The organism is Reyranella sp. (assembly GCF_004297405.1).
Lineage (GTDB): Bacteria > Pseudomonadota > Alphaproteobacteria > Reyranellales > Reyranellaceae > Reyranella.
Genome location: NZ_SCVC01000014.1, coordinates 1 through 40590 on the forward strand (window position 1 = coordinate 1; position 40590 = coordinate 40590).

Consider the following 40590-nt stretch of genomic DNA (forward strand, 5'->3'; position numbering starts at 1 on the left):
GTCGTCCCCAGTGTCAGGCGATAGCGGGCGAACTGGCCGTAGCGCGTGTCGAAGAACACCTCGGCCGAAGTGTAGGGCGTGAAGGTGTAGTTTCCGATCGTGACGTCGCGCTGGACCTGTAGTCGCTCGCGCAGGCGCACCGCGAAGCCACTGTCCAGCCAGCGGAAGTCCTCACGCGTGCGGGCGTCGACGATCACCTTCGAGGGAAGATAGAGGCGGAACGTCTGTTCCAGGAGCAGGCGGTTCTCGTTGTAGGCGCCGCCTTCGGTCGAGGCGCCATGCCGGTAGCCGATGCGGCCGAGGAAGTAGTTGGCGAACTGGTGTTCGAAGGTGAGCCCCTGTTCGGCCTGGTAGGTCGTGCTGCTGTCACGGTTGCGGCTGAGCGAGCCCATGAGGATCGCACGCGACTTGTGCTCGTTGAACCAGTAGTGGACCTGCGCCTCCGGCCAGACTTCGTTGGATTCCTCGGCATGCGCACTCGATCCGAATGCCGCTGCGGCAGCTAAGAGCAGGGAGGCGAATGCTCTAGCCGCCGGCCGCATGGCGCACGATGCAGCGGAAACCGACATGGCTGGTCGTGGTGTCGACAGCCTCGGCGTGGCGCGCCGCCGGACGGTAGCGCCGGCAGTAGCTCGGTGCGCAAAGATGCGAGCCACCCTTCAGCACCTTGCGCGGGATCTGGATCTGCGGTTGGCGCGGATCGTAGCTCGCCTCGGCCGGACCGCCGCGCGGGTTCTCCGGCACGCAACAGGCCTTGGCGGCATCGGCCGGATGCTTCGACGAATACCAGTCGGTGGTCCATTCCCAGACATTGCCGATCATGTCGTGGACGCCGTAACCATTTGCCGGGAAGGTGCGCACCGGCGAGGTGCGGGCCCAGCCGTCAACGCGCGTGTTCTCGTGCGGGAAGCTACCTTGCCAGGTATTGGCCATGTGCTGGCCGCCGGGCGTGAATTCGTCACCCCAGGCAAACTCCGCACTGTCGAACCCGCCGCGTGCCGCGAATTCCCATTCGGCTTCGGTCGGCAGCTCCTTGCCCGCCCACTTTGCGTAGGCTTCCGCGTCCTTGAAGGCGACCTGGACGACAGGGTGATCGTCCAGTCCACCGATGTGGCTGCCCTTGCCATAGGGTCGCCGCCAGGTCGCGCCGAAGGTAAAGCGCCACCACTGGCTCCAGTCGGCGAGATCGACGGGCTTGCTGGGCGGCGTGAAGACGAGCCCGCCGGCCTTCAGCATCTCGGGCCGGGCGCCGGGATAGTCTTTCGGGTCGGGGGCGATCTCCGCCCAGGTCACGTAGCCCGTCGCCTGGACGAAGGCGCGGAACTGGGCATTGGTGACCGGCGTCGGATCGATCCAGAAGCCGCCGACCGTCACGGTGTGCGCAGGCTTCTCCTCGGGATAGTGATGGTCCGAGCCCATGCGGAAGGTGCCGCCGGGAATGCGGATCATGTCGGAATGCAGGGCCGCACCGGCCGGGTGCACGTCTGCCATACCAAGTTCCATATCCTGCTTCCCGGCTCGTTGCCAACCCGTGCAGGCCGCAGACCTGCGGCTGTCGGGGCCACTCTATGGCACCGCGCCCGCGACAGCCGCTCTGAGTCTCGCGGCTGGCTAGTTCACGCCCTGCGGTGGGGACATGAGCTTGTCGAGAACGCCCTGCATGTTGAAGGAGCCCGGCTTCTGGCGCGGCGGGAACTCGACCAGCGTCTGGAGATAGCGGCTGACATACACCTGCGCCGGCACCAGCAGGAAGATACGGTCGATGCGCCAGCGGGCGTAGCCCATGCCGTCATGGTCGGCGCGTTCGAACGGATCGGCCTTGAGGTCGAACAGCTTGGGGACGCGCAATGTCACCATCGGATCCTGCCAGACGTCGAAGCCATGGCTGCGCTGCTCCATGAAAGCGAGCTTCCACTTGTCGTAACGCAAGCCGGCCAGCCCGCCGTCATCGGTCCAGTAGAAGAACTCCTTGCGGGCGCTGCCCGTGCCGTTCTTCAGCAGCTCGCGCTGGTCATAGCCATCGAGATGGACCTTGAAGGTCTTGGCCCCGAAGGTGGCGCCCTGCATGAGCTTGGCCTGCAGGTTAGTCTCGCCCGCGCTGGCCAGCAATGTCTGCATCCAGTCTTCGGCGGAAAACACCTCGTTGATCTCGGTGCCCGGCTTGACAAGGCCGGGCCAGCGCACCATCGCAGGCACGCGGTAGCCGCCCTCCCAGTTGGTGTTCTTCTCGCCGCGGAACGGCGTGGTACCGCCATCCGGCCAGCTCATGACCTCGGCACCGTTGTCGGTCGTGTAGATCACGATGGTGTTGTCGGTAATCCCGAGGTCGTCGAGCTTCTTCAGAAGCTGGCCGACGTGGCCGTCATGCTCGACCATGCCGTCAGCGTAGACCCCGAGACCGGTCTTGCCTTCGGACTCCTTCTTCAGGTGCGTCCAGATGTGCATGCGGCTCGAGTTCGACCAAACGAAGAACGGCTTCTTGTCGCGATTGGCTCGATCGATGAAGTCGAGCGACGCGGCGAGGAATTCCTCGTCCACCGTCTCCATGCGCTTCTTGGTAAGCGGCCCGGTATCTTCGCACTTCTGCTTGCCCCACTTGCCGAAGCGCGGATCCTCCCCCGGCGTTTCGGCAGGGGTGGCGACGCACTTCAGCACGCCTCGCGGTCCATACTTGGCTTTGAAGGTTGGATCCTTCGGATAGTCGATATTCTCCGGCTCTTCCTCGGCATTGAGGTGGTAGAGGTTGCCGAAGAACTCGTCGAAACCGTGCACCGTCGGGAGGAAGTCGTTACGGTCGCCGAGATGGTTCTTGCCGAACTGGCCGGTCACGTAGCCCATCGGTTTCAGGAGGTCGGCGATGGTCGGATCCTTTTCCGACAGTCCTTCCGGAGCGCCGGGTAGGCCGACCTTCAACAGGCCGGTGCGAATGGGCGACTGGCCGGTGATGAAGGCGGCGCGTCCTGCCGTGCAGGATTGCTGGCCATAATAGTCGGTGAAGATCGCGCCTTCGCGGGCGATGCGGTCGATATTGGGCGTCCGGTAGCCCATCATCCCACGGTTGTAGGCGCTGATATTCCAGAGACCAATGTCATCACCCATGATGACGAGAATGTTGGGTCTGGCCGGCGTCTGCGCGTTGGCCGGCGGGACGCCGCCCGATATGCCGACGAATAGCGCCGCTGCGGACAGCATGCGGCCGAATTTGCCCTTGGTCATCGGTTTGTCTCCAGATCGAAGTATGCGTGCAAATTCTTCCGAACATCGATGCAAGACAACGCCACAGACGATACGGTTCGCGAATGGAAATCGACCTCAAGTTGCTGCAATACGCCGTCGTCCTTGCCAAGCACCGGCATTTCGGGCGGGCAGCCGCGGCACTGCGCATCAGCCAGCCAACACTTAGCCGCAACATTGCAGCTCTCGAGAAGCAGTTGGGCCTGCGCGTCTTCGAAAGATCACGCCGCGATGTCGTGGCGACGCCGGCCGGCGACGATGTGCTCAGGATGGCCGACGAACTCGTGACCCGCGCGGAGGCGATCTCCAACCGCCTGCAGCTCGTGCGCGATGGCCGCGGCGGCCGGCTGCGCGTTGCCGCCGGGACGTACATCCATGACATCGCGGTCCTGCCGGCTGCCATCGACCTTATCAATGCGCATCCGTCCATTCGCCTCGAGCTTCTGGAACGGGAATGGGCCGCCGTGGCCGGCATGCTGATGACCGATCGGGTCGACTTTGCCGTGTTCGATATCACGTCGTTGCGCGGCATGCCGGCGCTGCGCGTCGAACCCCTCGGTTCGCTGCAAGGCGTCTATTTTTGCCGGGCAGGCCATCCTCTCTTGAGGAAGTCTCCGCTGCGGCCCGATGATGTTCGCAAGTTTCCCTTTGTCTTCACGAGCATGTCGCATCTTCAGGTCGGATTGATCGACGATATCGACCCTGGCTTCACGGTCGATCCCGTGACGGGCAATATCTTGCCGTCGATCGCAGTGTCTTCTGCCCGGGTCAGTCGCAAGATCGTTGCCGAGACGGACGCCATCGGTATCAGCCATATGAGCCAATTGGCCGAAGGCCTGTTCACCGGACGTTTTGCGATCCTCGACCTGCCGTGGCGGAAGACGCTCCCGATGGCCGAGATGGGCATTGCTTATAAACGCGAACGCACCCTGCCACCCTCGGCACGTACCTTCATTGGACTCATCCGCAAACAGATGCGGGCACAAGCACGCCCTGCGAAGTGACCTACTTCAGCTCGAAGGGATAGATCACTTTCCAGTCGTTCTTCATGTCGACAACCGTCCACTTACGGCGGACGGCTTCGTTCCAGGCCTTGTCGAGCCGGCCGACCGCTGACTGCCGATCGTAAGCATATTCGCGCACCGCGTCGGTATGGTGCACCAGGCCCATGAAGCGGGCGCCCGCACCGGCGGCCGTCCATTCCAGCATCTGCTGATCGCCGTCGGAATTGCCGAAAGCAAAGACCGGTCGGCGGCCGATATACTGGTTGATGCCCTCCGGCTTGCCTGGGCCGTCGTCGATGAACAGCACTTTCGGCTCCTTGAGGAGCACGGGACGGTCGTTGGCGCGCAGCTCGTAGCGGGTAACGCCCGAGGAACCCACGACCTGCTCCGGCGGAATGCCGTAGACCCGCTCGGTCCACGGTCGCATGAACTCGATGCCGCCGCCTGAGACGATGTAGGTCTTGAACTGGTTGGCCCGCAGCAAGGCCAGCAATTCGAGCATCGGCTGGAAGACGAGATCGGTATAGGGCCGCTTGAAGCGCGGATGGCGCGCCGTCGCGAGCCAGTCGAGCACGATCTGGCGGAACTCCTCGGTCGTCAGGCCGGTGTGCGTTGCCGCCACGATCTCGAGCAGGCCCTTCTCACCCAACGCCGCCAGCGCGTCGCGATCGTTGGCCAGCACCGACTTGAACGGTTCCTGCGTTCGCCATTGCGGATTGCGGCCAGCCAGCGCGCGCACGCGATCCATCGCGAACATCACCTGGAAGTACATCGGCTGCTCGGTCCACAGCGTGCCGTCATTGTCGAAAGTGGCGATGCGCTCGGGCACGGGAATCCAGTCACGCCCACCGATCGTCGTCGTGCGTGTCACGAAATCGAGGATCGACTGCCGCGCAGGTCCATCGTTCCACGAGGGCAGGGCATCACCCTGGGCTCGCGCTGAAGACGTAAGGGCAGGCAGGCTGAGGCTGGCAATGGTGCCGGCAAGGAAGGAGCGGCGTTTCATCGCCTGATCCTAGCCGAAAGGGCGCCGCATGGTAGGGTGGTCCTTCATCTCGCAATGGAGACAAGAATGGCCACGAGCACCAAGCTTCGCACGACCGAGGGGCGCGGTCGCCTGTTCGACAGCGTGTTGGACACGATCGGCGATACGCCCTGCATCCGGATCAACAATCTGGGTCCCAAGGGCGTCCGGATCTACGTCAAGGCCGAGGCCTACAACCCGGCCGCCTCGGTGAAGGACAGGCTGGCCGTCAACATCATCGAAGCGGCGGAGCGCAACGGTACGCTGAAGCCCGGCCAGACGGTGGTCGAGGCGACCAGCGGCAATACCGGCATCGGGCTGGCCATGGTCTGTGCCCAGAAGGGCTATCCGCTGGTCGTTACCATGGCGGAAAGCTTCTCGATCGAGCGTCGCAAGCTGATGCGCATGCTGGGCGCCAAGGTCGTCCTGACGCCGCGTGCCCAGAAGGGCTTCGGCATGTACCAGAAGGCCGTCGAACTCGCGAAGGCGAACGGCTGGTTTCTGGCCCAGCAGTTCGAGACGGCGGCCAATGCCGAGATCCACGAATCCACCACGGCGCGCGAGATCCTGGCCGACTTCAAGGGCGAGCGCTTGGACTACTTCGTGAGCGGCTACGGCACGGGCGGCACCGTGACCGGCGTGGCACGCGTGCTGCGCAAGGAGCGGCCGGAGACCAAGATCATCCTCGCCGAGCCGGCCAACGCGCAGCTCATCGGCAGCGGCAAGGCGCAGAAGCGCACCGCCGACGGCGCGCCCGCCGTCAGCCATCCCGCCTTCGAGCCACACCTGATCCAGGGCTGGACGCCGGACTTCATCCCGTTGGTGCTGCAGGAGGCGATCGACAAGAAGTACTACGACGAGCGGCTGCCGATTGCCGGCCCCGAGGGGGTGAAGTGGGCGAAGGCGCTGGCGCAGAAGGAAGGCATCTTCACCGGCATCTCTGGCGGTTCGACGTTCGCTGTCGCTCTTCAGATGGCCGAGAAGGCGCCGCAGGGCTCTGTCGTGCTCTGCGTGTTGCCCGATACTGGCGAGCGCTACCTCTCGACGCCGCTCTTCGAGGGCATCATCGACGGTATGGACGACGAGGAGACGAAGATTTCCAAGTCGACGCCAGGCTATCAGATGGACTGACGAACGAGGCTCAGCGATGCGGCTGGCGACGATAGTGGTCGGCCAGCGCATCGCGGCCGAAGTCGGCGGTGAGGTCGCGCCACACCGCATGGATATGGTTGGCGCCGTTCTGCGTATTGTCGTGTTCGATCACGGTGACCGGGCCGTGGACTCGAAAGTAATGCGCTTCGCCGGGCGTCAGTGAGCCCGCCCAGGCGAAGCGGAAGGCCGTAATTCCCTGTTCCAGGGCGCGGCGCTTCTGTGCCGCCACCAGATCGGGCGCCAGGGTGCCGAGGAAGCGATCCATCAACGCTTCGACGAGATTGCGTTGCGCGCCATCGAGCTCGGCCAGCGGCAGACCGCGCGGCTCGCCCAAGTCTCGTTCGCGCTGCGGGCTCGTCACGATCTCGCCGAAGGAACGATTGGCGATGAGGGCAGCCTGACGCTGCCGGTCGGTGAGACCTGCCATGATCTGGCGTGCCAAATCTTCCGATGTGGCCAAGAGGCGGAAACCGCGGTGGGGGCCATCACGCACCGTCGCGGGATGAGCGCCGACGAAGAACGGCGTCACCGAAATACGGCCGGCAACGGGCAGCGCCACGTTCAACGAGAGATGATGGCCCTCGAACCGCCAGCCCCAGGGAAAGCGGCCGGGCGTGCCAAAGATCGAAACATAGTAGCGGCCGGGATCGCGGAAGCTGCCCTGCTGCTCGCGCAGAACGCCTTCGAGCAGGCGGACGCCGTCGAGCAGTTCCAGCCCCCGTGGATTCAGGACCGACGCGAAGAGGACACGCGCCGCTTCGGCCTGATCGGCACGCATCTCGCCCAGGCTCAGCCCCGGACGGTTGCGCGGGATGTAGTGCCAATCCAGACGGTTGTCCGACTCGAAGGCGATCAGCACCTTCTGGCGCTGACCATCGTCGAGGCTCGTGAGAAACCGGGTCGCCGCGTCGGCAATGCGCTGCGCGGCGTCCACGGTCTGGGCGCTGGCTGTACCGAAGGGCAACAGGGTTGCCGCGGCCAGCACGGCCCGCCGTGTCGGCGAACCGTGATGATGATGGTGATGCTCCTCGTCGTGCGGATGCCAGCCGTCGTGCGGCATGGCAGGTCCGTCAGGTCGAGGTCTTGGGATACTTCAGCGTGCAGCCATAGGCGCGTGTCGAGGAATCGGCGACCGGCTTGCCGGTCAGCACCTCGTCCAAGCCGATGCGTACATACTGCTTGGCTTTGGGGATATCGGCGACATCCGACGACGGGATCGAGTCGATGCCGCCCTTGTAGACCAGCACGCCATTGGCATCGATGATGTACATGTGCGGCGTCACGGTGGCGCCATAGGCGCGGGCGACCTGGCTCTTGGGATCGAGCAGCACCGCCGCCGGAGCGGCATCGCGGCTCTTGGTGAGATCGTTGGCCTGCTGGGCGGTGACGTAACCCTGTTCGCCGGTCGCCGACGAAGCGACGGTCAACCAGACAACACCCTTGGCGGCGGCTTCGCGCTGCTGCGTCTGCATGTTCTTGGCGTTGTAGTGTTTGCGAACGTAAGGGCAGTCATGGTTCGTCGTCTCGAGGACGACGACCTTGCCCTTGAGGTCGGCGAGCGACCAGCTCTTGCCGTTGCTGTCGACCGCCGTGAAGGCCGGCGCTGGTTTGCCGACATCGGGGCCGGTTACCGCAAAGGCGGCAGCGGGGACGAGGGCGGCGGCAGCGGTGCCCAGCATCAACGAACGACGGGGAACGACAAGGTTCGACATCTTCGCCTCCTAACGTTTGGTTTGCTCGCTCGACGACAGTTCGGACAGGATCATGGCTTCGGTAAGGACTTGAGGCAGGATCTTCGGCTTTTCGGCGCCTGGCGCCCAGTAGAGGTAGAGCGGCACGCCGGCGCGTCCGAGTTCCTTGAGCACTGAAGTGATTTCGGGGTCGCGGTTAGTCCAGTCCCCCTTGAGCTTGACGACGCCTGCCTGCTCGAAGGCCTTGCGACTGGCCGCCGTTTCGAGCGCGACGCGCTCGTTCACCAAGCAAGTAATGCACCAAGCAGCCGTGAAATCGACGAAGACCGGCTTGCCGGCGGCCACGGCTTCGGCCATGCGCGCACGGGAGAAGCGTTCCCAGCCGTCGAAGTTGACGCCGCCAGTGGCGCTGCCCGAGGCCGACGCGGCCGTTGCCGGCCTGTCCTCGAGCTTCAGCGTCACGCCGAAGGCCAGCAGGACGGCCACGGCGGCCAGACCTCGACGCAGCCACGTACCCGCCGAAGCGGTAGAGCCGGCACCCAGCAGCCAGATCGCGAAGGCGATCAGGACCATGCCTCCCAAGGCGTAGAGCACGCCGTCGGCGCCGGTCTGCTGGGTCAGCACCCAGATCATCCAGACCGCCGACGCGTACATCGGGAAGGCCAGGAACTGGCGCAGCCGGTCCATCCACGGGCCGGGCCGCGGCATCAACCGCTGCAATGCCGGCGTCATCGACAGCGCGAGATAAGGTAGGGCAAGGCCGAGCCCCATCGCCAGCAGAACGGCCACTGTGGCGGGCGCGGGCTGCGCGAGAGCGAAGCCCAGGGCTGCCGCCATGAAGGGCGCGGTGCAGGGCGTCGCCACGATCACCGCCAGCACGCCGGTGAAGAAGGCGCCCGTCGTGCCGCCACGCGCGACCAGACCTTGGCCCACTCCGGCCAGACGATTGCCGACCTCGAACACGCCGGAGAGATTGAGACCGACGACGAAGAAGAGATAAGCGATCAGCAGCGAGAAGATCGGCGACTGGAACTGAAAGCCCCAGCTCACCTCGCCCGCAGCGGAGCGGATCGCGAGCACGATCGCGGCCATGGCGGCGAAAGAGACCAGCACACCAGCCGTATAGGCAAGCCCATCGCGGCGCATCTCGGCACGATCATGGCCGGCGAGCCGCGCGAAGGCGGCGGCCTTCATCGCGAGCACGGGGAAGACGCAGGGCATCAGGTTCAAGATCAAGCCGCCCAGCAGCGCGAAGAGCAGGGCCTGGACGAGCGACAGCTCTTCGCTGCCGGCTGCGCCGGCCAGCGAGGTCGTATTGGCGACGGCAGGATCGAGTTTGGCGGAAACGTCGAAGGCCTGCTTCACCGTGCCATCTGCCGTCTTCTCGGTCAGCACCAGGGTGCCAGCGAGCAGCGGCGGCAATGCCGTCTTGGCATCGCCGCGCTTCAGCGGAATGCGGATGCCGTTCGCGTCGACCGTGGCGTTCTGCCTGACCATGGTCGCGATCGGCCCCCACTCGGCGGGGAAGAAGTAGACGTTGCTGATCGTGTCGGGCTTCAGGCCCTTCGCATCGATGACCAGAGTCGGATCGCCGGACTGGGCGACGCCATAGCGTGCTGGCCACGGGCTTTCGGTCGGGATGTTGCGGCGTGCCTGCTCGAACAGGGTGCGCGTTGCCGGCGGAGCCGGAGTTGCGGCTGTGCCCGACGGCAGGGTCAGCTCGAACTTGCCCTCTTCGGGAATGCAGACGTCCTCGCAGACTAGCCAGTTGGCGGCGGCCTCAAGCTTCAGCGGACCCGAGAGATCGGCCGGTGGCGTGATGCGCACCAGCAGCATCGACTCGTCCTTGAAGCCGTAATTGATGATGCCGCCGATCTCGAACAGGATCGGTGTCGGCCAGACGATCGGATCGGCCTTGGCGCCCGGCGGCAAGGTCCAGGTGATTTCGGTCGGCAGGCCCGATTCGCCCGGGTTCTTCCAGTAGGTGTGCCACTTGGGGCGAATGGTCTGCCGCAGCCCCACCCAGAAGGGCTCGCCAGGCTTCACCGCCGAGACGTCGGCCAGCAACTCGGCCCGCACATTGTCCGTCTGCACGACAGATTGCGCGAAGGCCGGCAGGGCCGTGGCGATCACGACTAGAACACCGAGCAGGAAAGCGGGGAGACGCGACATGATGCTTGATTAAGTGCCGTCGGCCCATGGCACTGGCAAGGCAATCCCGATCAACGCGGCGTGATATTTTGCCCTCACAAAGGCTACGGTCTAAGGTCTTGGTTTCGCTGGGGAAATCATGTTGCGGATGAATGAACGGCGTCTGCTGGATGCGCTGGACGAACTGGCGGCAGTTGGCGCCATCGACGGCGGCGGCTCTGCCCGGCTGGCGCTCACGGACGACGATAAGCTCGGCCGCGACATGGTCGTGGGCTGGATGAAGGCGCTCGGCCTCGAGGTTCGGGTCGATGCGATCGGCAACGTGATCGGCTTGCGCGCTGGCCGCGAGAATTTGCCGCCGGTCATGACCGGCAGTCATATCGACACGGTCCGCACCGGCGGCCGTTACGACGGCAATTACGGGGTCCTCGCTGGCCTCGAAGTCGTCCGCGCCCTGAACGAGGCCAACGTAACGACACGCCGGCCGATCGCGGTGGCCTTCTTCACCAACGAAGAGGGCGCACGCTTCCAGCCTGATATGATGGGCAGCTTGGTCTATGCCGGTGGTATCGGCCTCAACGAAGCCTATGCCGCGGTCGACAAAGACGGCGCGTCGGTCGGCGATGAACTGCGCCGCATCGGCTACCTCGGCACGACGAAGCCGGGCGCCCTCAAGCCGCATGCCTTCGTCGAACTGCATATCGAGCAGGGCCCGATCCTCGACGAGGAGAAGGTGCAGATCGGCGTCGTGGAGAGCGTGCAAGGCATTTCGTGGACCGAGTACACGGTCACCGGTGTTTCCAACCATGCCGGCACGACGCCGATGCGGCTGCGGCGCGATGCGGGTTATCTCGCGGCATCGGTCAACGTCTTCGCCCGCAAGCTCGCCTGGGAGATGGGCGGAAATCAGGTGGCGACGGTGGGATCGCTGGCGCTGCGTCCCAACCTGATCAACGTCGTGCCCAATCGTGCGGTGTTCGCGGTCGATCTGCGCAACACCGACGAAGCGAAGCTGCAGGAAGCCGAGGCGAAGGTCGCCGCGCATATCGCCGAGGTCGCGCAGGCCGAGCGGGTCGAGGTCGAGGCCAAGGTGCTGGCGCGCTTCGAGCCGGTGATCTTCGATGCGAGCCTCGTCGACAGGGTCGAACATCATGCCAAGGCGCTGTCGCTCAGCACGCGCCGCATGCCCTCGGGCGCGGGCCACGACGCGCAGATGATGCAGCGAATCTGCCCTACGGCGATGATCTTCGTGCCCTCGGTCGCGGGCCTCAGCCACAACGTCAAGGAACATACCGAAGCCACCGACCTCGCGGCCGGCGCGCAGGTGCTCCTGAACCTGATGCTGGAACTCGCGGACTGAAATTGTCTGACAACTCGGCGGACGCTAGCATCCCCCGATGACTGACAGGCAGCAGCGGCCCCCCAACAATCTGGCCGAGCAGGTAATGGCGCGGCTGAGCGCAGACATCCGTGGCGGCCGGCTGGCACCCGGCGCCCGTCTGCCGACCGAACAGGCATTGACGACCGAGCTGGGCGTGAGCCGCACCGTGGTGCGCGAGGCGGTCGCAGCGCTGCGTGCCGACGGCCTCGTGGTCACACGCCGTGGCTCCGGCGCCTATGTTGCCGATCCCGCCGCCGGGCCGTTCCGCATCGCCGCTTCGGGTGCCGCCGCACTTGGCGACATCATTGCGGTGATGGAGCTGCGGCTCGCGGTCGAAGTCGAGGCCGCGGCTCTTGCGACCGAGCGCGCATCGCGCCAGCAGATCGCTGCCATTCGTACGGCCTGGCGGTCGATCGACACGGCGCTGAAACGTGGCGAAGGCGCCGTCGCCGAGGATTTCGCCTTCCACCGCGCCATCGCGGAGGCGACCGGCAACGACCAGTTTCCGCGCTTCCTCGCCTATCTCGGCAGCCATGTGATCCCGCGCCAGAGCGTGCGGCTCAGCGTCGACACGCCGGCCGAGCGGCGGATCTATCTGGAGCGCATCCAGCACGAACATGCGCGTATCGTCTCGACGATCTCGGATGGCGATCCTGTCGAGGCCCGACGCGCCATGCGTGAACATCTCACGCGCTCACTGGAGCGTTATCGGACCCTTGCTGGAGGAAAGAAGAATGGCCGACGCTAGGAAAATTCTGTTCACCGGCGCGGCCGGTGGCATCGGCACCATGATCCGGCCATTGCTGGCCAAGCTCTATCCGGGGCTGGTGCTGAGTGACAGGGTCGAACCCAAGGACCTGCTGCCGACGGAAACCTTCGTCGCCGCCGACCTCACCAAGCCGGATGAAGTCGCGGCAGCGGTGAAAGGCGTCGATAGCGTCATTCATCTCGGCGGCTTCTCGGTCGAAGGCCCGTGGGACACGATCCTGCAGTCCAACATCATCGGCTGCTACAACATGTTCGAGGCCGCGCGCGCGGCCGGGGTGAAGCGGTTGATCTTCGCCTCGTCCAATCACGCGATCGGCTTCTATCCACGCAAGCGGCGAATCGGCCCGAACGTCACGGTGCGGCCCGACAGCCGCTATGGCGTCAGCAAGGCCTTCGGCGAGGCGCTGGGCGCGCTCTATTCCGACAAGCACGGCATGGCGGTGACCTGTCTCAGGATCGGCAATGTCGGTCCCAGGCCGCTCGACGTGCGCCGGCTTTCGATCTGGATTTCGCCCGAGGACATCGTGCAGCTCATCCGCATTGGGCTGGAGCATCCCGACATCCGGTTCGAGATCCTCTACGGCGCCTCCGACAATGCCACGAGCTGGTGGGACAATTCCCGCGCCACCGAACTCGGCTACCGCCCGACCGGCAAGTCGGAGGATCACCGCGCACACGCCGAAGCGGAGCAGGCCAAGATCGGCCCCGATCCTGTGGGTGATCTCTTCCAGGGTGGCACTTTCTGTTCCGCCGAATTCACCAACGACGTGAAACGCGCCGGACCTTGACGAGTCCAGACAGGCGCCATGAAATGAACGCCAGTCCAACTCTCGATTGATCGGCCGCGGCCGGAGCGGGGGAGTGAGATGCCTGGCGCTCAACTCTGGCTCAAGGTGGTTGGCGTAGCGGCCTCGGGGTGGTGGGCGATACGCGTGATCGGCGTGACGCTCTACGCCTGTCGCGCTGCAGTCCTGGCCCTCGTGGTCGGTGGTGCGTTGCTGGTGTTCACCGACCAGGCCAGAGATATGGTGCTGGCCAGCGTCGATCCCGGCAGCTCGTTCGGAACCAAACTGGGCCTTCTGGCCGTCGTCCTGTTGTGGGCCATCACAGGTTGGTATTGGTCCCGCCTCATCCTGAGCACCGACTTCGCGGTCTACCTGCGGCCCGGCCCGGAAGAGCCGGAATGGCGGCAGACCTGGCATGCCTGGGTTTGCGAATGGACGCCGCGCCTGATCGGCTTTGCCAGCATTGGCTGCGTCGCGCTCGCCTTCGAGGCCGGGCATGCCGCCTATCGCGATGCCCATGCGATCGAGGAGGCCGCCGTCTACGAACGCTATGCGTGGGCCATCGGCCTGGTGGCCGTCATCTTCCTGCTCGTGGTGTGGATGCGCCGTGGCCTGAACAGCAGGATCAGGCAACGCGTGGGTCCCGACACGAAATTGGCACGGATCGCCTCCGGTCTGTCGCTTGGGTTGGGCTGGTTCGTGCTCGCGGCCTCGTTGCTGCTGTCACCTGTCTTCTTCTGGCTGTTCGCGACCGATCCGGTCGGCACTGCTCACCGTTTCGGCAACAGCGTCAACGTCGTGCTGTTCGGGCTCGCGCTCATCACGCCCGCCTTCAGCTTTGTCGTTCTGCTCGCGGCCTACACGAAGCTGCCCTTGTTCGCGGCTGTTCTGCTTCTCTTCGCCTTCATGCCGGTGATCGCCGGCGATCACCATGATGTCCGGCTGTGCAGCGGCGCGAAATGCGCCGTCTTCGAAGCGCCGGGTCGGTCTGCAGATGAGGCGGGTACCCGCTCGAGGTTCGCTCTCAAGGAAGTGTTCCTGAAATGGTGGGATGCGAATACCGAGCCCGACATGGTGGCGCCACTCCATGAGCTAGCCGCGGGCAATGGCCAGCCGCGCGATCCCGAAGACGTGCGCGTGCCACCCCTGATCATGGTCGCCACGGCCGGTGGCGCCAGCCGGGCAGGGTTCTGGACATCGCTCGTGCTCGGTGAACTGGCGGCGCGGGAACAGCATTTCGCCGAACGGCTGTTCCTGATCAGCGGCGTCTCCGGCGGCTCGCTGGGCGCCACGGTGTTCCGGTCGCTCGTCGAGGAAGACAGGCGCGCCGTCGGAGGCCGCGGCTCGCCGTTCCTCCTCGACGCTCCACGACAATCGACGAACTTTCTCGAAAGCGACTTTCTCAGCCCGGCACTCGGTGTCGGCATGTACGTCGACCTGCCGATGAGCGCTGTGTCGTTTCTCGGCCGGCCGCTCGATCGAGCGACCGCGCTGGAGATGGCCTGGGAGCAGGCCTGGCGCGACTCGGCGGAACCAGGAAAACCCCGCAAGTTCGACTGGAGCGACGGGTTCACCAAGACGTTCCGCGCTGGCGATCGCACATGGCCGATCCTGGCGTTGAACGGTACCTCCGTAGTCAAGGGCAAGCGGATCATCACGTCGAATGCGGAGTTCCAAGTCTCCGATGCCGCCGGCAATCTCGACGTCGCGCGTACCGTCTCGCAGCCGGACACCCGCTACGAGACCTTCCGCTTCCTCAACGAGGACATCCCGATCAGCACGGCCGTGACGATGAGCGCGCGCTTTCCCGGCATCTCGCCAACCGGCGGTATGCGGCGTAGGGAGAACGGGCAGGAAACGCTGGTGGCGCGCGTGACCGATGGCGGGTTGTTCGAAAACTTCGGCGCCGCCACGGCCGACGAGATCGTTCGCTATCTCGGATCGCGCATCGCAGAGTCACAGTCGACGGAAGCGGGTTTCGTGAAGAAGCCGGTTCTGCCCTTTGTCATCGTGATCAGCAGCGATCCGTCTCTCGATCCGATTCTGGCCTCGGAGTCGATCGTGCGAACGAGCCGTAAAACGGTCAGTCCGGACTGCGACCAGGGCGCTGCTGTGGTTCCTTCCGCCGGCAATCGTCGCGACGAATGTCCGACACCCAGGCTCGAGAGCTCGTCCGTCGTCACTGATCCGCTGCGCGCGCTCTACAGCGGCCGCGTCGCCCGCGGCGAATCCGCCGTGGCGACGTTGTTCGATCGCACCCGCGACCTGTTTCACACCACCTACGACAATCTCCACCCGAGACTCCACGAGAGCGAGCTCAGGGCGCAGGTCGGCGAGCGCTACCAGGTGCCGTTCTTCCATTTCCGTCAGTGCCGTATCGAGAACCGCAAGGGACCGACGATGAGCTGGCATGATTCAGGCAGGTCATGGGATGTGATGCGGATCATGACCGGCCTGCACGGTGATCGCGATCCCAAGCGCGTTCGTTCCCCCGAAGAGCCGGTCAATACCGTGAGGACGGAGGCCATCGACAAGGATCAATGCTCGAACGCCTCGGAGTTCTTCAGGCTGTGCCTGTATCTGACGAAGGCGGTTGGCGTTCTCGATTCGGCGACGCAAAGCCGGACACGGCCCAAGAGCAATGCCGAAGCGGAAACGGCCGCCCGTCTCGATTGCGAGAAGAGGTGGCCCACGCCGCGTCCTTAGTCCTAGAGTGCGGGTCATTCGCGGCAATGGTCGCCGCACGCAGGTGATGGTGGCGATGACGCGTTTTTTGACAGTCGGGGCCGCGCAGATGGGCCCAATCCAGCGCAGCCACACACGCCGCGACGTGGTCGAACGGCTGATTGCCCATTTGCGCGAGGCCAAACGCATGGGCTGTGAGCTCGTGGTCTTTCCCGAGCTCACCTTGACGACTTTCTTTCCACGCTGGTGGATGACCGACCAGGCCGAGATCGATTCCTTCTTCGAACAGGAAATGCCATCGAACGAGACGGCGCCGCTTTTCACCGAAGCGAAGCGCCTCGCGATGGGCTTCTGCCTGGGATATGCCGAACTTGCGAATGAGGACGGCAAGGTGCGCCGCTTCAACACCTCGATCCTGGTCGAACGTGACGGCCGCATTGTCGGCAAGTATCGCAAGATCCATCTGCCGGGCCATGCCGAGCATGAACCCGAACGACCCTTCCAGCATCTGGAGAAGCGCTACTTTGAGGTCGGCAATCTCGGCTTCCCGGTCGTGAAGGCGTTCGGCGGCAACATGGGCATGTGCATCTGCAACGACCGTCGCTGGCCGGAGACCTATCGCGTGATGGGTCTGCAGAACGTGGAGATGGTGCTGCTGGGCTACAACACGCCCCTGCACAATGCGCCGTCACCGGACCATGACGAGCATTCCTGGTTTCACAATCAGCTCTCCATGCAGGCCGGGGCCTATCAGAACGGGACCTGGGTCGTCGGTGTCGCCAAGGGTGGCGCCGAGGAAGGCGTGCCTTCACTGGCCGACAGCATGATCGTGGCGCCGTCGGGCAAGGTGGTGGCGCGGGCCGCTGGAGATGGCGACGAGCTGGTGGTGCATCGCTGCGACCTGGATGCCGGCAAGAGCTACAAGACGACCACCTTCAACTTCGCCGTCCATCGCCAGCCCGATCAGTACCGCCTGATCGTCGATCGCAAAGGTGCAGTGGATCCTGCCTAGGCGACATTTGTGCAATCGATTGCATGGGCCGGCGTAGCAAAGGTTACCTGGATGTAACGCCTTGCTTTTGCTCAATTTATTGATTACCTGAGTGCGCGCCCGGCGGGGACGACCCCGCCATCACTGGGCAAGTGTCGGGACGGCTCGGCTTCTTGCAAAGGGTGCATCCCATGGCTTGGTTAATTCTATTCGTTGCCGGTCTCTTTGAGATCGGCTGGGCAATCGGGCTGAAATACACCGATGGCTTTTCGCGTCTCGTGCCGACGGTCCTGACCGGCACGGCGATGCTCATTAGCATTGTCCTGCTCGGCATTGCGCTCAAGACCCTGCCGGTCGGCACGGGTTATGCGGTCTGGACCGGCATCGGCGCAGTCGGCACGGCGATCCTCGGCATTTTTCTGCTGGGTGAATCGACCGACATCGCGCGGTTGGCGTCGATCGGCCTGATCGTCGCCGGCATCATCGGCCTGAAGCTGTCGAGCGCCGTCTAGACGACGGCGCTGCGGGCAAACTTGCCGTAGCTCTGATCAGGCGTGCCGCGGAACAGCGACATGTGCGTGTGGGTGGCCACGAACGGGTCGCCCACCGCCTTGCGACCGAGCACGACTGTGGTGCGGCCGGGGCGATCGAACTTGTCGCCATTGGGATGAAAGCCGTCTGATTGCCACACGCCCATGCCGACGGCGGTCAGCCGGTCGGCCGAGACGATCGCCTCGATCTTGTCGAGGTCGTAGCGGAACTCGCGGATCGTGCCCCACACGTTGCGCCACTGCTTCTGCTCGGCGAGATCGCGGCCGATCATGAAATCGGTGAAGGTGCCGAAGGCGATCATGTCGTCGGCAAAGATCGGGCGTGCGCTTTCGTAGTCGACGGCGCGGCAATGTTTCGACAGCGTGTCGAACCAGGCGCGCACGGCGGCGAGATCGTCGGGTTGGACGGGCGAACGAAGATTCATGTCGGGTCTCCTAAAGTCCGAATCTTTGCCAGTGCCAGCGCTCCTCGACCGCGGCGAGGGCCGAGGGGCCGATGTCGTCGAGGCCGGCGCGCAAGCCGAAGCGCGATAGCAGCCGGCGGCGCGGGCCGATCACCGGCAGCCGCACCTTGTCGCCATAGCGCGCCTGCAAGGTCGCGCGCAGTTCGCCCATGCCGTCGGCCAGGCCGAGCTCGAGGCCGCGTTTGCCGGTCCAGAACTCACCCGAGAACAGGACGGTCTCGTCACCACGCAGCAGCTTGCCGCGGCGCTCGCGCACCCAGCCTTTGAAGCCGTCGTGGATCTCGGCCTGCAGGCGCTTCAGCCGGTCGACATCCTCGTCCTGTTCGGGTCGGAACGGATCGAGCATCGACTTGCGCTCGCCGGATGTATGCAGGCGCCGCTCGACGCCGATGCGGGCGAGCAAGTCCTGGAAGCCGAAGCCGGCGCTGATCACGCCGATGGACCCCACGATCGAACTGGGGTCGACGATGATCTCGTCGGCGGCACAGGCGAGCCAATAGCCGCCCGATGCGGCGACGTCTTCGACGAAGGCGACCACCGGCAAGCCCTTCTCAGCCGCATGCAGGCGGATGCGCTGGGCGATCAGCGACGACTGGACCGGTGAGCCGCCGGGTGAGTTTAACGCGATCGCGACGGCCTTGGCGCCGCGCGTGTCGAAAGCGCGCTTGAGCAGCGGTGCCACCGAGTCGATCGACAGGCTGCGGCCACCCAGCATGCTCCCCGACGCGATTACGCCGGAAAGGCGAACGACGGGCACGACTGGCCCGCAGCGAAAACGATCCCTGATCCAGTTCAGCATGGGCGGCACTGTCGCGGCCGTCGTTCTGGAAGGCAAGCGCCCTAGAGAATAAGCGGCTGCGCGTGGCGCAGCACAGCCTCGGCCTCGTCCGTATAGCCGCCGGCCGCACGATGCAGGACGAGCGGCGGCGCCTCGGTCCGCTGCAGGCGGCTGGCGCGCCGGGCGCGGACCAGCACGCGGGCCGCCGGCGGCAGGCGCTTCACGGTGATCTCGCCCCAGCCCAGCCCAGCGAGATGGCCGACGATCTCTTCGAGACGGTCGCTGCGGTGGATTGTGAGCAGAGTCCCTGCGGGTTTGAGCGCGCCGGTCGCCACGTCGAGCCAGCGCGCGAGGTCGGCGCTCGATTCGACAGTCGCCAACGCCTTGCTCGGATTGGGCGAGGGATCGGCAACGGCCGCTGCCAGATAAGGCGGGTTGGTCGCGACATGATCGAAAGGACCGAGATGGCCCGGCAACGGGTCGGCCAGGTCGTGCACCAGTGTTTGCACGCGCTCGTCAACTTCATTCAGTCGGGCATTGCGCACGCCAAGAGCGGCCAGTGTGGGCTGCAGCTCGATGCCGACAATCGTGCAGCCGGGCACACGGGCTGCCAGGCAGAGCCCTACCGCGGCCACGCCGGCGCCGAGGTCGAGGATGCGTTCAGCAGGCCGGGCCTCGACCGCGGCAGCCAACAGGACCGCGTCGACAGCGATCCGGTAGCCGCGAGCCGGTTGCAACAGGCGCACCCGGCCGCCCAGAAGGGCGTTTTCGGTCGGCTCCATTTCCATGCTAGGGATCATCTCACGACATCGTGTCGCAACAGTCAGGCTTCACCGGAGAGTTAATCTCTCATTATGGCAACCGTCGTCTCTCTCGAAGGCAAACGCAAGGCGCCAAGCCTCGAACCGCTGCTGGCGCTGTGCGCCGATGACATGATCCAGGTGGATCGCGAGATCCTGGCGCGCATGCGTTCACCGGTCGCGCTGATCCCTGAGCTTGCCAATCATCTGGTCGGTGCCGGTGGCAAGCGCATGCGTCCGCTGCTCACGGTGGCTGCCGCCAGGCTTTGCGGTTACGCCGAAAGCAGTGATCGCCATATCAAGCTCGCGACCTGTGTCGAGTTCATCCATTCGGCGACGCTGTTGCACGACGATGTCGTCGACGTCAGTGCGCTCAGGCGCGGCAAGCCGTCGGCCAACACCGTATGGGGCGACAAGGCCTCGGTGCTGGTGGGCGATTTCCTCTTCACGCGCGCCTTCGAGCTGATGGTCGATGTCGGCTCGATCGACATATTGGGTGTGCTGTCGCGTGCCTCCTCTACCATCGCCGAGGGTGAGGTGTTGCAGCTCGTCAGCCAGCGCGACACCAGCACGCCCGAGTCGACGTATCTCGAAGTGATCAAGGCCAAGACCGCCAAGCTCTTCGCGGCCTCGGCCGAGGTTGGGGCCATGGTGGCCGGCCGCAACGGGCCGGAGCGGGTGGCGCTCGAGAGCTTTGGCATGAACCTCGGCATCGCCTTTCAGCTGGTCGACGACGCGCTCGACTATTCGGGGCGCGAGGCCAAGCTCGGCAAAACGGTCGGCGACGACTTCCGTGAAGGCAAGATCACCCTGCCGGTGATCCTGGCTTTTTTGCGCGGTGGCTCCGTCGATCGCCAATTCTGGAAGCGCACCATCGAGAAGCTCGACCAGCGTGACGGCGACCTCGAACAGGCCCAGACGCTGATCGAGCGTCATGGCGCACTGTCCGACACGTTGGAGCGGGCGCGCCACTACGGCGCCATGGCGCGCGACGGGCTCGGCCTCTTTCCCGCCTCGCCGCTCAAGGCCGCTCTGCTCGAAGCGGTCGACTTCGCCATCGATCGCGCCCACTGACGCCGGCGCGCGCGATGGCCGGTCGTCATATCCTCGCCATCGACCAGGGCACGACCAGCACTCGCGCCATCGTCTTCGATTCCTCGGGGCATCCGGTTGCGTCAGCACAGAAGGAATTGCCGCAGATCTTCCCGCGGCCCGGCTGGGTGGAGCACGATCCGGAAGAGATCTGGTCGGCGACGGTCGAGGTCTGCCGCGGTGCGCTCGCCAATGCGAAGGTCGAAGCGTCGGCTCTGGCCGGCATCGGCATCACCAATCAGCGCGAGACCACGGTCGTGTGGGATCGCGCCACCGGCAAGCCGGTGCACAATGCCATCGTCTGGCAGGACCGCCGCACCGCCGATCGCTGCCAGGCGCTGAAGCAGGCGGGGCATGAGAAGATCTTCTCCGATCGTACCGGCCTGCTGCTCGACCCGTATTTCTCCGGCACCAAGATCGAGTGGATCCTGGATCACGTCGCCGGTGCCCGGGCTGCGGCTGAGAAGGGCGCACTCGCGGCGGGCACCATCGAATGCTTCCTGCTGTGGCGCCTGACCGGCGGCAAGGTGCATGCGAGCGACGCCACCAACGCCAGCCGCTCGCTGCTGCTGGATATTCGCAAGGGTGCCTGGGACCCGGAACTGATGCAGCTTCTGCGCGTGCCGGCGTCGCTGTTGCCTCGGGTAGTCGATTGTTCGGGTGAACTCGGCGTTGCGACAGCCGACATCCTCGGCGCGCCGGTGCCGATCCTGGGCATGGCAGGCGATCAGCAGGCGGCCACCGTGGGCCAGGCTTGCATCAAGCCCGGCATGGTCAAGGCGACTTACGGCACGGGCTGCTTTGCGCTGCTGAACACCGGCAGTCTCGCCATGCATTCGCGGTCGCGGCTGCTCACCACCATCGCCTATCAGCTCGACGGGCGTCGGACCTATGCGCTGGAGGGCAGCATCTTCATCGCCGGCGCCGCCGTGCAATGGCTGCGCGATGGGCTGCGCCTCATCAGCAAGTCGGCGGATGTCGAGGCGCTGGCGCGCGGCGCCAAGGATGCCCATGGCGTCTACATGGTGCCGGCCTTCGTAGGTCTCGGGGCGCCTTATTGGGATGCCGAAGCCCGCGGCGCGATCCTGGGGCTGACGCGCGATTCCGGCCCTGGCGAGATCGCCGCTGCCACGCTCGATTCGGTCTGCTACCAGACCCGCGACCTCGTGGAGGCGATGCGCAGCGACGGGGCGCAGATCGATGACCTGCGGGTCGATGGCGGCATGGTCGTTAACGATCCGTTGATGCAGCGGCTGGCCGACACGGTCGGCGCGCCGGTGGAGCGACCGCAGGTGACGGAGACCACCGCCCTGGGCGCGGCCTTCCTGGCGGGGCTGGCGGCGGGCCTCTGGCCGTCGCTCGAGGCCTTGTCCAAGACCTGGGTGCTCGACCGGGCCTTCAAGCCCACCGAGGATACGATTTCGCGCGATCGCCGCTATGCCGGCTGGAAGGATGCTGTGCGCCGGGTGCGCAGTTCCTGATTGCTGCTCCGGGGCATGGCCATTAGGTTGCCCCGCGATGAAAAACCCGGCCAATCCCGTCTATTGCGGCGTCGATACCACCGATCTCATCTGGGCTGCCAAGCTTATCCAGTCCATTGCTGGAGGGCCGAAACCGGCCGTCGGCGGCATCAAGCTCGGGCTCGAATTCTTCCTGGCGCACGGCGCGCCGGGCGTTCGCTATGCCTTTCCCGAGCCGGTGCGGGCGACTGGCGTCGGCTTCTTTCTCGATCTCAAGCTGCACGACATTCCCAACACGGCGGCCGGCGGCATTCGTGCCGTGGCTGAACTGGCGCCGACCTTCATCACCATCCATTCGAGCGGCGGTCGCGACATGCTGAAGGCCGCCGTTGAAGAGGCCGGCACGCAGGCCGCCAAGCACAATGTGCCGCGGCCGAAGCTGCTGGGCGTCACGGTGCTGACCTCGCTCGACCGCGCCGACCTCGAGGCGACTGGCGTGAACGCCGATCCGTCGGACCAGGTGCTACGGCTCGCCGCGCTGGCGCGCGAGAGTGGCCTCGACGGTGTGATTTGCTCGCCGCTGGAAATCGCAGCTCTGCGCAAGCAATGCGGCCCGGATTTCGTCCTGATGGTGCCGGGTATCCGCCCCGCCGGCAGCGCCGCCAACGATCAGAAGCGGGTGATGACTCCGCGGCAGGCCGTCGATCTCGGCGCCACCAACCTGGTCGTCAGCCGGCCAATCTATCAGGCAGCCGATCCACGCGCCGCGGCCGAAGCGATCGCGCGCGAAGCCGGCGTCAACGACCTATGACCATCGAGGCCAAGATCTGCGGGCTCTCGACGCCGGAAACGCTCGATGCCGCGGTCCAGGCCGGCGCCCGCTGGGTGGGCTTCGTCACGTTTCCCAAGTCGCCCCGTCACATCGGCTCGCTCGATCTCCTGAAGGCGCTGGGTGCGAGGGTGCCGGCAAGCGTCGGGCGCGTCGGCCTGTTCGTCGATCCTGATGATGCGTTAATCGACGAGCGTCTCGCGACCGGCGCCATCGACATGCTGCAACTCCACGGGGCGGAGACACCGGATCGCGTGGCGGCGCTCAAGGCACGCACCGGCAAGCAGGTCATGAAGGTGATCAAGGTCGCCCGGCCCGAAGATGTCGAGCAAGGCATCGCAGCCTATGCCGGTGTGGCCGATCGGCTGATGTTCGATGCCGCCGATGGCACTCTGCCCGGTGGCAATGCCAAATCCTTCGACTGGACGATCCTGTCGGGCCGCAAGGTACCGCTGCCGTGGTTGCTTGCCGGCGGACTCACGCCCGACAATGTTGCCGAAGCGGTGCGCGTCACGGGCACGCCGACCGTCGACGTTTCTTCTGGCGTCGAAACGAGCCGGGGTGTGAAATCTATAGAGCTGATTCGCGCCTTCCTCGACAGGGTGAAGGCGCTCTGAGGGGGAGAGACATGAAAGTCGAGAAGCGATTGAAGGAGCTCGGCATCGAGCTCGCCAAGCCCACGACGCCGATGGGCAGCTACGTAAACGCCGTCCGCACCGGCAACCTACTCTACATGGCGGGCAAGGGACCGGGCCAGCCGGGACATCCTCTGCCCGTGGGCAAGGTCGGTCGCGATTTCACCGTCGAGGAGGCCTACGAGCATGCGCGCTCCGTTGGTCTCAGCATCATCGCGGCCATCAAGGCCGAGCTGGGCGACCTCGATCGCGTGAAGCGCATCGTCAAGGTGCTGGGCATGGTCAACGCCATCCCGGAATTCGGCCAGCAGCCCGAAGTGATCAACGGCTGCTCCGATCTCTTCGTCTCGGTGTTCGGCGAACGCGGCCGCCATGCGCGGTCGGCGGTCGGCATGGCCTCGTTGCCGCGCGGCATTCCGGTCGAAATCGAGGTGATCCTTGAGGTCGAGGATGCGCCGTCCCGGCGTGCTGCCGCCAAGCCGGCGGCTAAGCGCAAGGCCGCTCCCAAGGCCAAGAAGAAAGCGGCCAAGAAAAAGAAGAACTAGGGCTTTTGACCACCCCTGTCGGGGCTGCTAAGTCCGCCGGTCCCCGACAGGAAGAGCCATGTCCCCTTCGCCTAACAGTTTTCGCACCGGCCCCGACGAACGCGGGCATTTCGGTCTTTTTGGCGGCCGCTACGTCGCCGAAACGCTGATGCCGCTGATCCTCGAGCTGGAGAAGGCCTACAACGAGGCCAAGGCCGATCCGCAGTTCCAGGGCGAGCTGAAGTATCTCCTGTCGCAATATGCCGGCCGGCCGAGCCCGCTCTATTACGCCGAGCGGCTGACCAAGAAGCTGGGCGGCGCCAAGGTCTACCTGAAGCGCGACGAGCTGAACCACACGGGCAGCCACAAGATCAACAACGTGCTGGGCCAGGTGCTCCTGGCCAAGCGCATGGGTAAGACGCGCGTGATCGCGGAGACGGGCGCGGGCCAGCATGGCGTCGCCACGGCGACGGCCTGCGCGCTGTTCGACATTCCCTGCGTCGTGTTCATGGGCTCGGTCGACGTCGACCGCCAGGCCCCCAACGTGTTCCGCATGAAGATGCTTGGCGCGGAAGTGCGTCCGGTGAAGGCAGGGGCTGCCACGCTCAAGGATGCGATGAACGAGGCGCTGCGCGACTGGGTCGCGACCTGCGAGACGACGTTCTACTGCATCGGCACGGTGGCCGGGCCGCATCCCTATCCGGCGATGGTGCGCGACTTCCAGTGCGTGATCGGTGATGAAGTCCGCAAGCAGATGATGGAAGCCGAAGGCCGGTTGCCGGACACGCTGGTGGCATGCATCGGTGGCGGTTCGAACGCGATGGGCCTGTTCCATCCGTTCCTCGACGATTCGGGCGTGCGCATCATCGGTGTCGAAGCGGCGGGCCGTGGCATCGACAGCGGCGAGCATGCGGCTTCGCTGACAGGCGGTCGTCCCGGCGTGCTGCATGGCAATCGCACCTATCTATTGCAGGACAAGGAAGGCCAGATCACCGAGGCGCATTCGATCTCGGCCGGCCTCGACTATCCCGGCATCGGACCCGAGCATTCCTGGCTCAAGGAGAAGGGCCGCGTCGAATACGTCTCGGCGACCGACGACGAGGCAGTCGAGGCGTTCCAGCTCCTGTGCAAGATCGAGGGCATCATTCCCGCGCTCGAATCGGCCCATGCGCTGGCGCACACGCTCAAGCTCGCGCCGAGCCTGCCCAAGGACAATCTGCTGGTGATGAATCTTTCAGGTCGCGGCGACAAGGACGTCCCGCAGATCGCCGCGCGTTTGGGGGTCGAGATCTGATGAGCCGCATCGAGAAGCGCTTCGCCCAGCTCAAGGCCGACAAGCGCGCCGGCCTTGTGACCTATATCACTGCTGGCGATCCCAATGCCGAAGTCGGTTACCAGATACTGAAGGGCCTGCCAGCAGCAGGCGCCGACCTGATCGAGCTCGGCATGCCGTTCACCGATCCGATGGCCGATGGCCCGTCGATCCAGCTCGCCGGCCAGCGGGCGCTGAAGGCCGGCATCACAGTCGACGTGACCTTCGACATGGTGCGTCGCTTCCGCAAGGAGACCGGCGACAACGACACGCCGATCCTGCTGATGGGCTACTACAACCTGGTCTATCAGCGCGGCGCCGAACGCTTCTGCAAGGAGGCTGCTGCCGCTGGCATCGACGGCTTCATTCTGGTCGATCTGCCGCCGGAGGAAGCCGACGAACTGAAGCCGCACGCCGTGGCCAACGGTCTCGATACGGTGCTCCTGACGGCGCCTACGACCGACGACAAGCGTCTGCCGGCGGTGCTGAAGTATTCTTCAGGCTTCGTCTATTTCGTCTCAGTGCTCGGCATCACCGGCACCACGTCGGCGTCGGAAGAGGCGGTGCGCACGCATGTCGAGCGCATCAAGCGCCACACCAAGCTGCCGGTGGGCGTGGGCTTCGGCATCAAGACGCCGGATCAGGCCGCCGCCATCGCGCGCCATGCCGATGCCGCGGTGGTGGGCTCCGCCATCGTCGATCGCGTGAAGGCGGGCCTCGACGACAACGGCAAGGCCAAGCCCGACCTCGTGCCGGGCGTCTTCGCCTACATCAAGGCGCTGGCGGACGGCGTGCGCGGCGTGCGGAAGGCCTGAGCGGCGGCCTTCACGACCCGGCAGTGAGCGCAGAGCACGAACGGCCCTGGCAACCGCTCACGCCAGATGAAGTAGCGGCGATCTTCGCGTCGGCACCGTTCCCTTGGTGGATCGCCGGCGGCTACGCCCTCGAGCACTTCGTCGGCAGGCCACTAAGGCCTCACGGTGATATCGACATCCTCTTGCTGCACGCGGACCATGCCGCCGTTCGGATGTTGTTGGCGAGGTGGGATTGCCGGATGGCCGATCCGCCCGGCACCTTGCGGCCCTGGAGAGACGGCGACGCGCTGCCTTCGCAGGTGTCGGACGTGTGGTGCCGCGAGCATGGCGGGCCGTGGCGATTTCAGTTGATGCTCGACGATAGCGAGGGCGCTCTCTGGCGTTCTCGACGTTGTACAGCCGTTACCAGACCAGTCGTCGAACTCGGCTCGCTCGATCCCAAGGGCATTCCCTTCCTCGCTCCCGAGGTTCAGCTTTTCTACAAAGCCAAAGCACCTCGATCCAAAGACGAAGTCGATTTCGCGGCGGCGTGGCCATTGTTGAATGCGCCGCAGAAAGAGTGGCTGCGGCAGGCGATCGTCGCAGCCTATGGCCGGGACCATGCCTGGCTGAGGTAGAGGGCGACCTTCACTCGTCGTCGTCGAAGTTGAGATCGGCGACGAACGGGTTGGTCTTGCGTTCCCAACCGAAGGTCGAGGTCTGGCCGTGACCGGGCACGAAGGTGATGTCGTCGCCCAAGGGCCACAGGCGCTTGCGGATCGAGGTCAGGAGCTGGTCGTGGTTGCCGCGTGGAAAGTCCGTACGGCCGATCGAGCCGCGGAACAGCACGTCACCGACGAAGGCCACCTTCGAAGGCTTGTGCACGAATACGACATGGCCCGGCGTGTGGCCGGGGCAATGCACGACATCGAACGTGAGGTTGCCGAGCTCGACGGACTCGCCATTGGTCAGCCAGCGGTCGGGCACGAACGGCTTGTAGGCCGGGAAGTTGTACTTGCGGCCGGAGTCCGGCAGGCCCTCGATCAGGAACAGATCGTCCTCGTGCGGCCCCTCGATCTTGACCCCGTAATGCTCGGCCATGGTGCCGGCCGCCGAGGCATGGTCGACATGGCCGTGGGTCAGCAGCACCTTGGTGATCTTGATGCCCTGCTCGGCAATGGCCTGTTGCAGCATGTCGAAGTCGCCGCCGGGATCGACGGCGGTGCCTTCCATGGTTTCATCGCACCAGATGATGGAGCAGTTTTGCTGAAACGGGGTGACGGGGGCGATCATGACCTTGAGCATCCATTTGATCTAATGCCTCCCGCCGGCGCGTGGAAGGGCGTATGCTGTCGCCCCCTCGAGTGTCGGTGACAATGAACGTGCGTCTTTTGTTGTGCCTTCTGGGGCTGGTAGGCCTCCTGACGGCGCCCGCCCGGGCCCAGATCGCCACCGTGGCATCGCCCTCGGGGCCCGTGCCGGCCGGTCCTTACCTCGCCGTCGATGTTGCCACCGGCGAAGTCCTGGTGGAACGCAACGCCGGCATCTCCTGGCAGCCGGCCTCACTCACCAAGATGATGACGATTTACCTCGTCTTCGAGGAATTGAAGGCTGGCCGCCTGCAGCTCGGGTCGACACTGGCCTTCACGGAGAATGCCCGGGCAAAGCCCGCCTCCAAGCTGGTATTGGCCGCCGGCCAGTCGGTCACGGTCGAGCAGGGGCTGCAGGCGCTGGTAGCGCGCTCCGCCAACGACGTCGCCACGGCCTTCGCCGAACGCCTCTCGGGATCCGAGCCCGCCTTCGCGCAGCGCATGACGGAAACCGCGGTACGTCTCGGCATGACGGCGACGCAATTCCGCAATGCCAATGGGCTGCCGGACGGTGCGCAGCAGACCACGGCGCGCGACATGGCGATCCTGGCCCTCGCCCTGATCAAGGACTTCCCGCAGTACTACAGCTACTTCCGGACCCAGGAATTCTATCTCGGCAAGACCAAGGTCGGCCCCGGCCTCAAGTTCCTCGATCTCTATGCGCCTTATGCCGATGGCCTGAAGACTGGCTTCGTCTGCGCCTCCGGCTTCAACATCGTGGGCAGCGCCGTGCGCGACGGCCGCCGGCTCGTTGCCGTGGCTTTCGGCTTCCGGCGTGGCGATCTCCGCGATGAATTCCTGGTGCGCCTGTTCGACGAGGCCTTTGCGCTCAAGACCGGCGGCAGCCGTCAGAAGGTCTGGCAGTTGCGCAATGGTGGCAATGGGCCGGCGATGGTGCTGCCTTATGGTGAGTGCGGCACGATTCGTTACGACATGCCGGGTGATGCGGTGTGGCTCGGCACCTATGGTGACTGGAGGGCTGCGAAAAATGTGTTCGACGCTGGCCAAGCGCGGCTGGGCACGATGGGCTCCGCCACGCTCGGCAAGGAGTACATCCTCCCTGTCACGTCGAACAAGGTGACCCGACAGGCCGCCATCATCGCCGATCTCGAGCCCGCTGCTGCGCAGAAGCTCTGCGCCGACTACCACGCGCGGAAATCTTTCTGTGAAGTGAAGAAACCTGGGGACTTCATGGCGCCGTTTTCCGGGTTCTGGCGCTGAGCTTGGCCGCCATGGGCATTCGTGCGATACCGCCGCCATGAATTGGCTGACCAATTTCGTCCGTCCGAAGCTGCGCGCCCTGGTCGCCCGCAAGGAGACGCCGGACAATCTCTGGGTGAAATGTCCCAAGTGCGAACAGATGCTGTTCACGCGCGATTGGGAAGCCAACCAGGAAGTCTGCAATCATTGCGGCCATCACATGCGGCTTAGGCCGCTGAAGCGTCTGCCGCACATCTTCGACGAAGGCAAATACGAGTTGCATCCGCTGCCGCGGGTGCCCGTCGACCCTCTGAAGTTCCGCGACACCAAGCGCTACGACGCCAAGCTCAAGGAAGCGCAGGCCAGCGCGGAGGGTTCGACAGATGCGCTGGTCGTGTCGAGCGGCCTGATGGGCAGCCGTCTCACCATCGTGGCACTGCTCGATTTCGGCTTCATGGGCGGCTCCATGGGTACGGCCGTGGGCGAAGGGCTGGTGATGGCGGCTGATCTGGCGGTCGCCCGCAAGGCGCCGCTGATCGTCTTCTCCTCCTCGGGTGGCGCGCGCATGCAGGAGGGCATCCTCTCGCTTATGCAGCTCACGCGCACCACCATCGCCGTGCGCAAGGTGAAGGGCGCGGGGCTTCCGTACATCGTGGTGCTGACCGATCCGACGACCGGTGGCGTCTCGGCCTCGTTCGCCATGCTGGGCGACGTCCATCTCGCCGAGCCCGGAGCGCTAATCGGCTTCGCCGGCCCGCGCGTCATTCAGGACACGATCCGCCAGGAACTGCCGGAAGGCTTCCAGCGCTCCGAGTATCTGTTCGAGCATGGCATGGTCGATGCCGTCGTCCATCGCCACAAGCTGCGCGAGACCTTGATCCGCATGGTCTCGCTGTTCATGGATCCTCTCATCGCCGAAGGCCGCGGCCTGGCCGTCGCCGGCCGCTGAGCCGCCCGTGAGTGACGCCATTGTCCAGCGTCTGATGAGTCACCATCCGAGGGTGATCACCCTCGGGCTGGAGCGCATCGAACGCCTGTTGAAAGCCCTCGGCTCGCCTGAAAAGAAGCTGCCGCCGCTCGTCCATGTCGCCGGCACCAACGGCAAGGGCTCCCTCGTCGCCTATCTGCGGGCAATGGCCGAGGCCGCCGGTTATCGCGTGCACGTCTACACCTCGCCGCATCTGGTCCGCTTCAACGAGCGGATCAGGATTGCCGGTCAGCTGATCGAGGATGACGATCTCGACGACCTGCTGACCGAATGCGAAGAGGCCAATGGCGACACGCCGATTTCTTTCTTCGACATCACGACGGCGCTCGCGTTCCTGGCGTTCTCGCGTGTGCCGGCCGAACTCGGCATCATCGAGGTGGGCATGGGTGGCCGCTTCGACAGCACCAACGTGATCGAACCCGCTTTGTCGGCCATCACACCGGTCGGCTACGACCACACGGGCTTTCTGGGCGACAAGCTCGAAGGCATCGCCTGGGAGAAGGCGGGCATCATCAAGCGCGCGATACCCGCCGTGATCGGCCGTCAGCGCGAGGTGAGTGCACAGGTCATCGAGACCGAGGCGGCCAAGCTCGCGGCGCCCTTGTTTCGCATGGGTCGGGAGTGGCAGGTGACGCCGCAGGAATCCGGCTTCAGCTATGAAAGCGATCTCCTCACCCTCGATCTGCCCGCACCCGCGCTGGTGGGAGTACACCAGATCGATAACGCTGCGACCGCCGTCGCCTGCATCGAGCGTCTGCGGGCGGCGCGCTTCGACATTGGCGACACCGCGATCCGCAAGGGGCTCGCGTCCGTAGAGTGGCCGGCGCGCCTGCAACGTCTCACAAAGGGGCCGCTGGCAGGCTCGCTGCCGCCCGGCTGCGAACTCTGGCTCGATGGCGGCCACAATGAGGATTGTGGCATCGTGCTCGGCCGCATGGCGGCGGAATGGGCAAAGGAGCCGGCAGCGCTGCCGCTCTATCTCATCTTCGCCATGCAGACGACCAAGGACGCCTCGGGCTTCCTGCGGCCGCTCGCGCGCTACGCCACGGCGGCGCGCGCAGTGCCGTTCCCCGAAGGCCACGCGGCCTACACGCCGCAAGAGGCTTGCGCGAAGGCAGCCGATGTCGGTCTTGATTGCGCGCCCGCAAACGATATCGGCGCGGCGCTGGAAGACCTGTTGGCCACCCAGCCCGCGCCGATGCGCATTCTCATCTGTGGTTCGCTCTACCTCGCGGGCCAGATCTTGGTCCGCAACAGCTGAGCACCGTACCGATCAGACGACGGTGTTGATCCAGCTCACCAGCTTCTGCTTCGGTTCGGCGCCGATCTTGGTCGCGGCGACCTGGCCGTTCTTGAACAGCAGAAGGGTCGGGATCGAACGAACGCCGTAGCGCGTCGGCGCCATCGGATTCTCGTCGATGTTGACCTTCACGACCTTGAGCTTGCCGTCCATCTCCTTGGCGATGTCTTCCAGCGACGGACCGATCATGCGGCAGGGGCCGCACCATTCAGCCCAGAAGTCGACGAGGACGGGCGTGTCGGATTTCAGGACTTCCTGCTCGAAGGAAGCATCGGTTGCTTTAACGGTCATATGGGTTCTCCCGAAAACACTACAGGCCGGTCGATGGACCGGCGCCGCCCTTGGTCCTCAAGCTAGGAACCGGGGGCCTGCAAGTCAAGATGCCGAGGCGTAAGGCATTGAATTGTCTAGGGTTTCTGCAGAAATCTCCATGAGGCGGGGAGCCGCTGTCCACAGCAGAAATGCACGCACCGTGCGGCCGGGATAGATGCCCTGCAGCAGGGCTCGGTAGAGGGCGAGCTGGCGGCGATAGGCGAGCGGTACGCCATCGGCGGATTGCGGCGGCGGCCGGTTGGTCTTGAAGTCGACGATCAGCACCGCTTGCTCCGAGACCGCGAGACGGTCGACCTGGCCACTGACGGTGAAGGTGCCGCGCGACGTCCTCACGGTGCCGATCAGGGGGACCTCCGCACGCGAGCCTTCGGCGAACAGAGCGGCGTGCTCGGGGGCCTCCGTGACGGCCAGCGCCTCGTCGGCCCAGCGTTCGACATCCTCCGCCGCGAGGTCATTCGCCGGCTGCGCCAGGAAGTGACGGGCGGCAGCGGCGCGCTCCGAGGATGGCAAGGCCGGCAGGTGGCGCAGCAGTTCGTGCAGCAGCAGACCGCGTTGCCAGCGCCGCGGATCGTCGGTCGCCAAGGGGCTGAAGGAGCGCGGCTCGGAGACCGCCTCGTCGGGCAAAGGTTGCGAGGGGGCCAGCGGCGTCGGCGGATCGGGCTCCGCCGGTGCGGGCATACGTGTCCAGTCCTCAAGCTTGGCAGCAGCCTCGAACGGCAACTCGCGCTGTTCCGGCTCTTTGATGTGTCCTTCGTTCGAGAGCTCGAAGCCGTCACCGGTCCAGCCGGCGTCCGGTAGCAGCGTCGTGAAATCGAAGCTGTGTGGCGTAGCCTGCAGGCGCCCGCGATCGGAGGCCTCGCTGCTGGCCTGCAGGCCCGCGGCAATGCGATCGTACCAGCAACCGGGATCCTGCCGGCGCGTGCCGATCCAGCCGCCGACGTAGAGGCGGTCCTCGGCCCGGGTCATGGCGACATAGAGCAGGCGATTTTGCTCCTGCAGGGAACGCCTGCGTACTTCGGCGCGCCACTCCCGTGCCGCCTCGTTGGCATCGTCGGTGCGCGGCAGCCAGAGCCGCGTGTTGCCATCTTCCGCAGCCAGCAGCCGCTCCGAATCGCGCGGCACGCGGGTCGTATCGGGCAAGTAGACGATTGGCGCCTGCAGGCCCTTCGAGGCATGCACGGTGAGGATGCGCACCTCGCGCCGGCGGTTGGCATCGAGGTCACGCTTGATCTCACTACCGCCCGCCTCGAACCAGCGCAGAAAGCCTTGCAACGAACTCGCCTCGACGCGCTGGTACTGCAACGCACGCGCCAGCAGCTCATCGATCGGATCGGAAGCCTCGTGGCCCAGCCTCTCCAGCAGGCGACGACGACCGCCCTCCGGACCGAGGGCTTGGGCGAAGAAGTCGAACGGCGTCGTGAAATCGGCACGCGCCAGCCATTTCGAGAGAAGCGCATAGGCCTGCGCGAAGGCGGGTTCTGTCGCGTGCTCGCGCAACGACCGCCAGAGATGCCCCGAGCGTCGCCAGGCCAAGGTGAAGAGCTCTTCCTCGTCGAGGCCGACCAGTGGCGACTTCAAGAGGCATGCGAGGTTGAGATCGTCCTGCGGCAGCAGCACGAAACGCGCCATCGCCAGCAGATCCTGGATGGCGAGTTCTTCGCCGAGATTCAGCCGGTCGACACCCGCGACCGCGATGTTGGCCTGCTTCAGGGCGCGCACCAACGCGTTGACGAAGGCATTGCGGCGGCGGACCAGCACCATGAAGTGCCCTTCATGCAGCAGCTCGCCGTCGCGGGCGCGTCGCTCCTTGCCGATCAGGCTGCCGGCATGGGCCGCGATCAGGCGGGCGAGCCTGTCGTGCGGCGGCAGCATCGAATCGCGCGGGGCATCGAAGTCGGTCGTGTCGGTTTCGGTCTTCTCGGCGGCGACCAGCGGCCACAGCTCGACCTTGCCGGGCTCGGTCTTGCGGCTGGCGAAGTGCTGCACCTCGAGGTCCGGTTGGGCGACGCCCTCGGCGGCTTCGTCGAGGCTGAACACCCAGTCGACGGCGTCGAGCACGGCCGGCGTCGAACGGAACGAGACGGTGAGCTGGATCGGTACGAAGGGCTTCTGCGCGATGTCGCTCTTCTCGGCGAACTGGTGCCGCATCTCGGCGAGCTTGCGCGGATCGGCGCGCTGAAAGCCGAAGATCGACTGCTTGGTGTCGCCGACCGCGAAGATGGTGCGTTGCCGGTCGACTGCGCCTTCGCCGACGAAGAATTCCTCGGTGAGCTGGCGGATCACTTCCCACTGGTCGGGGTTGGTGTCCTGCGCCTCGTCGACCAGCACATGGTCGATGCCACCATCGAGCTTGTAGAGCACCCAGGAGGCGCTGCCGGCGCCTTCGAGCAGCCGACGGGTGGCGACAATCAGATCGTCATAGTCGAGCACTGCCCGCCGTTGCTTGGCTTTGCCGTATCGCTGCGTGATGTCGAGACCGAGCCGCAACAGCGCCACTGTGAGTTCGACCAAGGTCGAGCCACGGGCATAGTTCATCGCCAGCCCTAGCCGCTCGGCCTCATCGCGCAACACGGCGTCGATATCCGACATCAGCTTGATCACCGCCTTGGTAGCCAGCGTCTTGCGCAGATCGCCCTTCTCCGTGAAGTAGGCCGGCGCATAATCATCGAGCACCGCGTCGCGGTCCGGTGCGTCGAGCCAGGCGGCAATCCGACGGGCTCGTTCTGCATCCTGCTTGCCGCCACTGGCCAGCGCCGACACAGCCGCCCGCAGAGATTTTTCATCCGGCGTCGTTTCGATCGGCTGGTCGCATCCCAGTTGCTTCGCCAGGCGTCGGCGCAGCCGGTCCAGCCCATCGTTGCCGGCGAGGCGTGCCAACAGCCAGGCCCGCTCGGTCAGGAGCTTGCCCATCAGCTCGGCATACTCAGCGATCGAGATTCGCCCGGCGACGGTCGCCAGTGCCGCGCTCAACTCCTGTGGCGCGTCCGGCTGGGCCAGAGACTCGATCTGGTCGTCCTGCGCCTGACGCAGCAGGCTGGCCGCTTCGGCTTCATCCATCACTTCGAAGCCCGGCGCCACGCCGGCTTCCAGCGGAAAGCGCTTCAGCAGCGCCTGACAGAAAGCGTGAATGGTTAGAATATTGATGCCACCCGGCGCATCGAGCACGCGCGCGAACAGTCGACGCGCCAATACTTTCTGCTCTGCCTGTGGCGCCGTATCGATCAGTTTGGTGATTCCCTCGGCCAGGGTCGCATCGTCGGCCATCGCCCAGCGTCCGAGTTGGCTGGCGAGACGATTGCGCATCTCGGCCGCCGCCGCCTTGGTGAAGGTCAGGCAGAGGATACGCTCGGGACGGACGCCAGCCAGCAGCAGCCGCGTCACGCGATCCGTGAGGACCTTGGTCTTGCCGGTGCCGGCATTGGCCTCGACCCAGGCGGAATGACCGGGCGTCGTCGCCTTGCGCTGCTCGCCGCTGGCAAAGGCGACTGGATCGAACGCGTCGCTCATTCCTCGCCTCCGCCCGATGTCGACCATTCGGCGGCGCGCTCGAGATGGGCGTAGTCGTTGAAGTGCGGGATGAACTCGGGCCACGGCAGAGCTTCATAAGGCGTCGCGGGATTGCCGAAGTGCGCCACCATCCTGGCGACCAGTGCCATCATCTTCGGTACCAGCTCGTCGCTTGCCTTGATCTCCTTCACAGCACCGCCGTCGCCGAGGCCGTTGGCCTGCCAATAGGAGAGATGCACGGCGCGCGCCTTCCCCTCGATCTTCTCGAAGCCGCCATGCTCGGCCATCGCCGCCTCGAGCAGGAGCTGCGGCGCAAACAGCCCTTCGAGCTCCTTGGGCGAGGGCACCCGGCCGGTCTTGTAGTCGATGATTTCCCAGCCGCCGGGTTCGGTTTCATCGATACGGTCGGCGCGTCCCCTAATGGTGAGTCCGCCGACCTCGATCGAACCATCGGTCTCGCCCGCCAAGAATCTGGTACCGGCGGCGCGGCGTGCATTCTCGGTGGCGATGAACCAGCGGGCCAATCGTTGGAAGCGCGGCCACCAGAAAGCCCGTTCGGCTGGCGCGGCGAGGACGGCTTCGAGGTGCCTTTCGCCCATTTGTTCGAAGAGCCGCAACGCATCGGATGGCAGCAAGCCCGACGGATAGGTCTTGAGGAATTCATCGAGTGCAGCATGCAGGCTCGAACCGCGTTCGGCCGCGCCCAGCTCCTGTTCCAGCGGATCGAGTGCTTTGAGATTGAGGATGCGACGTGCGTAGAGTCCGTAGGGGTCGCGCCGCCATTGTTCGATGTCCGATACGGTGAGGCGCGTCGGTCGCGACTCGATCGGTGGGGTCGGCAGCGGTCGTGACCGCGGCTTGTAGTGATCCGACGAATCGAGCTTCTCGGCCCAAGCGAGATAACTGCGCCGGCCGCGCTGGATGTATTCCGGTGCAGGCGCGCCGCTTTCGGGATCGTACCCGAACAAGGCATCGAGCCGCGCCAGCCAACGCGACGGTACGGTAGGCGCGCCGCCTTCACGCTCGGCCCTCGTCAGCAGCACGCGCTCCGCGGCCAGGGCTGAGGCAAAATCGTGCGCCGACAGACCGATGCGGCGCTCGGGCTGTGGCAGGCCGAGCGCGGTGCGCATGGGCCGGTTGATCCAGGGCCCAGTTTCGACCGAGGGCGGCCAGGTGCCTTCGTTCAACCCGCCGAGGATGAGGAGATCAGCGCGCTGTAAGCGTGCTTCCAGCGGTCCCCAGATTGCCAACCGCGGATGTCTGCCGAAGCGCGGCCGGATCGTTTCCGTCGCGAGCATGGTTGCGAGCAAGGCGGGCCATTCGCCACCAGAGATCGCCGGCTGTCCGGTCCATGCGGTGCGGAGCCGGGCGAGTGCCTCGGCCAGTGCTTCCCCTGCTTCGCCAGACCACAGTGTTTCGCCGGGCGTTAGTTTTTCGGCGGCGGCAAGCGTTGCATCGAGCAACATATGCGGAGCAGCACCATCGGCCATCAGCGTGACGAGCTCTCGTACGGCAGCGTCGACACGGTCGATCAGGTCGATGACCTGCACCCGGTCCGCGGCGTCGCCGAATTTCTTCTCGCCGATCAGAGCTTGCAGCGCATCCAGCCCTGGTGCCGGTTTCAGTCCGCGCAAGACCTTGCGGTCGAGGCGGCGTGTAGCGTCGAGCAACGCAGGGCGCGACAGGCCAACCGAGCAGAGCGGATGCTTCAGCAGCGCCAACAGGTCGACCGGCGCGAAGCCCGAGTCGACGGCCGTCACTAGCGCCCGCAGCAAGGTCGCCGGTGGTGTATCGGCAAGCGGTTGGCCGGCCGAATCGTCGACCTCGATATCCCAGCGCCGCAGTTCGGCGGCGACGCGGCGGGCAAGGTCACGGTCCGGTGTCACGAGCGCTGCTGTGCGCGTGCTGGTCTCGAGCGCCTGGCGCAAAGCCAGGGCGATCACCAGAGCCTCTTGATGGGGCGTCGCGCAATCGGCGCGCGTCACATGATCGAGCGCGGCCGCACTGGGACGAGTCCAGATTTCGCTGGTCTCCGCCGGCCGCATCAGTTCGGTGATCAATTGCCGGCGCGCCGCGTCGCCGGGACTGCCCGGCCAATCGGGTACTGTGTGGCGTTCGAGTTTCAAGGCGGCGAGCAGCTCACGCAGACCGAATTGAGGATGGCTGGGCTCGAGCTTGGCCCAGCTCTCGTCGTCCATCTCGCGATCGAGACCGGGCAGCACGACGACGCCCCGCGGCAGGCCGGCGATGACCGACAGGAGTTCGCGGGTAGCCGGTTGCGAACCGGTCGACCCTGCGGCGATCACTTGCGTCGCCGGTGGCTTCTCGCGCCAGCGCTCGGCTTGCAATCGTATCGAGCGCGTGCGGCGGTCGAGGGCGTCGATCTGGCCACGGTCGGCCAGAATGGCAGGCCAATGCTCGCCGACGATGGCCAGGAAGCGCAGCGTGCGCTGCCAATGGCTGGCGAAGTTGCCTTCGACCAAGGTCTCCAGCTTCTCGAACGGCACGCCGTCGATTGCCAGCTCGTCGAGCAGGCTAGCGAGTTCGCGGGCGAGCTTGAGCGCCTGTGCCGCCGACTGGGCGATTGGCTGATCCTGCTCGTCCTTGAAGCGGGAGACCAGCAGGGCGAGCAACGCTTCGCGCTCAGCTGGCTCGATCGCCGGAGGGAGGGCGAGCGCGGTGCCGTCGCCAGAGGCAATCTCCCAATCGCCGTCGTCGACATCGCCCAGAGGGGCCATGCGCGGCAACAATGTCGGTTTGCCGTCGGCGGCGCGCAGGAAGGCCTCGCGCAGGGCGCGCACCGAACGCCGAGTCGGCACCAGGATCAGCATGTCGGCCAAGGCCAACGGATCGTCGCCTTGTTCGGCCAGCACACCGCGCGCCAGCTCGTCGGCAAAGCGCCGGTCGATGCCGATCGAGAAAACGCCTTTCATCCCAGCACGCGTTCGGCTTCGGCCAGCGCCTGCGGCGTGCCGATGTGGAACCACTGGCCGTCATGTACCAGCGCATGAAGCCGGCCGGCCTGCTCGGCGCGCGTCCACAACTTCACCAAGGAGAAGGGACCTTCGGACGAGCCCTGGAACAGGCGCGCATCGCAGATCGAGATGCTGGCGAAAAGATACGGCGCGGTCTCGGCCGTACCGCGATGGCGCGCCCGGCCGTCGGGTTCGAGATAGTAGTCGCCGCGACCGCTCTCCTCGTGGCCGATAGCTGTCGCCAGCGGATGCAGCAGCAACAACGCGTCCATGCGGCGTGGGTCCCAAGCCGCTTCGAGACGGCCCAACATCGCGCTTTCGCCGTCGCGCCACAGCCCGTCGCCGTTCACCACGAAGAACGGTCCGTTGCCCAGTAGTGGCAGCGCATTGCGCACGCTGCCGCCGGTGTCCAGCAGCCGGTCCTCCTGGATGATCCGGGCGCGGCCGCGCAGGCGGTCGGCGATCTGGCCGCCAAGATGATGAACATTGACCACGATGTTCTGAACGCCATGGCGTTGCAGACGATCCATCGATCGTTCGAGCATCGAGCGGCCCGCCACCGGGATCAGCGGCTTGGGCGTGGAGTCGGTCAGCGGCCGCATGCGTTCGCCGCGACCAGCCGCCAGGATCATCGCCGTACGGATCATGGTGCACCGAAGTGGCGAAGGGGAGGAGGCAGCATCCGGTCGACCCAGCTCCGCAGGGGTGTCAGGGCTTCGTGCTGCAGCGCGTGCTCGAACATGCGCCACACACGCGGCAGATACTGCAGATAGTCCGGTTTGCCGTCGCGCTTCAGCAATCGCACGAACACGCCGATGATCCGGGCATGACGCTGCGCCGCCATCACAGCGAAGCCGGTGCGAAAGCCCGCGGCGTCGGCGATGCCCGCGCCGCCGATATAGCGATCGAGGCAGGCGGTCTGCACGTCCGGCGCCACGTCGCGGCGCGCATCCTCGATCAGCGAGACGAGGTCGTAGGAAGGGTGGCCGCGCTGGGCATCCTGGAAGTCGAGCAGGCCACAGGCCTTCACGCCGGGCCGCGCCGGCAGCCAGAGCAGATTGTCCTTGTGGTAGTCGCGCAGCAGCAGCGCATCGTCGGTGGCGGGCAGCGCCGCCAGGCATTCCCGCCAGGCTGCGATGTAGCGCGCAGTCTCTTCTGGGGGCGTCGGCTTGCCGGTTGCCGCCGGCAGATACCATTCCGGCAGCAGCATCGCCGCCTCGATCAGGGCGTCGCCCGTATAGGCGCCGATGTCCGGCAGCGCGGTGGGGTCGCCGGCCCGGTAGAGTTCCACCAGCACATCGGTGGCGCGCCGATAGAGTTCGCCCTCGTCGCCACCGGCCGCCAGCACGCGCGCGTAGGTGTCGTCACCGAAATCCTCCAGCAGCAAGAACCCGTGTTCAGGATCTTCGGCCAGGATCTGTGGTGCGCTGAGGCCGAGGCCGATCAGGTACCGTGCGACCCGCACGAAGAGCCGTACATCCTCCTGCGGCGGCGGGGCATCCATGACGACCGCGGATTCGCGGGGCCGGATCAGTCGGTAGTATTTGCGGAACGAGGCATCACCGGCCAGCAGGCGTTCGCCGGCATTGCCCCAGCCGGCGGTGCGCACGAACTCGGCGCGCAATCGATTGCGTTCAGACGTCGCCAAAACGGGCCTCTCCCTCAAGTGTAGCGCGCCGTCCTTCGCCCTCGATGGCGAGGCGGACGGTGAGCCGGTCGCGCGGCAGCAGTGCCCCGAGCCGCTCCGCCCATTCGACCAGCGCCACGCCCTCGGCGCGCGCGTCTTCCCAGCCCAGTTCAAACACCTGCTCGGGCTGCTCCAGGCGATAGAGATCGAAGTGCCACCACGAGGCGCCGGGCGTCTCGTAGATTTCGACCAGGGTAAAGGTTGGGCTGGGTACGATCAGTGCCGGGTCGCCCGCCGCGGCACGCAGAATGGCGCGGGCGAGCGTCGTTTTGCCGGCGCCCAGGTCGCCTTCGAGGGCCACGACGTCGCGCGGCCTGAGGCGGGCGGCCAGGGCGGCGCCCAGCCGCTCGGTCGCAGCTTCATCGGCAAGGGGCAAAGAAAAAGTCGGCATCTTTCGATGCCGACTTTTAGCATGTACGCCCCTGTGGGCAGTTAGAAGGCTAGTAGCGGTAGAGGTCGCCCTTGAAGGGGCCGGCCTCGGGCACGCCGATGTACTTGGCCTGGTCCGGACGGAGCTTGGTGAGCTTGGCGCCAACCTTCTCGAGGTGGAGCGCCGCGACCTTCTCGTCGAGGAACTTGGGCAGCGTGTAGACCTGCTTCTCGTACTTGCCCGGGTTGGTCCAGATTTCGACCTGGGCCAGGGTCTGGTTCGAGAACGAGGCCGACATCACGAAGCTCGGATGGCCGGTGGCGTTGCCGAGGTTCACCAGGCGACCTTCCGACAGCACGATGATGCGCTTGCCGTCGGGGAACTCGACCTCGTCGACCTGCGGCTTCACGTTGTGCCACTTGAAGTTACGCAGGCTGGCGATCTGGATCTCGCTGTCGAAGTGGCCGATGTTGCAGATGATGGCGCGGTGCTTCATCGCCTTCATGTGGTCGAGCGTCAGCACGTCGACGTTGCCGGTGGCGGTGACGAAGATGTCGGCCTTGGGGGCCGCCTCTTCCATCGTGACGACCTCGTAGCCTTCCATCGCCGCCTGCAGGGCGCAGATCGGATCGACCTCGGAGACCATGACGCGGCAGCCGGCCTGGCGCAGCGAGGCGGCCGAGCCCTTGCCGACGTCGCCGAAGCCCGCGACCATCGCCACCTTGCCCGACATCATCACGTCGGTGCCGCGGCGG

Annotated in this window: 37 protein-coding genes; 19 read left to right on the forward strand and 18 right to left on the reverse strand. The window is 65.5% G+C overall.

Translation table 11 applies throughout. The features are described 5' to 3' along the window. From EPO50_RS12180 to EPO50_RS12190, 3 genes are all read right to left on the reverse strand, one after another. A partial coding sequence (locus EPO50_RS12180) for a DUF2490 domain-containing protein (RefSeq protein ID WP_296344331.1) occupies positions 1-542 on the reverse strand: 542 nt, incomplete at its 3' end. Next, positions 526-1491 (reverse strand): formylglycine-generating enzyme family protein, encoded by a 966-nt coding sequence (locus EPO50_RS12185; protein ID WP_296344332.1) that lies wholly within the window; start codon positions 1489-1491, stop codon positions 526-528. The genes EPO50_RS12185 and EPO50_RS12180, both read right to left, overlap by 17 nt. Positions 1492-1611: 120 nt before the next feature. Continuing rightward, positions 1612-3192, reverse strand: a complete 1581-nt coding sequence (locus EPO50_RS12190) for an arylsulfatase (RefSeq protein ID WP_296344387.1) — start codon at positions 3190-3192, stop codon at positions 1612-1614. A gap of 107 nt (positions 3193-3299) precedes the next feature. Here EPO50_RS12190 and EPO50_RS12195 point away from each other — a divergent pair, with 107 nt between their 5' ends. Continuing rightward, the gene (locus tag EPO50_RS12195; protein WP_296344334.1) at positions 3300-4238 is read left to right on the forward strand and encodes a LysR family transcriptional regulator; all 939 of its coding nucleotides are present in this window, start codon (positions 3300-3302) and stop codon (positions 4236-4238) included. Between the two features lies 1 nt (position 4239). Here the strand turns inward: EPO50_RS12195 and EPO50_RS12200 are convergent, their stop codons facing one another. Beyond that, positions 4240-5244: an HAD family hydrolase gene (locus tag EPO50_RS12200; protein ID WP_296344336.1), complete on the reverse strand. Its 1005-nt coding sequence runs from the start codon at positions 5242-5244 to the stop codon at positions 4240-4242. Between the two features lie 66 nt (positions 5245-5310). Between EPO50_RS12200 and EPO50_RS12205 the strand changes: the two genes are divergently transcribed. Next, a complete protein-coding gene (locus tag EPO50_RS12205) occupies positions 5311-6393 on the forward strand; it encodes a PLP-dependent cysteine synthase family protein (protein WP_296344337.1) in 1083 nt (360 codons plus the stop codon). A gap of 10 nt (positions 6394-6403) precedes the next feature. Here EPO50_RS12205 and EPO50_RS12210 read toward each other — a convergent pair whose 3' ends face one another. Genes EPO50_RS12210 through EPO50_RS12220 form a run of 3 tightly spaced genes read right to left on the reverse strand, consistent with a single transcriptional unit; the run spans position 6404 to position 10277 of the window. After that, complete coding sequence (locus EPO50_RS12210; protein ID WP_296344339.1) at positions 6404-7474, reverse strand: DUF3500 domain-containing protein; 1071 nt, start codon at positions 7472-7474, stop codon at positions 6404-6406. A 10-nt stretch (positions 7475-7484) separates the two neighbouring features. Next, the gene (locus tag EPO50_RS12215) at positions 7485-8126 is read right to left on the reverse strand and encodes a thioredoxin family protein (RefSeq protein WP_296344341.1); all 642 of its coding nucleotides are present in this window, start codon (positions 8124-8126) and stop codon (positions 7485-7487) included. A 9-nt stretch (positions 8127-8135) separates the two neighbouring features. Next, the gene (locus tag EPO50_RS12220; protein WP_296344342.1) at positions 8136-10277 is read right to left on the reverse strand and encodes a protein-disulfide reductase DsbD; all 2142 of its coding nucleotides are present in this window, start codon (positions 10275-10277) and stop codon (positions 8136-8138) included. 127 nt (positions 10278-10404) lie between these two features. Here EPO50_RS12220 and EPO50_RS12225 point away from each other — a divergent pair, with 127 nt between their 5' ends. The 6 genes from EPO50_RS12225 (at position 10405) to sugE (ending at position 17378) form a co-directional block, all read left to right on the forward strand. Continuing rightward, positions 10405-11616, forward strand: a complete 1212-nt coding sequence (locus EPO50_RS12225) for a Zn-dependent hydrolase (protein WP_367268039.1) — start codon at positions 10405-10407, stop codon at positions 11614-11616. Positions 11617-11653: 37 nt separating this feature from the next. Continuing rightward, the gene (locus tag EPO50_RS12230) at positions 11654-12385 is read left to right on the forward strand and encodes a FadR/GntR family transcriptional regulator (protein WP_296344346.1); all 732 of its coding nucleotides are present in this window, start codon (positions 11654-11656) and stop codon (positions 12383-12385) included. Then, positions 12372-13193, forward strand: a complete 822-nt coding sequence (locus EPO50_RS12235; protein ID WP_296344348.1) for an NAD(P)-dependent oxidoreductase — start codon at positions 12372-12374, stop codon at positions 13191-13193. The genes EPO50_RS12230 and EPO50_RS12235 overlap by 14 nt, the downstream gene beginning before the upstream one ends. 78 nt (positions 13194-13271) lie before the next feature. Beyond that, on the forward strand, positions 13272-15896 hold the full coding sequence (locus EPO50_RS12240; RefSeq protein ID WP_296344350.1) for a hypothetical protein: 2625 nt from the start codon (positions 13272-13274) through the stop codon (positions 15894-15896). Positions 15897-15951: 55 nt separating this feature from the next. Then, the gene (locus tag EPO50_RS12245) at positions 15952-16887 is read left to right on the forward strand and encodes an N-carbamoyl-D-amino-acid hydrolase (protein WP_296344351.1); all 936 of its coding nucleotides are present in this window, start codon (positions 15952-15954) and stop codon (positions 16885-16887) included. Between the two features lie 170 nt (positions 16888-17057). Further along, positions 17058-17378, forward strand: coding sequence for a quaternary ammonium compound efflux SMR transporter SugE (gene sugE / locus EPO50_RS12250; RefSeq protein ID WP_296344353.1), 321 nt, complete (start codon positions 17058-17060; stop codon positions 17376-17378). Here the strand turns inward: sugE and EPO50_RS12255 are convergent. The 3 genes from EPO50_RS12255 to EPO50_RS12265 are packed head-to-tail and all read right to left on the reverse strand — an operon-like array spanning position 17375 to position 19441. Beyond that, entirely contained in the window at positions 17375-17842 is a 468-nt protein-coding gene (locus EPO50_RS12255) for a ketosteroid isomerase (RefSeq protein WP_296344355.1), read from the reverse strand. The genes sugE and EPO50_RS12255 overlap by 4 nt on opposite strands. A 10-nt stretch (positions 17843-17852) precedes the next feature. Further along, positions 17853-18680 (reverse strand): S49 family peptidase, encoded by an 828-nt coding sequence (locus EPO50_RS12260; RefSeq protein ID WP_296344389.1) that lies wholly within the window; start codon positions 18678-18680, stop codon positions 17853-17855. 41 nt (positions 18681-18721) lie between these two features. After that, the gene (locus tag EPO50_RS12265; RefSeq protein ID WP_296344357.1) at positions 18722-19441 is read right to left on the reverse strand and encodes a methyltransferase; all 720 of its coding nucleotides are present in this window, start codon (positions 19439-19441) and stop codon (positions 18722-18724) included. Between the two features lie 72 nt (positions 19442-19513). Between EPO50_RS12265 and EPO50_RS12270 the strand changes: the two genes are divergently transcribed. The 8 genes from EPO50_RS12270 to EPO50_RS12305 all read left to right on the forward strand — a co-directional run bounded on the left by EPO50_RS12270 (position 19514) and on the right by EPO50_RS12305 (position 26743). Beyond that, positions 19514-20533: a polyprenyl synthetase family protein gene (locus EPO50_RS12270; protein WP_296344358.1), complete on the forward strand. Its 1020-nt coding sequence runs from the start codon at positions 19514-19516 to the stop codon at positions 20531-20533. Between the two features lie 14 nt (positions 20534-20547). Next, the gene (gene glpK / locus EPO50_RS12275) at positions 20548-22032 is read left to right on the forward strand and encodes a glycerol kinase GlpK (RefSeq protein ID WP_296344360.1); all 1485 of its coding nucleotides are present in this window, start codon (positions 20548-20550) and stop codon (positions 22030-22032) included. 37 nt (positions 22033-22069) lie between these two features. Further along, positions 22070-22822 (forward strand): orotidine-5'-phosphate decarboxylase, encoded by a 753-nt coding sequence (pyrF, locus tag EPO50_RS12280; RefSeq protein ID WP_296344362.1) that lies wholly within the window; start codon positions 22070-22072, stop codon positions 22820-22822. Continuing rightward, positions 22819-23457 carry a phosphoribosylanthranilate isomerase gene (locus EPO50_RS12285; RefSeq protein WP_296344364.1) on the forward strand — a complete coding sequence of 213 codons (639 nt, stop codon included), beginning with the start codon at positions 22819-22821 and terminating at the stop codon, positions 23455-23457. The genes pyrF and EPO50_RS12285 overlap by 4 nt, the downstream gene beginning before the upstream one ends. An 11-nt stretch (positions 23458-23468) precedes the next feature. Continuing rightward, on the forward strand, positions 23469-24020 hold the full coding sequence (locus EPO50_RS12290) for a RidA family protein (RefSeq protein ID WP_367268040.1): 552 nt from the start codon (positions 23469-23471) through the stop codon (positions 24018-24020). A gap of 58 nt (positions 24021-24078) precedes the next feature. After that, positions 24079-25293, forward strand: a complete 1215-nt coding sequence (gene trpB / locus EPO50_RS12295) for a tryptophan synthase subunit beta (RefSeq protein ID WP_296344366.1) — start codon at positions 24079-24081, stop codon at positions 25291-25293. Next, positions 25290-26126: a tryptophan synthase subunit alpha gene (gene trpA, locus EPO50_RS12300; protein ID WP_296344391.1), complete on the forward strand. Its 837-nt coding sequence runs from the start codon at positions 25290-25292 to the stop codon at positions 26124-26126. The genes trpB and trpA overlap by 4 nt, the downstream gene beginning before the upstream one ends. A 239-nt stretch (positions 26127-26365) precedes the next feature. After that, positions 26366-26743, forward strand: coding sequence for a hypothetical protein (locus EPO50_RS12305; protein ID WP_296344367.1), 378 nt, complete (start codon positions 26366-26368; stop codon positions 26741-26743). Positions 26744-26753: 10 nt separating this feature from the next. Here the strand turns inward: EPO50_RS12305 and EPO50_RS12310 are convergent, their stop codons facing one another. Further along, the gene (locus EPO50_RS12310; RefSeq protein WP_296344370.1) at positions 26754-27410 is read right to left on the reverse strand and encodes an MBL fold metallo-hydrolase; all 657 of its coding nucleotides are present in this window, start codon (positions 27408-27410) and stop codon (positions 26754-26756) included. A 71-nt stretch (positions 27411-27481) separates the two neighbouring features. Between EPO50_RS12310 and EPO50_RS12315 the strand changes: the two genes are divergently transcribed. From EPO50_RS12315 to EPO50_RS12325, 3 genes are read left to right on the forward strand one after another with little or no spacing between them, the layout of a single operon-like run. Beyond that, positions 27482-28696, forward strand: coding sequence for a D-alanyl-D-alanine carboxypeptidase family protein (locus EPO50_RS12315; RefSeq protein WP_296344372.1), 1215 nt, complete (start codon positions 27482-27484; stop codon positions 28694-28696). A 37-nt stretch (positions 28697-28733) separates the two neighbouring features. Further along, the gene (gene accD, locus EPO50_RS12320; RefSeq protein WP_296344373.1) at positions 28734-29624 is read left to right on the forward strand and encodes an acetyl-CoA carboxylase, carboxyltransferase subunit beta; all 891 of its coding nucleotides are present in this window, start codon (positions 28734-28736) and stop codon (positions 29622-29624) included. Between the two features lie 7 nt (positions 29625-29631). Then, positions 29632-30924, forward strand: coding sequence for a folylpolyglutamate synthase/dihydrofolate synthase family protein (locus EPO50_RS12325; protein WP_367268041.1), 1293 nt, complete (start codon positions 29632-29634; stop codon positions 30922-30924). 12 nt (positions 30925-30936) lie between these two features. On the opposite strand, the gene trxA is transcribed toward EPO50_RS12325, so the two are convergent. From trxA to EPO50_RS12360, 7 genes are all read right to left on the reverse strand, one after another. After that, complete coding sequence (gene trxA, locus EPO50_RS12330; RefSeq protein WP_296344375.1) at positions 30937-31254, reverse strand: thioredoxin; 318 nt, start codon at positions 31252-31254, stop codon at positions 30937-30939. An 84-nt stretch (positions 31255-31338) separates the two neighbouring features. Next, complete coding sequence (gene addA / locus EPO50_RS12335; RefSeq protein WP_296344377.1) at positions 31339-34803, reverse strand: double-strand break repair helicase AddA; 3465 nt, start codon at positions 34801-34803, stop codon at positions 31339-31341. Continuing rightward, complete coding sequence (gene addB / locus EPO50_RS12340; protein ID WP_296344379.1) at positions 34800-37736, reverse strand: double-strand break repair protein AddB; 2937 nt, start codon at positions 37734-37736, stop codon at positions 34800-34802. The genes addA and addB overlap by 4 nt, the downstream gene beginning before the upstream one ends. Beyond that, positions 37733-38425: a nucleotidyltransferase family protein gene (locus EPO50_RS12345; protein WP_296344381.1), complete on the reverse strand. Its 693-nt coding sequence runs from the start codon at positions 38423-38425 to the stop codon at positions 37733-37735. Before EPO50_RS12345 ends, addB begins: the two co-directional genes overlap by 4 nt. Continuing rightward, entirely contained in the window at positions 38422-39426 is a 1005-nt protein-coding gene (locus tag EPO50_RS12350; RefSeq protein WP_296344382.1) for a phosphotransferase, read from the reverse strand. Before EPO50_RS12350 ends, EPO50_RS12345 begins: the two co-directional genes overlap by 4 nt. Then, positions 39413-39856, reverse strand: a complete 444-nt coding sequence (tsaE, locus tag EPO50_RS12355; protein ID WP_296344383.1) for a tRNA (adenosine(37)-N6)-threonylcarbamoyltransferase complex ATPase subunit type 1 TsaE — start codon at positions 39854-39856, stop codon at positions 39413-39415. Before tsaE ends, EPO50_RS12350 begins: the two co-directional genes overlap by 14 nt. Positions 39857-39905: 49 nt before the next feature. After that, on the reverse strand, positions 39906-40590 hold a 685-nt coding region (locus EPO50_RS12360), incomplete at its 5' end, for an adenosylhomocysteinase (protein WP_296344385.1).

Bases quoted from the DNA above. Each gene is read 5' to 3' on its own strand.
- EPO50_RS12185 (WP_296344332.1), bottom strand. From the start codon at position 1,491: ATGGCAGACGTGCACCCGGCCGGTGCGGCCCTGCATTCCGACATGATC.
- EPO50_RS12190 (WP_296344387.1), bottom strand. From the start codon at position 3,192: ATGCTGTCCGCAGCGGCGCTATTCGTCGGCATATCGGGCGGCGTCCCG.
- EPO50_RS12195 (WP_296344334.1), top strand. From the start codon at position 3,300: ATGGAAATCGACCTCAAGTTGCTGCAATACGCCGTCGTCCTTGCCAAG.
- EPO50_RS12200 (WP_296344336.1), bottom strand. From the start codon at position 5,244: ATGAAACGCCGCTCCTTCCTTGCCGGCACCATTGCCAGCCTCAGCCTG.
- EPO50_RS12205 (WP_296344337.1), top strand. From the start codon at position 5,311: ATGGCCACGAGCACCAAGCTTCGCACGACCGAGGGGCGCGGTCGCCTG.
- EPO50_RS12210 (WP_296344339.1), bottom strand. From the start codon at position 7,474: ATGCCGCACGACGGCTGGCATCCGCACGACGAGGAGCATCACCATCAT.
- EPO50_RS12215 (WP_296344341.1), bottom strand. From the start codon at position 8,126: ATGTCGAACCTTGTCGTTCCCCGTCGTTCGTTGATGCTGGGCACCGCT.
- EPO50_RS12220 (WP_296344342.1), bottom strand. From the start codon at position 10,277: ATGTCGCGTCTCCCCGCTTTCCTGCTCGGTGTTCTAGTCGTGATCGCC.
- EPO50_RS12225 (WP_367268039.1), top strand. From the start codon at position 10,405: ATGAATGAACGGCGTCTGCTGGATGCGCTGGACGAACTGGCGGCAGTT.
- EPO50_RS12230 (WP_296344346.1), top strand. From the start codon at position 11,654: ATGACTGACAGGCAGCAGCGGCCCCCCAACAATCTGGCCGAGCAGGTA.
- EPO50_RS12235 (WP_296344348.1), top strand. From the start codon at position 12,372: ATGGCCGACGCTAGGAAAATTCTGTTCACCGGCGCGGCCGGTGGCATC.
- EPO50_RS12240 (WP_296344350.1), top strand. From the start codon at position 13,272: ATGCCTGGCGCTCAACTCTGGCTCAAGGTGGTTGGCGTAGCGGCCTCG.
- EPO50_RS12245 (WP_296344351.1), top strand. From the start codon at position 15,952: ATGACGCGTTTTTTGACAGTCGGGGCCGCGCAGATGGGCCCAATCCAG.
- sugE (WP_296344353.1), top strand. From the start codon at position 17,058: ATGGCTTGGTTAATTCTATTCGTTGCCGGTCTCTTTGAGATCGGCTGG.
- EPO50_RS12255 (WP_296344355.1), bottom strand. From the start codon at position 17,842: ATGAATCTTCGTTCGCCCGTCCAACCCGACGATCTCGCCGCCGTGCGC.
- EPO50_RS12260 (WP_296344389.1), bottom strand. From the start codon at position 18,680: ATGCTGAACTGGATCAGGGATCGTTTTCGCTGCGGGCCAGTCGTGCCC.
- EPO50_RS12265 (WP_296344357.1), bottom strand. From the start codon at position 19,441: ATGGAGCCGACCGAAAACGCCCTTCTGGGCGGCCGGGTGCGCCTGTTG.
- EPO50_RS12270 (WP_296344358.1), top strand. From the start codon at position 19,514: ATGGCAACCGTCGTCTCTCTCGAAGGCAAACGCAAGGCGCCAAGCCTC.
- glpK (WP_296344360.1), top strand. From the start codon at position 20,548: ATGGCCGGTCGTCATATCCTCGCCATCGACCAGGGCACGACCAGCACT.
- pyrF (WP_296344362.1), top strand. From the start codon at position 22,070: ATGAAAAACCCGGCCAATCCCGTCTATTGCGGCGTCGATACCACCGAT.
- EPO50_RS12285 (WP_296344364.1), top strand. From the start codon at position 22,819: ATGACCATCGAGGCCAAGATCTGCGGGCTCTCGACGCCGGAAACGCTC.
- EPO50_RS12290 (WP_367268040.1), top strand. From the start codon at position 23,469: ATGAAAGTCGAGAAGCGATTGAAGGAGCTCGGCATCGAGCTCGCCAAG.
- trpB (WP_296344366.1), top strand. From the start codon at position 24,079: ATGTCCCCTTCGCCTAACAGTTTTCGCACCGGCCCCGACGAACGCGGG.
- EPO50_RS12305 (WP_296344367.1), top strand. From the start codon at position 26,366: ATGGCCGATCCGCCCGGCACCTTGCGGCCCTGGAGAGACGGCGACGCG.
- EPO50_RS12310 (WP_296344370.1), bottom strand. From the start codon at position 27,410: ATGCTCAAGGTCATGATCGCCCCCGTCACCCCGTTTCAGCAAAACTGC.
- EPO50_RS12315 (WP_296344372.1), top strand. From the start codon at position 27,482: ATGAACGTGCGTCTTTTGTTGTGCCTTCTGGGGCTGGTAGGCCTCCTG.
- accD (WP_296344373.1), top strand. From the start codon at position 28,734: ATGAATTGGCTGACCAATTTCGTCCGTCCGAAGCTGCGCGCCCTGGTC.
- trxA (WP_296344375.1), bottom strand. From the start codon at position 31,254: ATGACCGTTAAAGCAACCGATGCTTCCTTCGAGCAGGAAGTCCTGAAA.
- addA (WP_296344377.1), bottom strand. From the start codon at position 34,803: ATGAGCGACGCGTTCGATCCAGTCGCCTTTGCCAGCGGCGAGCAGCGC.
- addB (WP_296344379.1), bottom strand. From the start codon at position 37,736: ATGAAAGGCGTTTTCTCGATCGGCATCGACCGGCGCTTTGCCGACGAG.
- EPO50_RS12345 (WP_296344381.1), bottom strand. From the start codon at position 38,425: ATGATCCGTACGGCGATGATCCTGGCGGCTGGTCGCGGCGAACGCATG.
- tsaE (WP_296344383.1), bottom strand. From the start codon at position 39,856: ATGCCGACTTTTTCTTTGCCCCTTGCCGATGAAGCTGCGACCGAGCGG.